This is a genomic window from Pseudomonas sp. NFACC05-1, assembly GCF_900100135.1.
In the GTDB taxonomy this organism is placed as follows: Bacteria; Pseudomonadota; Gammaproteobacteria; order Pseudomonadales; family Pseudomonadaceae; genus Aquipseudomonas; species Aquipseudomonas fluorescens_Q.
In genome coordinates this window covers 1-40,473 of the sequence record NZ_FMTR01000038.1, presented here as the reverse complement: position 1 = coordinate 40,473, position 40,473 = coordinate 1, and the positions used below count along the sequence as shown (strand labels likewise).

Sequence of the window (40,473 nt, the reverse complement as noted above, 5' to 3'; positions counted from 1 at the left end):
CAGCCCGGCGACAGTGGCGTCTGCTGCGCAGCCGAGCGGGAGCAAGCTCCCTCGCCACAAAGGCATTGCTCTCTCCCAAAGCGGTGCTCTTACGCAAGTCATTTCCCCTGCCAAAGTCACACCCAATATTGCCAGTCGTCACTTTTTCAGCCCGTTTTTAAACCTTTTGGACTTTATGTGTTCTAGTTATCACTTGCGCATTTGCGCGGCTGCGAAAGTGCCGCTAAATTGCCATCATTGATACCGAGCATTCTGTTATGCGTATAGACGGCTTTTCATCCCAGTCCTATCCCATCAAGCGCAAGCCTCGTGCAGGCAAAATCGCTGAGCAAGAGTCCTTCGATGAAGATATCGATGGCGAACTGGAGTTTCCGTCTGAAGAGCAACTGGCTGCCCGCGCCGCCAAAGCCTCCGCGCAACGCCTGAGCAATCTTCCCGCCCGCCAGCAGGACATGCTTTACCACCGTGCGATGAGCCGCAGTGTCGCCACGGCCCTGGCTAGCTACCTGAGTACCGCCGGTTTCGTCGATTGGGATATGGAAGTGCTGGGTCTCGATCTCTACATCTGATGGTCTTGCCTTACTACCTGGGCTGCCCGTCCTGGAGCGAAAACGCCTGGCGCGATTATCTTTATCCCCAGGACGCCAAAACCTCCGACTTCCTGAATCTCTATTCCCAAGTATTCAATGCCGTGGAAGGCAATACGACTTTCTACGCCAGCCCCTCTGCGGCCATCGTCCAGCGTTGGGCCGAAACCATGCCCGGGCATTTTCGCTTCACCGCCAAACTGCCCGGTGACATCAGCCACAACGGCGACTTGCGTGAGCGGCTGACAGCCACCGAAACCTTCGTGCAATTGCTCAGCCCCCTGGGTGAGCGGGTTTCGCCGTTCTGGCTGCAATTATCCAAGGCCTTTACCCCCAATCGATTGCCCGAGCTGGCGGGGTTCATCGACGCTTTCGAGCGGCCGTTGGCCGTGGAAGTGCGCCACGATGAGTTCTTTGCCAAGGGCGATGCCGAACGGCGACTCAACCGCTTGTTGCTCGATCGCGGTATCGAACGTATCTGCCTCGATCCCCGGGCGCTGTTCAGTTGCACCTCCTCCGACCCTGGCGTGCTCCATGCCCAATCGAAAAAACCGCGGGTGCCACCGCGACCGACGGCCTTCACCCAATGCCCGCAGGTGCGCTTCATCGGCCATCCGGTGCTGGAAGCCAATGAACCGTTCCTGACGCCGTGGGTAGAGAAAATCGCCGGATGGATCGAAGAAGGGCGCACGCCTTATATCTTCCTGCACACCGCCGACAACCTGCTGGCGGCGAAACTCGCGCAACGCTTCCACACTCGCCTGATGAGTCGTTTGCCTGGCTTGCCGGCCCTGCCTGAGCTATATAGAGAGCCCGCCGCCGAGCAACTGGGTTTGCTCTGAGGCCAACACTCTCTGCCCAGGAGCGAACTACATGGATGCGCAAACTCGTCGAGCCCAGGCGTTCAAGGCCTTGCACGAACGTGAAGGGGCTTTTGTCATTCCCAACCCGTGGGATGTCGGTTCGGCCAAGATGTTGGCCAGCCTCGGCTTTGAAGCCCTGGCGACCACCAGTGCCGGCCATGCTTTTTCCTTGGGCCGGCCCGATGGCGCGCTGGGCCTGGAGGACACGCTGGCCAATGTGCGGGCGATTTTGGCGGCCACCGACCTGCCCGTAGCCGTGGACCTGGAAAATGGTTTTGCCGATGCCCCCGACGATTGCGCGCGTAACCTGCTCCGTGCGGCAGAGGCCGGTGCGGTGGGTGGTTCGATCGAGGATGCCACGGGGCGCGAAGACAGCCCGATCTATTGCTTCGAGCATGCGGTGGCACGGGTCAAGGCCGCCGCCGACGCAGTGCGCAGCTTGCCGTACCCCTTCCTGCTGACCGCCCGGGCGGAGAACTTCCTGCACGGCAATCCGGACCTGGACGACACCATTCGCCGCTTGAAGGCCTTCGCAGACGCGGGGGCCGACGTGTTGTACGCCCCGGGGCTGAGCAGTGCCGAGCAAGTGCTTGCAGTGGTGCGGGCCGTGGCGCCGAAACCGGTGAACGTGCTGATGTCCGGGGCGCTGGACCTGACGGTGACACAATTGAGTGAACTGGGGGTCAAGCGCATCAGCGTCGGATCGGCCCTGGCTCTGGCTGCCTATGGCGAGTTCTTCCGCGCCGCCGAAGAAATCCAGCAGCAGGGCACATTCACTTTCACGCGCCGCTCGATGCCATTCAAGCAGGCCAACCAATTATTCAAGGGTTGAGGCCCGAGGCAACGTCGTGCGGTTCTTGAAAGTTCTTGCTGTCGTGGCACTGCTCGTTGGCGTCGCAGTGCTGGGGGTATGGCGCGGCTGGGTGTCGCTGCCGCCCCAATGGAATCCCTGGGCGCCGCTGGACGTCAACCTTGCGCCGAACCTGCTGACCCGTTTCAAACTCATGGCCCTGCGCAACGACCCGCAGCTCTGCGACCAGGCCCTCGCCACCTCGGGGCTGCGCACCGCTCGCCAGGCTGACAGCGGTGCCCATACAGATTGCCCGCTGACCAACGTGCTGAGGGTACAGGGCGGTGAGGTGGCCCTGAGCAGCAGTTTCCTTGCCAGTTGCCCGTTGGCGGTGGCGTTCGCGCTATTCGAGCGCCATGCGTTGCAGCCGGCGGCAGTCGCGACCTATGGCCAGAGAGTGGCACGGGTTGATCATCTCGGCAGTTTTGCCTGCCGCAACATGTACGGTCGGGAAAGCGGGGCGCGCAGTCAGCACGCCACCGCCAGTGCGCTGGACATCGCCGGGTTTCGCCTGGCCGATGGCCGCACGATCAGCGTGCTCAGGGACTGGCCGAAGGACAGCGCCGACGCGCGGTTCCTGCGCCAGGTACGCGAGGGCGCCTGCGATATGTTCAGTGTGGTCTTGAGTCCGGATTACAACGCGGCGCACCGCAACCATTTTCATCTGGATGTCGGGCCTTGGTGGATCTGTCGCTAGTGTCCTGAGTGGATCAGGCGGCGATACGCAGGTTCTGCAGCACGATCGGACGTGCCCAGCGGGTGTCGAAGTCCAGTTGTTTCTGTTGTGCCACCAATTCCTCTTCCGGGAAGGGCGGGAACGGCTTGTCCAGCAAGTCGAGTTCGAACTCGGCGATTGGCAGGTGCAGTGGGCGCGGTTGCGGTGCCGGGCCGGGCTCCGGCAGCGGTTGGCCGGCGGTGAGAACGAGTGGACGAACCCAGTTGCTTTCGAAGGTCTGCTGTTTTTGCTGGGCGGCGATTTCTTCCGCTGGGAAAGGTGGGAACGGCTTGTCCAGCAGATCGAGTTCGAATTCGGCGATGGGCAGGAACAACGGCTCAGGCGGCTTGACCGGTGTATCGGTCACTTCGCAGGTGCGCTGGCTGATGATGTGTTCCAGCAACTCGGCGCCGAGGGTCGGTTCAACCGCTTCATCGAGGGCCACTGGCTGGTAGCTGCCAGGCGCCGGTGCGTTATCACCCAGTTGATCGGCCAGGGCCCGGGCGAAAAAATCCTGCCACAGGTGACTGACGCCGCTCAGCGCTTGGGTGTTACGCAGGCTGTAATCGCCGTAAGGGGAGATAACGCCTATCGATGTGGATTGAATGTCTGACATTTTTCTCGGTCGACGCTCAGCTCTGGCAAAATGCCGTTCACCGTTGTTATCGGCCGTTTTTGCCGATCCTTAATTTTTTGAGCATGTTTCCATGAGTGAGCAACCCGCGGCCTGCCGCATCCATGTCGAGGCCCTGGCCCCGGCCTTTCAACCGCAGGCCGAGCACTGGGCCGAGCGGCTTGGCCTGCCTTTGCAGGTGGACGATGGCGAGTTTGCCTTGCAGGTCGGCGAGCAGGGGTTGCAGTTGCAGCAACTGGGCCCGGACGCGCCAGGGCCGGTGCGGGTGGACTTCGTTGAGGGCGGTGCGGCCCACCGTCGGTTGTACGGCGGCGGCAGTGGCCAGATGATCGCCAAGGCGGTCGGCATTGCCCAAGGTGTGCGGCCACGAGTGCTGGATGCCACCGCCGGGTTGGGCAAGGATGCGTTTGTGCTGGCCAGCCTGGGCTGCGAGATGAGCCTGATCGAGCGTCAACCGCTGATTGGAGCGCTGTTGGAGGATGGCCTGGCCCGTGGGGCGGAGGATTTCGACGTGGCGCCCATCGTGGCGCGCATGCGCTTGCTCAAGGGCAATTCCATCGAGGTGATGCGCAACTGGGAGGGCGAGCCGCCCCAGGTCATCTACCTGGACCCGATGTTTCCCCATCGGGAGAAAACCGCCCTGGTGAAGAAGGAAATGCGCTTGTTCCGCCCCCTGGTGGGCGATGACCCGGACGCCCCGGCGCTGCTGGCCGCGGCCCTGGCCCTGGCGACTCACCGGGTGGTGGTCAAGCGCCCACGCAAGGCCCCATGTATCGAAGGGCCGAAGCCAAGTCATGGGCTCGATGGCAAATCCAGTCGCTACGACATCTACCCCAAGAAAGCGCTCAAGCCCTGAGACCGTGTCGCCTGTATCGCGAGCAAGCTCCCACATTGGATCTGTGGCATTCATCAAACCCTGTGGGAGCGAGCTTGCTCGCGATGTGGCCCTTCCAGTCAGCGAAAGGCTACCGGGGCGAGCTAAGGCCGATAAGCCCGCACAAACAACCCCACCACTTCCTGTACATGGGCCTCGGCGGCTTCGCCTTCCAACTGAGGCCCGCAGCCGTATAACAGACGGAAGTTCGCCGCGCCCTTGATCAGGCAGAAGAAATGCTCGGCGGCATTGCGCGGTTTGTCGATGCTCAGGGCGCCGCTCTGGTTGACCTTGATCAGCAGCCGCTCCATGCCTGAGAGCATCCGCTGTGGGCCTGCTTCGTAGAAGATCGTCGAGAGCTTCGGGTCTTGGCTGCCCAGGGCCATGATCAGCCGATGCAGGTTCAACGATTCCTCGCTGCTGACGAGCTGGTGGAAGCCACGGGCGATGTTCAGCAGCACGTGTTCGATCGGAACGCCGTCCGGCCATTCGAAAAACAGCGGCGGCACCTGCTCTTCACATTTGGCTATCACGGCAGCGGAAAACAGCGTCTCCTTGTCGTTGAAGTGACTGTAGACCGTCAGCTTCGAGACCCCGGCCTCGGTAGCGACGGCGTCCATGCTGGTACTGGCGTAACCCATGCTCACGAACAAGCGCTTCGCCGCGTCGAGAATGGCCTGGCGCTTGGCCAGGTCCTTGGGACGGCCGGGACCGGAGGGGATTGGAGGATTGTTCGACATTCTTCGCTTTAATACTGGACTGGTGAGTTTGCTATTAATAACATACTCGCCAGTATAATTATTCCAAGCACCATTAGCGAAAGGTCACTCGCCATGTTCCGCTATGCCTTGCCCCTCGCCGTGCCAGTCACCCTGGCTTTTTTATTGTCTGCGTGCGGTTATGACGAGCCGGTCCCGGTCGCCGTGCGCCCCGCCATGGTGGTGAAACCACAGCCTTCGGCCCAGGCGATGGACAGTTACCCCGGCGAAGTGCGCGCCCGTTTCGAGCCCGACCTGGCTTTTCGCATTGGTGGCAAAGTGAGTCGACGCCTGGTCGAAGAGGGTCAGCGGGTCAAGGCCAATCAACCATTGGCCGAGCTCGACCCCGAAGATGTGCGCCTGCAACTGGAAGCCGCCCGTGCCCAGGTCGCCGCCGCCGAGGCCAACCTGAACCTGGTACGCGCCGAGCGTGACCGCTACAAAACCTTGATGGAACGGCAGATGGTCAGCCGCTCCCAGTACGACAACGCCGAAAACCTTTACCGCTCCGGCACCGCGCGGCTCAAGCAGATCAAGGCCGAGTTCGACGTCGCCAACAACCAGGCCAGTTATTCGATATTGCGTGCCCCCCAGGATGGCGTCGTTGCCCGGCGTTCGGTGGAAGTCGGGCAGGTGGTGTCGGCCGGGCAAACCGTCTTTACCCTGGCCACCGACGGCGAGCGTGAAGTGCTGATCAGCCTGCCGGAGCAGGGTTTTGGCCGGTTCAAGATCGGCCAGCCGGTTTCGGTCGAACTGTGGAGCCAGCCCGACCAGCGCTTCAGCGGACGCATTCGCGAGCTGTCGCCGGCCGCCGATCCCAAGTCTCGCACCTTTGCCGCCCGTGTGGCCTTCACCGCCGGCAATGTTCCGGCCGAGCTGGGCCAGAGTGCGCGGGTGTTTATCCAGACCGCCGACAAGGTGCCGCTGTCGGTGCCCTTGTCGGCTTTGACGGCTGAAAATGGCGCGACCTATGTCTGGGTAGTCAACGCCAACAACACCCTGAAGAAAGTCCCGGTGCGGGTCGGCGCCTTCGGCGAAAAGACTGTTCCGGTGCTGGAAGGCCTCAGCCCCGATGATTGGGTGGTGGCGGCCGGCGTGCATGTGCTCCTCGACGGCCAGCAGGTGCGGCCGGTGGATCGCTCCAACCGCGTGGTCAATCTGACGGCCAAGGAGTAATCCCCGATGGGTTTCAATCTTTCCGAATGGGCGCTGCGCAACCGCCAGATCGTACTGTTCCTGATGTTGTTGCTGGCCGTCGTTGGCGCGCTTTCCTACACCAAGCTCGGCCAGAGCGAAGACCCGCCGTTCACCTTCAAGGCCATGGTCATCCGCACCAACTGGCCGGGCGCCACGGCCGAGGAAGTCTCGCGACAGGTCACTGAGCGCATCGAAAAGAAGCTGATGGAAACCGGCGATTACGAAAGAATCGTCTCGTTCTCCCGTCCGGGCGAGTCCCAGGTGACCTTCATGGCCCGTGACTCCCTGCATTCGGTACAGATCCCCGAGCTGTGGTACCAGATCCGCAAGAAAATCAGTGACATCCGCCACACCTTGCCGCCGGGTATCCAAGGGCCATTTTTCAACGATGAATTCGGCACCACCTTCGGCAACATCTATGCGCTGACTGGTGACGGCTTCGACTACGCCGTGCTCAAGGACTACGCCGACCGCATCCAGATCCAGCTGCAACGGGTCAAGGACGTGGGCAAGGTCGAACTGCTCGGTTTGCAGGACGAGAAGATTTGGATCGAGTTGTCGAACGTGAAGCTGGCGACCCTCGGCCTGCCCTTGGCGGCTGTCCAGCAGGCCTTGGAAGAGCAGAACGCCGTGTCGACCGCTGGCTTCTTCGAGACCGGCAGCGAGCGACTGCAGCTACGGGTTTCCGGGAATTTCCAGACCGTGGAAGAGATCCGCAACTTTCCGATCCGGGTCGCCGATCGTACGTTCCGTATCAGTGATCTGGCGGATGTGCGCCGGGGGTTCAATGACCCACCGGCGCCACGCATGCGTTTCATGGGTGAAGATGCCATCGGCCTGGCCGTGGCCATGAAGGACGGTGGCGACATCCTGGTGCTGGGCAAGGCCCTCGAGGTCGATTTTGCCCGGATCCAGAACACGCTCCCGGCCGGCATGCAATTGCGCAAGGTGTCGGACCAACCGGCGGCGGTGAAGACCGGGGTCGGTGAGTTCGTCCAGGTGTTGGTGGAAGCGCTGACGATTGTGTTACTGGTGAGCTTCTTCTCCCTTGGGCTGCGCACCGGGATGGTGGTGGCCCTGGCGATCCCGCTGGTGCTGGCAATGACGTTTGCCGCGATGTACTACCTGGGCATCGGCCTGCACAAGATTTCCCTCGGCGCGCTGGTATTGGCGCTGGGGCTGCTGGTGGACGACGCGATCATCGCGGTGGAGATGATGGCGATCAAGATGGAGCAGGGCTTCGACCGGATCAAGGCCGCCAGTTTTGCCTGGACCAGCACGGCATTCCCGATGCTCACCGGTACGTTGATCACCGCGGCCGGCTTCCTGCCAATCGCCACCGCGCAATCGGGCACCGGCGAATACACCCGTTCGATTTTCCAGGTCGTGACCCTGGCATTGCTGGCATCCTGGGTGGCTGCCGTGGTGTTTGTGCCGTACCTGGGGGAAAAGCTCCTGCCGGACCTGGCGAAAATTCACGCGGCCAAACATGGCACGGCTGACGGCCAGACCGACCCGTACGGCACGCCGTTCTATCAGCGTGTCCGGCGGATGGTGGAGTGGTGCGTACGTCGCCGCAAAACCGTCATCATCCTGACCGTGCTGTTGTTCGTCGGCTCGGTGGTGTTGTTCCGTTTCGTGCCGCAGCAGTTCTTCCCGGCATCGGGGCGGCTGGAGCTGATGGTCGACCTGAAGCTGCAGGAAGGCGCCTCCCTGAGCAATACCGCCGAGCAGGTCAAGCGCCTTGAAGCGCTGCTCAAGGACCACGCGGGCATCGACAATTACGTGGCCTACGTCGGCACCGGTTCACCGCGCTTCTACCTGCCGCTGGATCAACAACTGCCGGCGTCCAGCTTTGCCCAGTTCGTGGTGCTGGCCAAGACCATCGAAGACCGCGAGCCTTTGCGCAGTTGGTTGATCGCGACCCTGAACGAACAGTTCCCGACCCTGCGCTCGCGGGTCACTCGCCTGGAAAACGGCCCGCCGGTCGGCTACCCGGTGCAGTTCCGCGTCACGGGCGAGCACATCGAAAAGGTTCGCGCCCTGGCGCGCAAAGTGGCGGAAAAAGTTCGCGAAAACCCTTACGTGACCAATGTGCACCTGGACTGGGAAGAACCGAGCAAGGTGGTGTACCTGAACGTCGATCAGGACCGTGCCCGAGCCCTCGGCGTGAGCACGGCCACCCTGGCAAGCTTCCTGCGCAGCTCCCTTACCGGCTCCAGCGTCAGCCAGTACCGGGAAGATAACGAACTGATCGAGATCCTGCTGCGTGGCACGGTGCATGAGCGCACCGAGCTGTCGTTGCTGCCGAGCCTGGCGGTGCCGACCGACAACGGCAAGAGCGTTGCCCTGTCGCAGATCGCGACCTTGGAATACGGTTTCGAAGAAGGTGTGATCTGGCACCGCAACCGCTTGCCGAGCGTGACCGTACGGGCCGATATCTACGGCAAGGAACAACCGGCGACGCTGGTGCAGCAGATCTTCCCGACCCTGGAGCCGATTCGTGCGCAACTGCCGGACGGTTACCTGCTGGAGGTGGGCGGTACGGTAGAGGATTCGGCCCGCGGCCAGAAATCGGTGAACGCCGGGGTGCCGTTGTTCATCGTGGTGGTGTTGACCCTGCTGATGCTGCAACTGCGCAGTTTTTCGCGCACGGCCATGGTGTTTCTCACCGCGCCACTGGGGTTGATCGGTGTCACGCTGTTCCTGTTGATGTTTCGCCAGCCGTTTGGTTTTGTCGCCATGCTCGGTACGATCGCGCTGTCGGGGATGATCATGCGCAACTCGGTGATCCTGGTGGACCAGATCGAACAGGACATCAAGGCGGGGCTGTCGCCCTGGCAGGCGATCATCGAAGCGACAGTGCGCCGCTTCCGCCCGATTGTGCTCACGGCACTGGCGGCGGTGCTGGCGATGATCCCGCTGTCGCGCAGCCTGTTCTTCGGCCCGATGGCCGTGGCGATCATGGGCGGGTTGATCGTGGCGACGGCATTGACGTTGCTGTTTTTGCCCGCGTTGTATGCGGCTTGGTTCAGGGTCAAGAAAACCTGATCAGCAGCTGCACACCGAACCTGTGGCGAGGGAGCTTGCTCCCGCTGGGCTGCGTAGCGGCCCCAAGCTTTTGCGGTTGCTGCGCAACCGAGCGGGAGCAAGCTCCCTCGCCACGGGATCGTGGTTTGTCAGCTAGGCAGTGTGTTCATCGCGAGCAAGCTCCTTCAGTTGGTTCGGGTTGGGGCTCAGAGGGTGCCGAAAACCTTCTTCGCCAAGCTGGTCGCCGCCGCCGCCGGGTTCTGGCGAATGGTGGCTTCCTGCTTGCCAATCATCTCGAACAAGCCGTCCAGCGCCTGCTCGGTCACGTAGTTTTCGATGTTGGCGCTCTTGGTGTCCAGCACACCGAAGGTCGCGGCCTGGCCGGCGAAGGCATTGTATTTCTGCGCCAGGCCGACCTTGTCGGTGGCTTGCTTGACGATGGGCAGGAACTTGGCGCGGATCTGCTCGCGGCTGCTCTTGTTCAGGTATTGCGTGGCCGAGTCGTTGCCGCCGCTCAAGATGCCCTTGGCGTCGCTCACGCTCATGTTCTTCACGGCATTGACCAGGATCGGCTGGGCCTGGACCACGGCAGCCTCAGCGGCCTGGTTCATGCTGGTTTCCAGTTGATCGACCTGTTCACCCATGCCGAAGGCCTTCATCTTGCTGGCGACTTTACCCAGCTTGCCTGGCAGTTCGATTTTCACATCCGGGTTGTTGCTGAAGCCGCCGGGTGTGCCCAGTTGCTTGACCGCCACCTGCGCGCCTTGGGTCAAGGCGTCCTTGAGACCGCCCGTGGCGTCTTTTTGCGACAGGTCGCCCAAGGACAGGGCCATGGCATTGGCGCAGATCAGCAGGCCCGCGCACAGGCCGGTGAAACGGAGAGTAGGACGGAGCATGAGGGCTTCCTTGAAGAGAATTTGAAAAGGACTCAGCGTGCGGCGTTGACGCGAATCTTCAACGGCTGCGGATCCTTGCCATCGAGTTGCACGGTGTGTTGTTCGGTGGTGATGAACATCAACTGGCCGTCCACTTCGATGCGGGCGCTCACGGCATAACGGTGGCCGGGCTTGACCTGGGTTGGATCATAACTGAGGTGGAACGGCAGCGGGACCTGGCCTTTGATCGGGCCGCTCTGCTCATCGAGGACCACCGCAGGGGCGTCGGCGAGGGAAACGTCCTGCAGGCTCACGCTCAAGGTAGCGTTGGGTGGCAGGGCAATGCGTTGCAGATAGAACACTTCGCCATCGAGGGCCGCAACGGTCGTGGAGGGGGGCGTTGCCGATTGGCAAGCGGCCAGTAATGCCATGGATGCAAGCAGAGCTAGTTTTTTCATTGGATGCACCTGGCTCATTGACGCCAGCCACACGGGCGTCAATGAGCATTTAGCGGATTTGCGTCCAAGCATCCATTCGTAACGTCGCGGTTCAGGAACCGAACGCGGGTGCTTGAACAGTTTCAGCCAGCGATGCTGGCGCCAGGCTCAGCGGGATGTCAACGTGTTGATTGCCGCCATCCCAGGTGAAGGCCTGTTCGGTTTCAAGAAAAAGAGCGGTGTCGCCTCGGTACGCTTGTGCCTTGACCGAGAGTTTCTCCCCTACGGGTGTCATCTTGGGCTCGACAAGAAAGCGATATTGCCAAGGCTGCTGGGCCGCTGGCTCCTTAGGCGCCACATTGGAGCCCTGGCCGCCGCTGGCGCTGATCTGTGCACCGGCTGCATTTCGCACACTGACTTCGGTGCGAGCGTCTTCCGGGAGTTGAAAGCCTTCGGGCAGTTGCAGGGTTAACGTGATGATGTTCATGCTGAATTCCTTTTCAGTACGTCGACATTGACGTGAACCCATCCTAGAGGCCTGCTCCAAAGTTCTCTGTAGGCCTTTTCTTCGTTTGACGTCACCTTAGCCGCTGCGCGGTGTCGGAGTAAACTCGTTGACTGCCCCATCAACTCACCGGAACCTTCCATGTTTCTCGGTGAGTGATCGGCAACCTTCAACTGTCGGGGCTGATGGCGACGTCCACTGCATCGTCACTGCGATGCAGCGCCACCTGACGGATCGACAGGCGAATTTCCGCTGGCAGCACCCGCTTGGCTGCGCCTTCGGCCAGTTCGCCCAGCAGCTCGTGGTAGCTGAGTTTGCCGGCTTCGTCGCGGCGCAGTACATCGAGGTCGAGCATCGTCTGGATGAAGTGGCGGAACAGGCTCTTGTCGAAGAACTCCGGCGCATTCAGGCCATGCAGGATCGACAGGCGCTGGGCCATGACGGTGCAGAGGTCTTCCAGCTCTTCGGCGCTGACGCTGTTCTGGCCGCTGTTGAGCAGCAGCGAGACGGTCATGTAGAAGCGCTGCAAGGTCTGGGCAATGCTTTTTGACAGCAGGGTCAGCAGCACGAAATGCCGCGAACTTGGCGCCGGACGCAGGTACAGGTCTTTTTCGAAACGCAGCAGCCCTTGTTCGACGAATGCTTCAAGCCACTGGTCGACCACGCCGTCCAGTTCTTCCAGCGACCAGCGAATGAACAATTCCGATTGCAGGTACGGGTACAACGCATGGGTGTAGCGCAGGATCTGCTCGCGACTCATGCGCGAGCTGCTCTGGAAGAAGCTCGCCAGCAACGCCGGCAGCGCGAAGATGTGCAGGACGTTGTTGCGGTAGTAGGTCATCAGTACCGCGTTCTGCTCATCCAGGTACAGAATCTTGCCCAGGGCATCGCTCTGTTCCGACAGCAGGTCCATGCCTTTTACATGTTCGATCAGCACCCGGCCATCGCCTTCGGGCAGGGTGGTGTGGGGCGAGTACGGGACCTTGCGCAGCAACGCCAGGTACAGGTCCAGCACCCGGGCCATGGCGCGGTCGTCCAGGGCCAGGCGGCTGGTGGACAGCAGCGCCAGGGCGACCAGGTTGACCGGGTTGATCGCAGCGGCTTCGTTCAGGTGCCGGGCCACGCGCTCGCCGAGGCGGTGGGTGGTCGCGTTGAGCCAGGCCGGCTTGAACTGCGGGCCCAGCTCCTGTTGGCGCCAACCCGGTTGTTCGACGTCGAGGAATTCCGCCAGCTTGATCGGTTCACCGAAGTTCACCGCCACCTGGCCGAAGCGTTGCTTGAGGGCGCCGATGACCTTGAAGATGTCGAAGATCGATTCTTTTTTCTTGCTGGCCCCACGCAGTTCGCCCAGGTAGGTGCGGCCTTCCAGTACGCGCTCATAACCGATGTAGACCGGCACGAACACGATGGGCATGCGCGATGAACGCAGGAAACTGCGCAGGGTGATGGCGAGCATGCCGGTCTTGGGTTGCAGCATGCGCCCGGTGCGCGAACGCCCACCCTCGACGAAGTACTCCACCGGGAAACCTTTGGTGAACAGCGTGTGCAGGTATTCGTTGAACACGGCGGTGTAGAGCGGGTTGCCCTTGAAGGTGCGACGCATGAAGAACGCCCCGCCACGGCGCAGCAGGCCACCGATCACCGGCATGTTGAGGTTGATGCCGGCGGCGATGTGCGGCGGCGTCAGGCCGTTGCGAAACAACAGGTACGACAGCAGCAAGTAGTCGATGTGGCTGCGGTGGCACGGCACGTAGATGACTTCGTGGCCCTGGGCAACGTTTTGCACACCTTCGATGTGGTTGACCTTGATGCCGTCGTAGATCTTGTTCCAGAACCAGCTGAGCACCACTTCCAGAAAGCGGATCGCGGTGTAGGTGTAGTCCGAGGCGATTTCGTTGCCATAGCGCAGGGCCTGGGCCTTGGCTTTTTCCGGGGTGATCTTTTCCCGCTCGGCCTCGTCGATAATCGCCTGCTTGACCAGCGGCTGGTTCAGCAGGCCCTTGACCAGGTTGCGCCGATGGGAAATGTCGGGGCCGATGACCGCGGCCTTCAGGTTGCGAAAGTGCACCCGCAGGATCCGTTGGGCCATGCGCACGGTGCGTTCGTGGCCCTTGTCATGCTCGATCAGCTCGCGCAGGTGGATCGGCGCGGAGAACTGCACGCGGGTCTTGCGCCCCAGGATCATGATGCTCAACAGGCGACGCAGGCGCCCGGTGACGGCCCAACTGTCGGCGAACAACAGCTTCCAGGGGCTGGACTCGCTGTCGGGCGACTGGCCCCAGAACACGCTGACCGGGATGATCTGCGCGTCTTCGGCGGCATTGTGGGTCAGGGCGTTGACCAGCCGCGTCAGGGTGGGCGGCGCACCGCGCTTGTCCTGGCGCCCGATCCAGTCCGGCGCCGGCGTCAGGTAGAAAAACGCCGCCGGCTCCAGCAGGTTACCCACCGAGACCGGCAGCACCGGACGGGGCAGGCCGGCCTTGGTGCATTCGGTGTCGAGCACCGCCAGGTCAGTGAGCGAAGGATCTTGCAGGACGTAGAACACCGGACGACTGCGGTCGAGGTTGAGGGTGAAGGACGACTGGTTGATCGTCTCTGAGCGAACCCAGAGGTACAACAGTCGGCGCAGGGTGCCAAACACAAGACGGCGGAACGGGGAGCGGGTCATACGGCTTCTGCATGAGTGAATAAAACCGAGCGGCTGCTCGGGCTCGCTAGTGTGCCGGATTCATCGAAAATCGGCAAAAAAGCGCCGAAGTAAAGTCAGTTGAGAGTTTTTCCGGGTGTCATATACTCGCCAGGTTGCTACCCGGCCTCCCCATGGACGGCCTGACGGTGGTGAAAGTTCGTACGGCTTTCCATCGAAAAGCCGACTTATAAGATAAAAATGGGAGTGAGCATCATGGCAGCACGGGAAACCGGCAGTGTGAAGTGGTTCAACGACGCCAAGGGTTACGGCTTCATCCAACGCGAAGGTGGGGCGGATGTGTTCGTGCATTACCGCGCCATCCGCGGTGAAGGCCACCGTTCCCTGACCGAAGGCCAGCAGGTCGAATACGCCGTCGTGGAAGGCCAGAAAGGCCTGCAGGCTGAGGATGTGGTGGGGTTGTAAACCGCATTCACTGGCTACACAAAACCCATTGCGGGAGCGAGCTTGCTCGCGATAGCGGTGTGTCAGTCACTTCTAGTCTGGCTGATCTGCCGCTATCGTGAGCAAGCTCGCTCCCACATTGGCTCTTCGGTGGGCTGGAAGTCAGCGTCACGCCGTCTTCCAGGTAATCTCTTCTTCCCCGTCGGCACTGATGCGAATCCAGCGATCCGCCGATTCCTCGCCTTCTTCCTCGACCCATGACCCAGGCGCGCAGCGCACTTCGACGTTCAGTGCGGCGAAGGCGGCGCGGGCGCAGGCGATGTCGTCTTCCCACGGGGTCTGGTCACTTTCCAGGTACAGGCTGTTCCATTTGCCCACGGCCTTGGGCAGCCAGGTCACCGGGATGTTGCCGGCCTTGCACTTGTAGGTCTGGCCTTTCTGGACCCAGTCGCTGCACGGGCCCAGGGCCTGGCCGAGCCAGGCGGCGATGGCCTTGTGGTCGACGTCGGCGTCTTTGAGGTAAATCTCGATATCGGGTTGGCGCATGGATATCCTCGCTGCGGTCTTGAAAAATCCATTCGCGGATTTAACGGGGCCCGAGCGGTTGCCCGGGCCCGGAATCAAAAGGTTATTGAAGAACGAAATAATCGTAGCGCATCGACACCGTGACCTGGAACGGCTCGGCCTGCTCGATCACGCTGGCACGGCGTTCGGCACTGGCGCGCCAGCCGTGGGGCGTCATGGCCAGCAGATTGGCGCGGTCCTGGCCATTGGCGAGCGTCAGCTTGAATTCGAGGGTTTCACTGTGATCCAGCACCATGCCCGGCGGCACCAGGGCCAGGTGCTTGTCGTCGATGTATTCGCGCACTTCGTCGTACAGGCGCTCGCGCAATTCCATCAGGTGGCCGGCGGTGGGGCCGACTTTCATCAGGCCGCCGCCGGGGCTGAGCAAGCGCTTGGCCTCCTGCCAGTCCAGCGGACTGAACACGCTGGCCAGGAACTGGCAGCAGCCGTCCGCCAGCGGCACCCGGGCCATGCTGGCGATCAACCAGGTCAGATGCGGATTGCGTTTGCAGGCGCGCTTGACCGCTTCTCGGGAAATGTCCAGGGCATAGCCATCGGCGTAGGGCAACGCTTCAGCGATCTGCGCGGTGTAGTAGCCCTCGCCACAACCAATATCCAGCCAGCGTCCGGGCGCGCGTTCGGCGGCCAGTTCCGCTAGGCGCCGGGCGACCGGGGCGTAATGCCCGGCGTTGAGGAAGTTGCGCCGGGCTTCGACCATCGCCTGGTTGTCGCCGGGGTCGCGGCTGTTCTTGTGCTGCACCGGCAGCAGGTTCAGGTAACCCTGCCGCGCGCGGTCGAAGCGGTGGCCGGCCGGGCACACCACGCCGTTGTCCACCGCGTTCAGCGGTTCACTGCAAATAGGGCAGGCGAGCATCAGGCGAGCAACTTGATCAGCGTCTTGTAGTAGATCTCGGTCAGTACGTCGAGATCGGCGGCCAGTACGCGTTCGTTGACCTGGTGGATGGTCGCGTTGACCGGCCCCAGTTCCACCACTTGCGTACCCATGGTGGCGATGAAGCGACCGTCGGACGTGCCGCCGCTGGTGGACGCCTGGGTCTCCCGGCCGGTAACGTCCTTGATGCTCGACGATACGGCGTCGAGCAGCGCACCGGGTTCGGTGAGGAACGGCAGGCCAGACAGCGCCCAGTCGATGTGCCAGTCCAACTGGTGCTTGTCGAGGATGTCGGCGACGCGCTGTTGCAGGCCTTCGACGGTGGACTCGGTGGAGAAACGGAAGTTGAACACCGCCACCAGGTCACCGGGGATCACGTTGGTCGCGCCGGTGCCGGCGTTGAGGTTGGAGATCTGGAAACTGGTGGGCGGGAAGAAGTCGTTGCCGTGGTCCCAATGCTCGGCGGCCAATTCTGCCAACGCTGGAGCGGCCAGGTGGATCGGGTTTTTCGCCAGGTGTGGATAAGCCACGTGGCCTTGTTTGCCGCGCACGGTCAACTTCGCGCCGAGGGAACCGCGCCGGCCATTCTTGACCACGTCGCCCACCAGCGTGGTGCTCGACGGTTCGCCGACGATGCACCAGTCCAGTCGTTCCTGACGGGCCTTGAGGCGCTCGATCACGGCCTTGGTGCCGTGGTGGGCCGGGCCTTCTTCATCGCTGGTGATCAGGAAGGTCAGCGAGCCCTTGTGGTCCGGGTAGTCGGCGACGAACCGTTCGGCTGCCACGACCATCGCCGCCAGGCTGCCTTTCATGTCCGCCGCGCCACGGCCGCAGAGCATGCCCTGTTCGTCGATGACCGCATCGAACGGGTCGAGCTGCCAGGCCTGCACCGGACCGGTCGGCACCACGTCGGTGTGCCCGGCGAAGCACAGCACCGGGCCGTCATGCTTGCCGTGGCTGGCCCAGAAGTTATCCACATCCTCGATGCGCATCGGCTCGAGCTTGAAACCGGCGTCGCCCAGGCGTTGCATCATCAGTTTCTGGCAATCGGCATCCACCGGCGTCACGGACGGACGGCGGATCAGATCGCAGGCGAGTTGCAGGGTCGGCGAGAGGTCGGCGTGGGCCGTCATGGAAGCTCCGGAAATATAGAATGGACGCAAGGCTTGTACAGGCGCGGGCAGGCTCGCGCAAAATGGCAGTTATCTTATAGCAAAACGACCACCATGGGCCCCTGGTGCGGGACAGGTGGAACACAAAACCTGTGGGAGCGAGCTTGCTCGCGATGGCGTCAGATCAGCCAGCATCGATGTCGACTGATACACCGCCATCGCGAGCAAGCTCGCTCCCACAGAGGTTTTGCTTAATTTGCTCCAGCAAAGCCCTATAATGCGCGCCGGTTTTTGGGGTAATGGTCATGAGTACAGAAGATCCACGGTTTGCCGGCATCGCCCGTTTATATGGCATCGAAGGCCTGGCGCGCCTGCGGGCGGCCCATGTGGCAATTGTCGGGGTGGGCGGTGTCGGCTCCTGGGCGGCGGAAGCCATCGCCCGTTGCGGCGTGGGCGAGATCTCGCTATTCGACCTGGACGATGTTTGCGTCAGCAACGCCAACCGTCAGTTGCACGCACTGGACAGCACCGTCGGCAAGCCCAAGGTCGAGGTCATGGCCGAGCGGCTGCGCGGGATCAACCCCGATTGCACGGTGCATGCGGTGGCCGACTTTGTCACCCGCGACACCATGGCCGAATACATCACACCGAACATTGACTGCGTGATCGACTGCATCGACAGCGTCAACGCCAAGGCTGCGCTGATCGCCTGGTGCAAGCGCCGCAAGATCCAGATCATCACCACCGGTGGCGCGGGCGGGCAGATCGACCCGACGCTGATCCAGGTCTGCGACTTGAACCGCACGTTCAACGATCCACTGGCCTCCAAGGTACGTTCCACCTTGCGCCGCGACTACGGCTTTTCCCGCACCGTGACCCGCCACTACAGCGTGCCTTGCGTGTTCTCCACCGAACAACTGCGCTACCCGAAACCGGACGGCAGCATTTGCCTGCAGAAAAGTTTTGTCGGCGACGGCGTCAAGCTCGACTGCGCCGGTGGGTTTGGCGCGGTGATGATGGTCACGGCGACGTTTGGCATGGTCGCGGCGACCAAGGCTGTGGATAAGATTGTGGCCGGAGTGCGGCGACCGGCTGACAGGGTCAAGCCTGGGCAGTGAGCGCTTTTGTGGCGAGGGAGCTTGCTCCCGCTGGGCCGCGAAGCGGCCCCCCATTGGCGGCGTCAATCATGCTGAATCCAAGGCGGCTGCTTCGCAGCCGAGCGGGAGCAAGCTCCCTCGCCACAATCATTGGCGGGTCAACTCAAACATCCGCTTCAACACCGCATTCAAGCCATTGCTACGGGACGGCGACAGCTGCCGCGACAATCCCAACCGGTTGAACCAATCTGGTAGATCCACCTGCTGCAACGCCTCGGCGGACAACCCGTTGACCCGCGCCAGCAGCAACGCCACCAGCCCACGGATCAACCGCGCATCGCTGCTGGCGGAAAACTGCCAGTGCCCGTCGTGCAAGCGACCCACCAACCACACCTGGCTTTCACAGCCGTGAACAAGGTTGGCTTCGCACTTGTCCTCGTCGCTCAGGGGCGGCAAACGCTCGCCCCATTGCATCAGCAGCCGGGCCCGTTGTTCCCAACCTGACGCGTCCTGGAAAATCTGCAGCGCTGTGGCAGCCTCGGCGGGCAGGTTCATCGCAACATCTCCAAGGCCTGGTCGAGGGCGTCGAAGAAGCGTTCGATGTCGGCGGAGTCGTTGTACAGCGCCAGCGACACGCGGATCGCCCCGGACAGTTTCAGGTGCTTGAACAGCGGCATGGCGCAGTGATGCCCGGCGCGCACGGCGATGCCTTGCTCGGTCAGCAGGTGGGCCAAGTCGGCGTTGTGGATGCCTTCGACCACGAAGCTGACCAAGGCCAGGCGCGGGTTGCCCACCAGGCGCACGCCGTTGCGGGCCCGCAGGCCATGGAGCAGGTAGTCGTGCAGCGCCGCCTCGTGGTCGATGACCGCCTGCGGATCGAGGTCGGACAGGTAACCCAGGGTTGCCCCCAGCCCGATCACGCTGGCAATTGGCGGCGTGCCGGCTTCGAAGCCCAGCGGCGCCGGGCGGAAGGTGGCGCTGTGGTAATCGGCCTGTTGCACCATTTCGCCGCCGAATTGCCAATGACGCAGGTTGCCAAGGGCTTCGGTGCGGCCAAACAGCACGCCCAGCCCGTCGGGGCCGTAAAGTTTGTGGCTGGAAAACACATAAAAGTCGCAGCCCAGTGCCTCCACGTCATGGCGACCATGGACCACGCCTTGGGCGCCGTCGATCACCGTCAAGGCGCCTTGGGCCTTGGCCAGCGCCAGCAGCGCCGGCACTGGCTGCCAGGCCCCCAGCACATTGGATAACTGGCTCACCGCCAGCAAGCGCGTACGCGGGCCGATCAGTTCGGCGGCGGCGCCAGGGTCGATCACCCCGTCGGCGTCCAGTGGCAACACCACCAGGGTCAACGAACGACGCTCGGCCAATTGCTGCCACGGCAGCAGGTTGGCGTGGTGTTCCAGGGCGCTGATGACGATCTCGTCGCCCGGGTTGAACAAATGTTCCAGGCCATAGGCCAGCAGATTCAGCGCAGACGTCGCCCCGTGGGTGAAGACGACTTGCCCGCAGCTTCCGGCATTGAGCCATTGCGAAGCCTTTAGGCGGCTGTCCTCGAACGCCTGGGTGGCATGGGCCCCCGGCAAATGTTGCGCACGGTGCACGTTGGCCGCGCCGTTGGCGTAGTAATGCGTCAGGGCGTCCAGCAGTGCTTGAGGTTTTTGCGTGGTGGCGGCGCTGTCCAGGTAGGTCTGGCCTTGCCGTTGCAGGGCGGCGATGGCCGGGAAGTCGGTGCGCCAGGGGGAGGGAATCAACATGCTTTCGGGCCCTGCTGGAATGACGCCGGACCCTGTGGGAGCGGGCTTTTTTTGTGGGAGCCAAGCTTGCTCGCGATGGCAGCGACACGGTTCAACTGCAAGACCGCGTCATCGTTCATCGCGAGCAAGCTCAGCTCCCACAAAGGCTCGCTCCCACAGGTGGTGGTGTGACGCTTAGTTGTGAGCGTGCAGTGCTTCGTTCAGCTCGATGGCCGACTTGTGCGTCTTGCATTCCACCGCGCCGGTCTCGGAATTGCGGCGGAACAACAGGTCGGGCTGGCCAGCCAAGTCGCGGGCCTTGACCACTTTGACCAGTTGGTTGTTTTCGTCCAGCAGCTTCACTTTGGTGCCGGCGGTCACATACAGGCCCGACTCCACGGTGTTGCGGTCGCCCAGCGGGATACCGATGCCGGCGTTGGCGCCGATCAGGCAGCCTTCGCCGACCTTGATCACGATGTTGCCGCCGCCCGACAGGGTGCCCATGGTGGAGCAACCGCCGCCCAGGTCCGAGCCCTTGCCGACGAACACACCCGCCGATACGCGGCCTTCGATCATGCCCGGGCCTTCGGTGCCGGCGTTGAAGTTAACGAAACCTTCGTGCATCACGGTGGTGCCTTCGCCCACGTAGGCGCCCAGGCGGATCCGCGCGGCATCGGCGATACGCACGCCGGCCGGGACCACGTAGTCGGTCATTTTCGGGAACTTGTCCACCGAGAACACTTCCAGCAGTTCGCCACGCAGGCGGGCTTCGAGCTGGTGCTCGGCCAGTTCGGCCAGGTCGATCGCGCCTTGGCTGGTCCAGGCCACGTTCGGCAGCAGCGGGAAGATGCCAGCCAGGTTCAGGCCGTGGGGCTTGACCAGGCGATGGGACAGCAGGTGCAGCTTGAGGTAGGCCTCAGGGGTGGAGCTCAGTTGGGCATCTTCGGCCAGCAGGGTGGCGACCAGCGGCTTGTGGCTTTCAGCCAGACGGGTCAGCAGGGCAGCCTGTGCGGCATCGACGCCCTTGAGGGCTTCAGCCAGTTGCGAGGCCTGGGTGGTGGTGAAGGTGATGGCCTGGTTGCCTTCGCTGTAGCCGAGGATCGGCGCGATGGCCTTGATGATGTCAGCCGACGGGTTGAGCAATGGCTGTGCGTAGAACACTTCCAGCCAGGCGCCTTGACGGTTTTGAGTGCCGACACCGAAGGCCAGGCTGAACAGGGTAGTGGACATGAAATTACCTCTACAAAATGGACTGGGCAGGTTTACTTGATTTCTGCCGCATAGATATCTGGCTTGAAGCCAATCAGGGTTCGGTCACCGAGATCGAGCACCGGGCGCTTGATCATCGAGGGTTGGGCGAGCATCAGTTCGATGGCTTTCGTCTGGTCGAGATCGGCTTTGCGTTCGTCGTCGAGTTTGCGAAAGGTCGTACCGGCACGGTTCAACACCACTTGCCAGCCATGCTCGTTGCACCATTGGGTCAGGTGCTCACGGTCGATGCCGGCGGTCTTGTAATCGTGAAAGTCGTAGCGTACAGCGTGCTCATCGAGCCAGGTACGCGCTTTTTTCATCGTATCGCAGGCTTTGATGCCGAAAAGCTGTAAGTGCTTGTTTTCCTTGGGCATGAATGCTCCCCCAAAACGTTCCCGGTATCGTCCTGAAAATCAGCGGACGATTATGCCACGTCGTTCCTTTCAGTGCCTTGACTGTCGCGACGGATCGGACGAGGCGGAACCGATAGGAAAGAGGTGACCACACAGCACAGGTAAACCCGGCACTTTTTTTCGCACATGAGACCCGCCCATGGATTCCATCTCCCTGACACCGCCCCATCCACTGACGCTTCAGACTGAAGAGACGCTCCCGTCCCATTCAACGACATCGACTACCGGGACCGCTGCATCCATCCCGATCGGCCCTGTCACGGCTGCACAGGACCTGGCAAATCGGACTGGTGCAATCAAGGCCCAGCTCACCCGGGTATTCGAGCCGCATATAAACGGTGCCAATCGCGAGGCCTTCGAAGCACTGATCGACGATCGTTCACGTACCTTGGCCAATGACGGGGAAACCGCGGAAAGCGTCGATGCCGTGCTGACCAAAGGCTCGCGGCTGGATCGCGCGGCCCATGACACCGTTGGATTCCTTCGTTCGGTTCCCTTCGGCGCGGCGTCCATCGCGCTGGACTTCGCCCCGGCGGTGACCGGCAATGGCTCGATTACCGCGCCGTTGGCGCTGTCGGCGATTGCCGGCCTGGTCAGCAGCGCCGCCGACACGGTCGGCAATGGCCTGATCAAGCGCGCCACCAGCGACACCCAGTGGCTGGTGGCCGAAAATGCCGATCTGGAGCCGGTCATGCAGGAAGCCGCCCAGGCGGTGAAGCCGAGCCTGACGACTCAGGCTATTGAAGGCAGCCTGACTTTCCAGACCTTCTCCGCGCGAAACGTGTTGCGCACGGTCATCCAACCCGTCGTGACGAAGACCGTTGATGCGCAAACGGGCAGCAAGGTGGACTCTGTGATAGCTGCCGTCGGTTCTCCGCTTTCAGGCATGGCTGCCTATGACCTGCAACATTCCATCGATAAATCGAAACACCGGATTGGCCCGGAATACCTGTTGGGGCGTCAAGACTGGCATCAGCGTTACAAAGACCTCAAGAATTATGGCGTAGGGAGTGCTGCGATGGGCATTGCGAAGCGAGTCGGCAGCCTGCCGCTGGACGCGATGCGTGATGGCAGCAAATCGTTGCAAGCCTTGGTTACGCCGACAGGTTTGGTCAGTGGTCTCGGAGCGTTGGCCGGTGGTATTACTGCGATCGGTATGGCGCAGACCGCCGCTGTCAACGCAGCCAGGAGCGCCGGGATTTCGCCTGCGGGTGTTGCGGCGGCTGGTAAGGCGACGGTTACGGCCACGATGGCCCCGGTGCTCGCCGCCTGGGTGACAACGGGAGTGATGACCCAGCCGTTGGCGGACAAGGCCTCTGCCGCATTGGACAGGCTATCCGCCGGTCCCGCTCATCCAGATGAGCTGCAGGGAATGTTGCCCTTGGTCGAAATGTCGACGGCCGAACAGATCGGGGAAGATAGCGACAATGAGGGTGACGACGTCGATTTTGTCTCGGCCCGCTCAACGCTCAGTGCCGCTGAGCGAGCTGTTTAGCTTCCGATAATCCGCGGTCGCTCCTGCCGCGTGGAGGTCAGGAGCGGCCAAGGGACGACTGCGCATTGATGCCGCTGAGGTGCGACCAATGTGCAACGGCAACGGTTCACCTTGGCAGTTAATATGGCACTTCACCGGCCAGCGGTTGCCGCAGATGTATATGGCTGTCATTGGAAGTCCGTTATGCAAAGCGCCTATACCGTCCTGATCCTGTTGATGCTGGTGGGCGTTTCGCGCCTGCTCGGACGGTTGGTCCCATTACCGTTGCCCCTGGTGCAGATCGGCGCGGGTGCGCTGCTGGCCTGGCCGTCCCTGGGCTTGCACGTGGCCCTCGATCCCGAACTGTTCCTGTTTCTCTTCCTGCCACCGTTGCTGTTCTCCGATGGCTGGCGCATGCCCAAGCGTGAGTTGTGGCGCCTGCGAGGGCCGATCCTGACGTTGGCGGTGGGCCTGGTGTTGTTCACGGTGGTGGGCGCCGGCTATTTCATTCATTGGCTGCTGCCGAGTATCCCGCTGCCGGTGGCCTTCGCCCTGGCGGCTGTCCTGTCACCGACCGACGCCGTGGCGGTCTCGGCGATTGCCCGGGACCGTTTGCCCGGGCCGCTGATGCACATGCTCCAGGGCGAGGCGCTGATGAACGATGCGTCGGGCCTGGTGACCTTCAAGTTCGCCTTGGCGGCGGCTATCACCGGGGTATTTTCCCTGGCGGGCGCGAGCCTGACATTCGTGCTGGTGGCGGTTGGCGGCCTGTTGGTCGGCGTGGCCTTGAGCTGGTTGTTGGGGCGGCTGCGGGCCTGGATGATTGCCCGGGGCTGGGACGACCCGGCTACCCATGTGGTGTTCATGTTGCTGCTGCCGTTCGCGGCCTATGTGCTGGCTGAGCGCTTGGGCGCCTCGGGGATTCTCTCGGCGGTGGCAGCGGGGATGATGCAGAGCTGGCTCGACCTGCTGCCGCGCCAGACCGGCACGCGGCTGCTCAATCGCAGTGTCTGGTCGCTGTTGGAGTTTGCCTTCAATGGCTTGATCTTCCTGCTGCTGGGCTTGCAACTGCCGGACATCATCAAGGCGGTGACCAGCCACGAGACGACGCTGTGGCCAACGCTGTTCTACCGCTGCGTGGAGGTGGTGGCGATTTTCCTGGTGTTGCTGGTGCTGCGGTTTGTCTGGGTGCAAAGCATCTGGCGTCTGTCGGGGCTGTTGCGACGCTGGCGTGGCAAGGGTGAGCTGATCCTGGTGCCGAACGCACGTTCCTGCTGGCTGTTGACCTTCGGCGGGGTGCGCGGTGCGGTGACGCTGGCGGGCGTGCTATCGGTGCCATTGCTGTTGAGCGCCGGAGAGGCCTTTCCCGAGCGGGACTTGCTGATCTTCATTGCTGCCGGTGTGATTCTGTTGTCGTTGATCGCGGCGTGCATCGCCTTGCCATTGTTGCTACGGGGCATCGAGAGGAGCCCCGATGACAAACGTCGCACCGAGGTCCGCGATGCTTGGCGCAAGACCGCTGAAGCGGCGATCCATGCGCTGGAAGTGGAGGAACCGACCGAGCCTGCCAGTACGCCGGATGCCGCCCAGGCGGCGCTGGCGGCCGAGGTCAAGGCGCGGTTGATGTCCGAGTATCGTCATCAGTTGGACGTGTTCAACGACTCCGCCGAAGCCCAGGCGCTGGCACTCGAGATGGACCTGCTGGAGCGCCGGCTGCGCCTGAAGGCTTTTCGGGCGCAGCGGCTGGAGTTATATCGTCTGAGTCGTCATCACCAAATTGGCGATGATGTGCTGCGTGAGGTGCTGGGGGAGTTGGATCTGGCGGAGGCGAATTTGGGGTTGGGGAAATAGAGGCCATTGCGCAAAGCTAATTGTGGCGAGGGAGCTTGCTCCCGCTGGGGCGCGAAGCGCACCCAAAAACTGACAGCCCGGTATGTCAGGTAAATTGAGTTGACCGCTTTGGGGCCGCTGCGCAGCCCAGCGGGAGCAAGCTCCCTCGCCACAGGGATGGTGGTCTGTCAGACGCACCGAAGTTTCCGACAAGTTTTTAAGGTTGTCCGTCGGAAGCGAGGGCTCTAGCCTTTGGGTGTCGCTGCCAAATCAGCGATCGGACGTGAGAATCCGATTTCCCCTAGTAGGCGCGCAGGCGCCGACCATATAAAGTGCAGGCGCTTTTCGTCTGGGCATTGTGTTATGGCGGCCGTGCGCGGGCATGCTTCGGCATGGCCGGGCTTCTAGGGACTCGGATTCTCACCCCGCGTACGGCTGCCACCCTCCAGTCCGTGAGAAGACTCGGTGGCGGCTTCTAATTCCCCTAGGAGCAATGACATGATCAAAGAGACACCGAATCCTCCAAAGCCAGCCTCCACGTTCCCCTACGGCGACTACGCCCCCGAAAAGCTGCAAGAAGCCGCTGATCGTGCGCTGGATCATTACCTCAAGCCTGACGATAGCGAGTCAGCCCCCAAGCCCTCGGCGCAGATGTTCACGGTGGTGGACAGTGTCGATACCGAAGCCTTATTGGCCAACCTCAGCGAAACCCTGGCTTCGGCCAATGCGATGCTCAGCGACCTGGCGTTTGACCTGGACGGCTCGCGGCGGCATGTAGCATTGGGAGTGGCGCAGATGATCGAGTTGGGGACGTTGTTGGCGAACAAGGCTTTGGATCGGGTAGAGCTGCGGACTTGATGCAATAAGCGCCGGCCTCATCGCGAGCAAGCTCGCTCCCACAGGGGATTTGTGTCGTTCACAAATATGCCAATCGACACCAAGCCCCTGTGGCGAGGGAGCTTGCTCCCGCTGGGGCGCGAAGCGCCCCCAAAACCTGACAACCCTGTGTGTCAGGTAAATTGAGTGGACTGCTTTGGGGCCGCTTCGCAGCCCAGCGGGGATAAATCCCCTCGCCACAACAGCATTTATGCGTGAGCCTCTTCCTGCTCAGGCACCAACCGTACTTCCACCCTCTGACCCAGCGCACGCGCCGCGCTGGCAAGCGTTGCCAGCGTCATTCCTGCATCGTTCTGATCCAGCGCACGATCAACAGCGGTGCGACTGGTGTGCATCCGTTGTGCCAAGGCCTTTTTGGTCACTTTCTGAAGCTTCATGGCTTCGGCAATCTGCCAGGCAATAACGCGTTTGAGCGCAGCGGCGGAAACTTCTTCGGCGATGCCTTGCTCGGCGAGGAAATCGTCAAAATCCGATCCAATATGCTTGTTCATTTGCGGTACCTCATAATCTTGCTTTGCGCTGCTTGGCGGTTGCCATGTCGGTGGCTGGCGTTTTTTGACTTTTCTTGATGAAACCGTGGAGTAGAACCATATCGGAGCCCACCACGGTGAAGAGAACACGGGCAATGGTATCTCCAAGGTCAATCCTGACCTCCCACAGCCCGGTGTCCAGTTTGCGAACCACCGGCATACCTATTGGCCAACCAATCTGAACAGTCTTGATGTCGGTCCCGATCATCCGTCTGTGCTCGCGAGGCAGGTCAGTCAACCATTCGCGAACGGGTTCATTCCCAGCGTCTGTGCGGAAAAAACGTACGTTCAGTATTGGGGCAATATCAACCATGAATGAAGTGTACCGAAATAGGTGCATTGCGCAACCCAGGCATCACTGAGGATTTGTACAGGGGGAGGTGGTGGTCGGTACGGATGTTGCTGTTGGGGCCGCTGCGCAGCCCAGCGGGAGCAAGCTCCCTCGCCACAACAGCGGTCCACTTCAGTCCGATACAGCCATCAACCCCGACGCTGGATAAACGCGCGAATCCGCTCCGCCGCTTCCACGCATTCAGCTAGCGGCGCGACCAGGGCCATGCGCACGCGCCCGGCACCCGGGTTGACGCCATCCACTTCGCGGGACAGGTAGGAACCCGGCACCACGGTCACGTGTTCCTGTTCGAACAGGTCGCGGCAGAACGCTGCATCATCGCCGGCCACGTTTGGCCACAGGTAGAAACTGCCATCGGGACGTTGCACGTCCAGCACCGGGCTGAGGATTTCCAGCACGGCGTCGAATTTTTCCCGGTACAGCGCACGGTTGGCCCGTACATGGACTTCATCGTTCCACGCCGCGATGCTCGCCAGTTGGGTCTGAACCGGCATGGCGCAGCCGTGGTATGTGCGGTACAGCAGGAAACCCTTGAGGATGTCCGCGTCGCCAGCGACGAAACCGGAGCGCAAGCCTGGCAGGTTGGAGCGTTTGGACAGGCTGTGGAACACCACGCAGCGCTTGAAATCCTTGCGACCGAGTTCGACGCAGGCGCTGAGCAGCCCCGGCGGCGGGGTCTGTTCGTCGAAGTACAGTTCGCTGTAGCACTCGTCCGCCGCGATGACAAAGTCATGTTCGTCAGCCAGGGCGATGAGTTTTTTCAGCACGTCCACCGGGATCAGCGCGCCGGTCGGGTTGCCAGGGGAGCACAGGAACAGGATCTGGCAGCGCTTCCAGATGTCGGGTGAGACGGCATCGAAATCCGGATTGAAGCCGTTTTCGTCCAGGCACGGCAGGTAGTGCGGCTTGGCCCCGGCCAGGAACGCCGCGCCTTCGTAGATCTGGTAGAACGGGTTTGGGCTGACCACCAGGGCATCGTCGCCACGGTTGACCACGGTCTGGGTGAAGGCGAACAAGGCTTCACGGGTGCCATTGACCGGCAGCACGTGGCGCGCCGGGTCTAGCCAGCCGTTCGGCACGTTGAAGCGACGCTCGCACCAACCAGTGATGGCCTCACGCAATTCCGGGATGCCGAGGGTGGTCGGGTACACGGCCATTTTTTCCAGATTGCTGGCCAGGGCTTCAGCCACGAAGCTGGGCGAGCGATGCTTGGGTTCGCCGATGGACAGGGCGATCGGGCGCTTGTCCGGGCTGGGCGTGACGCTGCCAAGCAAGGCGCGGAGCTTTTCGAACGGGTAGGGCTGCAACTGGTTCAAAGCGTTGTTCATCAAGGGCCTCGTTCAATGTGGGAGCGAGCAAGCCCGCTCCCACAGGGGGAATTTGTTCGTTCAGATGCTGATTCGTGTCATGTGAGCATCGGGTTCCTGGTTGACGCTCAAATGCTGCACGATCGCTTCCTGCAAGCGGCTGCACAGCTGCGGATCGGACAGCGGCTGGTTATGTGCGTCGGTGATGAAGAAGACGTCTTCCACCCGTTCGCCGAGGGTGGCGATCTTCGCGTTTTGCAGCGACAGGTCGAACTCCAGGAAAATATGGCCGATTCGCGCCAGCAGGCCCGGGCGGTCCGGGGCGCTGAGTTCCAGGACGGTGACCTGGCGCTGGGCGTCGTTGTGGATCGTCACCTGTGGGGCAAACGCAAAATGCTTGAGCTGGCGCGGCACCCGGCGCTGGATGATGGTCGGGTAGTCCGCCGGGTTGCGCAGGGCTTCGGTCAGGCCATCGCGAATCTGCTTGACCCGCGCCGGGTTGTCGCCAATCGAGTCGCCGTCGGTGTCGAGCACGATGTAGGTGTCGAGGGTGAACTGGCTGCTCGAGGTAATGACCCGGGCGTCATGGATGTTGAGGTTGAGCTGGTCCATCGCTGCCACGGTCACGGCGAAGAAGTCGTGCTGGTCCGGGGCGTAGATGAAGATCTGCGTGCCGCCCTCGAACTCGCGCTGGGTGGTTTCCTTGATCAGCACCAGCGGCCCGCCATCGGCCGGTTGCTGCAGGATCGCATCGCTGTGCCAGGCCACGTCGCCGGCGGTATGGCGCAGGAAGTAGTCATCGCCCAATTGCGACCAGAGCTGCTCGACGTCGTCCGGGTCGGTGCCACCGCGCACCAGGATGTCCAGGGCTGCGCTTTGGGTGCGACGGATCTGCTCTTCGCGATCCACGGGGTTTTCCAGGCCGCGGCGCAAGGCGCGCTTGGTCTCGGTGTAGAGCTGGCGCAACAGGCTGGCGCGCCAGGAGTTCCACAGGCTTGGGTTGGTGGCGTTGATGTCGGCCACAGTCAGCACGTAGAGATAGTCCAGGCGCGTTTCATCGCCGACGATCTGGGCGAAGTCGTGGATCACCTGCGGGTCGGACAAATCCTTGCGCTGGGCGGTGGTGGACATCATCAGGTGGTTCTGCACCAGCCAGACGATCAGTCGGCTGTCCCACAGCGGCAGTTGATGGCGCTGGCAGAAAGCCTCGGCATCCACCGCGCCAATCTCGGAGTGATCGCCTTGACGACCCTTGCCGATGTCGTGATACAGCCCTGCCATGTAGATCAGTTCGGGCTTGGGCAACTTGGCCATGAGCTTGCTGGCCAGCGGGAATTTCTCCGACACCTGGGTGTACTGGAGCTTACGCAGGTGCTTGATCAGGTTCAGGGTGTGGGCATCGACCGTATAGATGTGGAACAGGTCGTGCTGCATTTGCCCAACGATGAAACCGAACTCCGGCAGATAACGCCCGAGAATCCCGTAGCGGTTCATGCGCCGCAGGTTGCGATGCACGCCGATCTTGCACTTGAACAACTCGATGAACAGGCTGGTGTTGCGGATGTCGTGACGGAAATCTTCATCGATCAGGTGACGGTTTTCCCGCAGCAAGCGAATGGTGTCGGCGCGTACACCCTTGATTTCCGGTTGCTGGGCCATGAGCACGAAGATTTCCAGCATGGCGAACGGCGTGCGACGGAATACATTGGCGTTGCGCGCCTCGATGTAGCCGTCGTGCAGTTGGAAACGTGAATTGATCGGCTGCGGCGGTTCTTCGTCTTCGGGGGCGAGGATGACTTCCTCGAAGTGCTGGATGATCAGTTCGCTGAGTTGGGCGATGCTCATCACCACGCGGTAGTACTGCTGCATGAAGTTTTCGATGGATTGCTTGGCATCCTGCCCTTCGAAACCCAACAGGCTGGCGATGGAGCGCTGATGGTCGAACAGCAGGCGATCTTCGGCGCGCCCGGCCAGCATGTGCAGGGCGTAGCGGACCTTCCACAGGAATTCCTGGGACGAGGCCAGCAAGGCGTTTTCGCTTTCCACCAGGAAACCTTCACCGGCCAGGGCGCGCAGGTTCAGCGTGCCGTACTGGCGCCGGGCGACCCATAGGATCGTCTGGATGTCCCGCAGCCCGCCGGGCGAGCCCTTGACGTTGGGCTCCAGGTTGTATTCGGTGTCGTTGTACTTGTGGTGGCGGGCCTTCTGCTCGGCGCGCTTGGCCAGGAAAAAGTCCTTGCTCGGCCACATGTGCGCCGTGCTGGTGACGTCGAGCATGCGCTGGCGCAGGCGCTCGGGGCCGGCGATGGTGCGGCTTTCCATCAGGTTGGTGATCACCGTCAGGTCGGCGCGGGCCTCCTCGGCGCATTCCTGCACCGAGCGCACGCTCTGGCCGACCTCCAGGCCGATGTCCCACAGCAGTGTCAGGAACCGCTCGATGGAATCGCGGAAAACCTCATGGTCGGCGCTGTCCAGCAAAATCAGCAGGTCGATGTCGGAGTAGGGGTGCAGCTCGCCGCGCCCGTAGCCGCCGACCGCCACCAGGGCGATGTCGGCATCCTCGCTCCAGTTGAACTGTTCCCAGGCTTTTTGCAGGATGTTATCGACGAACCAGGCACGGTCCTCGATCAGCCGCCGAATGTCCCGGCCGTTGCGAAAGCGCTGGTCGAGCACTTCGTGGGCCTGGCGGATCGCCTTCTTGAACGCCGCGATGGGGCTTGCCTTCAGGGCCAGTTCAGCCTGGAACTGGCCGCGGTCGAAGAGTTCGGGATCCACCTGCGGCATTGAATGACTTTCCTTTCTATCTATCTATAGGCTGGGTTCGGATCAGGCGGAAACGCGAGGGATGGTGTCATCGCTGCGCAGGGTAAAGATCTCGTATCCGGTCTCGGTGACCAGCAAGGTGTGTTCCCACTGGGCCGACAGCTTGCGATCCTTGGTGATGGCAGTCCAGCCGTCGCCCAGCACCTTGGTATCGGCGCGTCCCTGGTTGATCATCGGCTCGATGGTGAAGGTCATGCCCGCCTGCAGTTCCATGCCGGTGCCGGCACGGCCGTAGTGCAGGATCTGCGGTTCTTCGTGGAACACCTTGCCGATGCCATGGCCGCAGAATTCGCGTACCACCGAGAAGCCGTTTTTCTGCGCGTGCTTCTGGATCACTTCGCCGATGTCCCCCAGGCGGCAGCCCGGCTTCACCAGTTCGATGGCCATGTACATGCATTCCTGGGTGACCTTGGACAGGCGCTCGGCCCACTCCGGCACGTTGCCGACATGGAACATGCGGCTGGTGTCGCCGTGAAAGCCGTCCTTGATGACGGTGACGTCGATGTTCAGGGTGTCGCCATCCTTCAACGGTTTTTCGTTGGGGATGCCGTGGCAGACCACGTGGTTGATCGAGGTGCAGATCGACTTCGGGAAGCCTTTGTAGTTGAGCGGGGCCGGGATGGCTTTCTGCTCGTTGACGATGTAGTCATGGCAGATGCGGTCCAGCTCTTCGGTGGTCACGCCAGGCTTGACGTAGTCGGCGATCATCTCCAGCACATCGGCGGCGAGTTTGCCGGCGACACGCATTTTGGCGATGTCCTCGGGAGTCTTGAGGGTAACGGTCATACAGGCTCTCTCTGCGCCCGACGGCGCTGTTCAAAACGAAATGGGCGGCGGATGGGGATCCGGGCGGCCCTGAAAACGCGATTCTAACAGACGATCAGTACAATGAGCTCTCCAGGCTGGAACTCTGTGGTGAGGGGATTTATCCCCGTTGGGCTGCGCAGCAGCCCCAAATCAGGCAGCATGGTGTATCAAGTCGATTGAATCGCCTGGTATGGGGCCGCTACGCGTCCCAGCGGGGATAAATCCCCTCGCCACAAGAGGTTTTCAGATTCCATGTTCCGTTTTCGCCCTTGCTGTGGTATAAAATGCGCCGCTTTCCGGGGATGACCCCGCAAGCTTAAATCCACACACGTGTCGACACGATGACCTGGGTGCCTTTGGCTTATATAGCCGCTGGTTGGTCATTGGGATACGTGGAGGCCAAACCCGACTTATCAAGGAACTATCATGTCCCAAGTCAACATGCGCGATATGCTGAAGGCCGGTGTGCACTTCGGTCACCAGACCCGTTACTGGAACCCGAAAATGGGCAAGTACATTTTCGGCGCGCGTAACAAGATCCACATCATCAACCTTGAAAAAACCCTGCCGATGTTCAACGAAGCACTGACCTTCGTAGAGCGCCTGGCCCAGGGCAAAAACAAGATTCTGTTCGTCGGCACCAAGCGTTCCGCTGGCAAGATCGTTGCTGAAGAAGCAGCACGTTGCGGTTCGCCGTACGTCGATCACCGCTGGTTGGGCGGCATGCTGACCAACTTCAAGACCATTCGCGCTTCCATCAAGCGTCTGCGTGACCTTGAAGTCCAGTCCGAAGACGGTACTTTCGCCAAGCTGACCAAGAAAGAAGCGCTGATGCGCACTCGTGATCTTGAGAAGCTGGACCGCTCCCTGGGCGGTATCAAGGACATGGGCGGTCTGCCTGACGCGCTGTTCGTGATCGACGTTGACCACGAGCGCATCGCGATCACCGAAGCCAACAAGCTGGGTATCCCGGTCATCGGCGTTGTCGATACCAACAGCAGCCCGGAAGGCGTTGACTACATCATCCCAGGCAACGATGACGCCATCCGCGCCATCCAGCTGTACATGGGTTCGATGGCTGACGCTGTTATCCGTGGTCGCAACAACGTGAATGGCGGCACCGAAGTCTTCGCTGAAGAAGCTCCGGCAGCAGCCGCTGAGTAATTGACGCCCTGGCGTTGACTCAGTAAGCAAAAAGGGGGCTTGGCCCCCTTTTTGCCACCTCGAAAACCATTTGCCGCCAGCGCAGTGATCTGTTTGTAACCTGCCGTGGCCTATAAGCAGTGGTTTTCCAGGAAGAATTGATCGCCCGTTCGATCGGGTGGAATGGTTGAAAACCTATCCAAGAGGATTTTGAAATGGCAGAGATTACTGCAGCGTTGGTCAAAGAACTGCGCGAGCGTACCGGCGAAGGCATGATGGACTGCAAGAAAGCCTTGACCAAGGCTGGCGGCGACATCGAAAAAGCCATTGATGACATGCGTGCTTCGGGCGCCATCAAGGCTGCCAAGAAAGCGGGCAACGTTGCCGCTGAAGGCGCCATCGCCATCAAGGACGACGGCAAGGCTGCCGTTCTGCTGGAAGTTAACTCCCAGACCGACTTCCTGGCCCTGCAGGATGACTTCAAGGCATTCGTCGCTGCCAGCGTCGAAAAAGCCTTCGCTGACAAACTGACCGACGCAGCTCCGCTGATCGAAGCTCAGGAAGAAGCGCGCCTGGTCCTGGTTGGCAAGACCGGCGAAAACGTCAACATCCGCCGTCTGGTTCGTGTTGAAGGTGACGTGGTCGGTACCTACCTGCACGGCAACAAGATCGGTGTTGCGGTTGTCCTGAAGGGCGGCGATACCGAGCTGGCGAAAGACATCGCCATGCACGTTGCTGCAACCAACCCTGAGTTCCTGCTGCCTTCGGACGTTTCGGCTGAAGCGATCGAGCGCGAGAAGGGCGTTTTCCTACAGCTGAACGAAGAAAAGCTGAAAGGCAAGCCTGCTGAAATCGCAGAAAAAATGGTCAGCGGCCGTATCTCCAAGTTCCTGGCCGAAGCCAGCCTGGTTGAGCAGGCTTTCGTCAAGAACCCGGAAGTCAAGGTCGGCGACCTGGCGAAGAAAGCCGGTGCTGAAATCGTTTCGTTCACCTACTTCAAAGTGGGCGACGGCATCGAGAAGCCGGTCGACAACTTCGCTGAAGAAGTTGCTGCCCAGGTAGCTGCTGCCAGCAAGCAATAAGACGGTTTTTACAACTGTCGCCCTGAAGAGGCTGCCCGCTTAACGCGCGCAGCCTCTTTTTGGATGGGGATGCCGATTTTTATTGGTTTCCTGTCGGAACTGGCTTACAAAGCCGTGTTCCGATGGCGCTGTGTCAGCGTCAGACTAGAGTAGACGCAGGCTGCAAACAGCCTGCAAAGAATTTTCGAAAATACGCCGCAGGAGAGATTCGCAATGGCTCAGCAGGGCAGTGGTTATCAGGCTCGCTATAAACGCATTCTACTCAAGCTTAGCGGCGAGGCCCTGATGGGCTCGGAAGAGTTCGGGATCGATCCGAAAGTGCTGGATCGCATGGCCCTGGAAGTCGGCCAACTGGTCGGGATCGGCGTTCAGGTCGGTCTGGTCATCGGCGGCGGCAACCTGTTTCGCGGCGCGGCGCTGAGCGCGGCCGGCATGGACCGGGTCACGGGCGACCACATGGGCATGCTGGCTACTGTGATGAACGCCCTGGCTATGCGTGACGCGCTGGAGCGTGCCAATATCTCGGCCATCGTGATGTCGGCCATTTCCATGGTTGGCGTAACCGATCACTACGACCGCCGCAAAGCCATGCGCCACCTCAACTCCAAGGAAGTGGTGATTTTTGCCGCCGGTACCGGTAATCCGTTCTTCACCACGGATTCGGCCGCCTGCCTGCGAGCGATCGAGATCGATGCCGATGTCGTGCTCAAGGCAACCAAGGTCGATGGCGTCTATACCGCTGACCCGTTCAAGGACCCGCATGCCGAGAAGTTCGATCATCTGACCTACGATGAAGTGCTGGATCGCAAGCTGGGGGTAATGGATCTGACGGCTATCTGTCTCTGCCGCGACCACAAGATGCCGCTGCGTGTCTTTAACATGAACAAGCCCGGTGCCCTGCTGAATATCGTCCATGGCGGCGCCGAAGGAACACTGATCGAGGAAGTTCAACAATGATCAACGAAATCAAGAAAGACGCTGAACAGCGCATGCAGAAATCCCTGGAGTCCCTGGCGCACAACTTCGGTCGCATCCGCACCGGCCAGGCGCACCCGAGCATCCTTGAGGGCGTGATGGTGCCGTACTACGGCTCCGATACCCCGATCAAGCAAGTGGCCAACATCACAGTCAAGGATGCGCGTACCCTGCAGGTCGTGGCCTTTGAGCGCAACATGCTGGCCGCGGTCGACAAGGCCATCGGCAGTGCCGGTCTGAACCTGAACCCGACCAACCTGGGTGAGCTGCTGCTGATCTCCATGCCGGCCCTGACCGAAGAGACCCGCAAGGGCTTCACCAAACAGGCCCGTGACGTGGCTGAAGACGCCCGTGTTGCCGTGCGCAACATCCGTCGTGATGCCAACAGCCAGCTCAAGGACCTGGTCAAGGAAAAGGAAATCAGCGAAGACGAAGAGCGTCGTGCCACTGGCGAGATCGACGACCTGACCAAGAAGTACGTGGCTAAGATCGACGCGGATTTGGCGCAGAAAGAAAAAGACCTGATGGCCGTATAAGGGTCTCGTTTTCATGGAAAAGACCAAGCAGGCCGTGCCGTTCGCGGTGCCGCGCCACGTGGCGATCATCATGGACGGCAATAACCGCTGGGCCAAGAAACGCTTTATGCCTGGCGTCGCCGGGCACAAGGCGGGTGTCGATGCGGTGCGTGCGGTCATCGAGGTGTGCGCCGAGGCAGGGGTCGAGGTGCTGACCCTGTTCGCCTTCTCCAGTGAGAACTGGCAGCGTCCGGCCGATGAAGTCAGTGCCTTGATGGACCTGTTCCTCAAGGCCCTGCGTCGTGAGGCCAAGCGCCTCAACGATAACAAGATCAGCCTGCGGATCATCGGTGATCGCTCGCGCTTCCATCCTGAATTGCAGGCTGCGATGCGCGAAGCCGAGGCAGCGACTGCGGGCGCCGATCGGTTTGTCCTGCAGATTGCCGCCAACTATGGTGGACAGTGGGACATTGCCCAGGCTGCCCAGCGGCTGGCGCGGGAAGTCCAGGCCGGGCACCTGCGCCCGGAAGACATCACGCCGGAACTGTTGCAGACCTGCCTGGCGACCGGCGACCTGCCGTTGCCGGACCTGTGCATCCGTACCGGTGGCGAGCATCGCATCAGCAACTTCCTGCTCTGGCAGTTGGCGTATGCCGAGTTGTACTTCTCCGACCTGTTCTGGCCGGACTTCAAACACGAAGCCATGCGCACCGCACTGGCCGATTTCGCTTCCCGTCAGCGTCGCTTCGGTAAAACGAGCGAGCAGATCGAAGCTGGAGCCCGGGTTTAATGCTCAAACAACGAATCATCACTGCCTTGATCCTGTTGCCCATCGCCCTGGGCGGTTTCTTCCTGCTCGAAGGCGCCAGTTTTGCGCTGTTCATCGGGCTGGTCGTGACCCTGGGGGCGTGGGAATGGGCGCGGCTGGCGGGTTTTCCTGCGCAGTCGGCGCGCGTGGCCTACGCAGCGGCCGTGGCGGCCATGCTGTTCATCATGTACGTGATGCCCGGGCTCGCGCCTTGGGTGTTGGGTGCCGCGGTGCTGTGGTGGGCGACAGCGACCTTCCTGGTCCTGACCTACCCGCAGACTACCCATCATTGGGCCAATGCGGCGACCAAGCTGGTGATCGGCCTGTTGATTCTGCTGCCGGCCTGGCAAGGGCTGATCTGGATCAAGCAAGACCCGCTGGGCAACTGGCAGATCATGGCCGTGATGGTGTTGGTCTGGGGTGCCGACGTCGGCGCCTATTTTTCCGGCAAGGCCTTCGGCAAGCGCAAGCTGGCGCCGAAGGTCAGTCCTGGCAAGAGCTGGGAAGGGGTCTATGGTGGCCTGGCCTTGAGCCTGGTGATCACCACTGTGGTCGGCTTCGTGCGGGACTGGACGGTCGCGCAGCTGCTGATGGGCCTTATGGGGGCCGCCTTGATCGTATTTGTGTCTGTGGTCGGCGACCTGACCGAAAGCATGTTCAAGCGTCAGTCGGGAATCAAGGACAGCAGTAACCTGCTGCCCGGTCACGGTGGCGTGCTGGATCGCATCGACAGTCTTACCGCCGCGATTCCGATCTTTGCCGTGCTGTTGTGGATGGCGGCGTCGTGAGTCGCCCCCAGCAGATCACTGTCCTCGGTGCGACCGGTTCGATCGGCCTGAGTACGCTTGACGTCATCGGCCGGCACCCGCAGCGTTACCAGGTGTTCGCCCTCAGTGGTTTCACGCGCATGAGTGAATTGCTGGCCTTGTGCATACGCCACACGCCGCGGTTTGCCGTGGTGCCTGAGGCCGCTGTGGCGCGGGCGCTGCAGGACGATCTGCGCGCAGCCGGCCTGCAAACTCGCGTGCTGGTGGGGGAGGAAGGGCTCTGCCAAGTGGCTTCCGACCCGGAAGTCGACGCCGTGATGGCGGCAATCGTCGGTGCGGCGGGCTTGCGTCCGACGCTGGCGGCGGTGGAAGCAGGCAAGAAGATCCTGCTGGCCAATAAAGAAGCGCTGGTGATGTCCGGCGCGCTGTTCATGCAGGCTGTGCGCAAAAGCGGTTCGGTGTTGCTGCCTATCGACAGCGAGCACAATGCGATTTTTCAATGCATGCCGCAGGATTTTTCCCGTGGCCTCGGCGCGGTGGGTGTCCGGCGGATTTTGCTGACAGCCTCCGGTGGCCCGTTCCGGCAGACGCCGCTGGAAGAATTGGTGCATGTTTCACCCGAGCAGGCCTGTGCCCACCCGAACTGGTCCATGGGGCGCAAGATTTCCGTGGATTCGGCCAGCATGATGAACAAGGGGTTGGAGCTGATCGAGGCCTGCTGGCTGTTCGATGCCAAGCCGTCCCAGGTCGAGGTGGTGATTCATCCCCAGAGCGTGATTCATTCCCTGGTGGACTATGTCGATGGTTCGGTGCTGGCCCAGTTGGGCAATCCGGACATGCGCACCCCGATCGCCAATGCCCTGGCCTGGCCGGAGCGTATCGATTCGGGTGTTGCGCCGCTGGACCTGTTCGCCATCGCTCGCCTGGATTTCCAGGCGCCCGATGAGCAGCGTTTCCCCTGCCTGCGCCTGGCGCGCCAGGCGGCCGAGGCGGGTGGCAGCGCGCCGGCCATGCTTAATGCCGCCAATGAAGTGGCGGTTGCAGCGTTTCTCGATGGACGTGTCCGTTACCTCGAGATCGCGAGTATCATCGAGGAAGTCTTGAGTCTCGAGGCCGTGGTTTCGGTCGATGACCTCGACACGGTATTTACGGCGGATGCCAGGGCTCGTGAATTGGCGGGCCAATGGCTGCAGCGCCACGGGCGTTGAAGCTGCGATACGTTAGCCAGGGTTGCCCTGGACAGGATTGCGGAGAAAACAGATGAGCGCGCTCTATATGATTGTCGGCACCCTGGTTGCCTTGGGGGTGTTGGTCACATTTCACGAATTCGGTCATTTCTGGGTCGCGCGGCGCTGTGGCGTCAAGGTCCTGCGTTTTTCCGTGGGCTTTGGCATGCCCTTGCTGCGCTGGCACGACAAGAAAGGCACCGAGTTCGTCGTGGCGGCCATCCCGCTGGGCGGCTACGTCAAGATGCTCGATGAGCGAGAAGGTGAAGTCCCGGCAGACCAGCTCGATCAATCCTTCAATCGCAAGACCGTCCGTCAGCGTATTGCCATCGTCGCCGCGGGGCCGATCGCCAACTTCCTGCTGGCCATGGTGTTTTTCTGGGGCCTGGCCATGCTGGGCAGCGAGCAGGTGCGTCCGGTCATCGGTGCGGTGGAGTCGGGTAGCGTTGCCGCCCGTGCCGGGTTGGGCGTCGGGCAGGAAATCGTCGCTATCGACGGCGAGCCGACCTCGGGCTGGGCGGCGGTCAATCTGCAACTGGTGCGTCGCCTGGGTGAGAGCGGTTCGTTGCAATTGATGGTGCGTGAGCAGGGCTCCACGGTGGATTCGCCTCGCGAACTGACCTTGGACAACTGGCTCAAGGGCGCCGACGAGCCCGATCCGATCCGGTCCCTGGGGATCCGGCCATGGCGTCCGGCGATGCCACCGATACTCGCCGAACTCGATCCGAAAGGCCCGGCCCAGGCTGCTGGCCTGAAGACCGGCGATCGGTTGCTGGCCCTCGACGGCCAGCCGGTCAGCGACTGGCAACAGGTGGTCGATTCGGTTCGTGTACGTCCTGATACCAAAATTGTGCTGCGCATCGAGCGCGACGGTGCTCCAATCGATGTCCCGGTGACCCTGGCCGCCCGTGGCGAGAGCAAGGCACCGAGCGGTTACCTGGGGGCGGGCGTCAAGGCGGTCGACTGGCCACCGGAAATGATTCGCGAGGTCAGTTTCGGCCCGGTGGCGGCGATTGGCGAGGGTGCGCGTCGTACCTGGACCATGAGCGTCCTGACGCTGGACTCGCTCAAGAAAATGTTGTTCGGCGAGCTCTCGGTAAAAAACTTGAGTGGACCGATAACCATTGCTAAAGTGGCGGGCGCTTCTGCCCAGTCGGGCGTCGCTGATTTCCTGAATTTCCTTGCTTATCTGAGCATTAGCCTGGGGGTTCTGAATTTGCTGCCCATCCCGGTACTGGATGGGGGGCATCTGCTGTTTTATCTGATCGAGTGGGCGCGTGGTCGTCCCTTGTCGGATCGGGTGCAAGGTTGGGGGATACAGATCGGTATCAGCTTGGTGGTCGGGGTCATGTTGCTTGCCCTCGTCAACGATCTGGGTCGTCTGTAACGCTTCGCTGAATTGCGAATCTGCCGCATTTTGCGGCAGTTTGTTTATTGCCAGTTGGAATAAGAAAGGACTTCATGAAACGTCTGCTGCTAACTGCGGTTCTCACCGTACTGATGATCGCCGAAGTTCACGCCGAGTCCTTCACTATCTCTGATATTCGCGTCAATGGCCTCCAGCGGGTCTCCGCGGGTAGCGTCTTTGGTGCCTTGCCGTTGAACGTCGGCGAGCAGGCGGATGATCGGCGCCTGGTGGAATCCACGCGTGCGCTGTTCAAGACCGGCTTCTTTCAAGATATCCAACTGGGCCGTGACGGCAATGTCCTGGTCATCACCGTTGTCGAGCGCCCGTCGGTCGCCAGTATCGAGATCGAAGGCAACAAGGCGATCTCCACTGAAGACCTGATGAAAGGCCTCAAGCAATCCGGCCTGGCCGAAGGCGAGATCTTCCAGCGTGCCACCCTCGAAGGTGTACGCAACGAACTGCAACGCCAGTACGTTGCCCAGGGTCGCTACTCGGCCACCGTCGACACCGAAGTGGTGCCGCAACCGCGCAACCGCGTCGGCCTGAAGGTCAATATCAACGAAGGCACCGTGGCAGCCATCCAGCACATCAACGTGGTGGGCAACACGGTTTTCCCTGACGAAGACCTGATCGACCTGTTCGAACTCAAGACCACCAACTGGCTGTCGTTCTTCAAGAACGACGACAAGTACGCCCGTGAAAAACTCTCCGGTGACCTGGAGCGCCTGCGTTCCTACTACCTGGACCGCGGCTACATCAACATGGACATCGCCTCGACCCAGGTGTCCATCACCCCGGACAAGAAGCACGTCTACATTACCGTCAACGTCAACGAAGGCGAGAAATACACCGTTCGTGACGTCAAGCTCAGCGGCGACCTGAAAGTGCCTGAAGACCAGGTCAAGTCGTTGCTGCTGGTGCAGAAGGGCCAGGTGTTCTCGCGCAAGCTGATGACCACCACCTCCGAGCTGATCACCCGCCGCCTGGGTAACGAGGGTTACACCTTCGCCAACGTCAACGGCGTGCCACAGCCGCATGATGAAGACCA

At 61.5% G+C, this 40,473-nt stretch carries 40 protein-coding genes; 22 read left to right on the top strand and 18 right to left on the bottom strand.

The features are described from left to right. From BLO97_RS31800 to BLO97_RS29170, 5 genes are all read left to right on the top strand, one after another. Nucleotides 1–241: hypothetical protein (locus BLO97_RS31800; RefSeq protein WP_218189628.1), on the top strand; the 241-nt coding region annotated here is incomplete at its 5' end. A gap of 16 nt (nt 242–257) precedes the next feature. Further along, entirely contained in the window at nt 258–569 is a 312-nt protein-coding gene (locus BLO97_RS29185; protein WP_063322791.1) for a hypothetical protein, read from the top strand. Next, the gene (locus BLO97_RS29180; RefSeq protein ID WP_092349600.1) at nt 569–1,429 is read left to right on the top strand and encodes a DUF72 domain-containing protein; all 861 of its coding nucleotides are present in this window, start codon (nt 569–571) and stop codon (nt 1,427–1,429) included. The genes BLO97_RS29185 and BLO97_RS29180 overlap by 1 nt, the downstream gene beginning before the upstream one ends. A 31-nt stretch (nt 1,430–1,460) precedes the next feature. Further along, entirely contained in the window at nt 1,461–2,282 is an 822-nt protein-coding gene (locus BLO97_RS29175) for an isocitrate lyase/PEP mutase family protein (RefSeq protein ID WP_092349597.1), read from the top strand. Between the two features lie 16 nt (nt 2,283–2,298). Continuing rightward, the gene (locus BLO97_RS29170; protein ID WP_092144008.1) at nt 2,299–2,997 is read left to right on the top strand and encodes an extensin-like domain-containing protein; all 699 of its coding nucleotides are present in this window, start codon (nt 2,299–2,301) and stop codon (nt 2,995–2,997) included. A gap of 13 nt (nt 2,998–3,010) precedes the next feature. On the opposite strand, the gene BLO97_RS29165 is transcribed toward BLO97_RS29170, so the two are convergent. After that, nucleotides 3,011–3,631: an energy transducer TonB gene (locus tag BLO97_RS29165; protein ID WP_092144011.1), complete on the bottom strand. Its 621-nt coding sequence runs from the start codon at nt 3,629–3,631 to the stop codon at nt 3,011–3,013. Between the two features lie 91 nt (nt 3,632–3,722). Between BLO97_RS29165 and BLO97_RS29160 the strand changes: the two genes are divergently transcribed. Beyond that, nucleotides 3,723–4,505 carry a class I SAM-dependent methyltransferase gene (locus BLO97_RS29160; RefSeq protein ID WP_092144014.1) on the top strand — a complete coding sequence of 261 codons (783 nt, stop codon included), beginning with the start codon at nt 3,723–3,725 and terminating at the stop codon, nt 4,503–4,505. 122 nt (nt 4,506–4,627) lie between these two features. Here the strand turns inward: BLO97_RS29160 and BLO97_RS29155 are convergent, their stop codons facing one another. Further along, nucleotides 4,628–5,263, bottom strand: a complete 636-nt coding sequence (locus tag BLO97_RS29155) for a TetR/AcrR family transcriptional regulator (RefSeq protein WP_092349594.1) — start codon at nt 5,261–5,263, stop codon at nt 4,628–4,630. Between the two features lie 93 nt (nt 5,264–5,356). On the opposite strand from BLO97_RS29155, the gene BLO97_RS29150 reads away from it, so the two are divergent. Both BLO97_RS29150 and BLO97_RS29145 read left to right on the top strand, forming a co-directional pair. After that, nucleotides 5,357–6,457, top strand: a complete 1,101-nt coding sequence (locus tag BLO97_RS29150; protein ID WP_092349591.1) for an efflux RND transporter periplasmic adaptor subunit — start codon at nt 5,357–5,359, stop codon at nt 6,455–6,457. A gap of 6 nt (nt 6,458–6,463) precedes the next feature. After that, the gene (locus BLO97_RS29145; RefSeq protein ID WP_092144024.1) at nt 6,464–9,529 is read left to right on the top strand and encodes an efflux RND transporter permease subunit; all 3,066 of its coding nucleotides are present in this window, start codon (nt 6,464–6,466) and stop codon (nt 9,527–9,529) included. 185 nt (nt 9,530–9,714) lie between these two features. On the opposite strand, the gene BLO97_RS29140 is transcribed toward BLO97_RS29145, so the two are convergent. The 4 genes from BLO97_RS29140 to plsB all read right to left on the bottom strand — a co-directional run bounded on the left by BLO97_RS29140 (nt 9,715) and on the right by plsB (nt 13,993). After that, nucleotides 9,715–10,404 carry a DUF4197 domain-containing protein gene (locus tag BLO97_RS29140; protein WP_092144027.1) on the bottom strand — a complete coding sequence of 230 codons (690 nt, stop codon included), beginning with the start codon at nt 10,402–10,404 and terminating at the stop codon, nt 9,715–9,717. 32 nt (nt 10,405–10,436) lie between these two features. Beyond that, on the bottom strand, nt 10,437–10,841 hold the full coding sequence (locus BLO97_RS29135) for a YbaY family lipoprotein (protein WP_063322781.1): 405 nt from the start codon (nt 10,839–10,841) through the stop codon (nt 10,437–10,439). 91 nt (nt 10,842–10,932) lie between these two features. Continuing rightward, nucleotides 10,933–11,307: a hypothetical protein gene (locus BLO97_RS29130; RefSeq protein WP_092144030.1), complete on the bottom strand. Its 375-nt coding sequence runs from the start codon at nt 11,305–11,307 to the stop codon at nt 10,933–10,935. A gap of 187 nt (nt 11,308–11,494) precedes the next feature. Next, complete coding sequence (gene plsB, locus BLO97_RS29125) at nt 11,495–13,993, bottom strand: glycerol-3-phosphate 1-O-acyltransferase PlsB (RefSeq protein ID WP_092349588.1); 2,499 nt, start codon at nt 13,991–13,993, stop codon at nt 11,495–11,497. Between the two features lie 234 nt (nt 13,994–14,227). On the opposite strand from plsB, the gene BLO97_RS29120 reads away from it, so the two are divergent. Then, on the top strand, nt 14,228–14,437 hold the full coding sequence (locus tag BLO97_RS29120) for a cold shock domain-containing protein (RefSeq protein ID WP_003198198.1): 210 nt from the start codon (nt 14,228–14,230) through the stop codon (nt 14,435–14,437). Between the two features lie 147 nt (nt 14,438–14,584). Here BLO97_RS29120 and BLO97_RS29115 read toward each other — a convergent pair whose 3' ends face one another. From BLO97_RS29115 to dapE, 3 genes are all read right to left on the bottom strand, one after another. Further along, nucleotides 14,585–14,962: a hypothetical protein gene (locus tag BLO97_RS29115; protein ID WP_003198200.1), complete on the bottom strand. Its 378-nt coding sequence runs from the start codon at nt 14,960–14,962 to the stop codon at nt 14,585–14,587. Between the two features lie 82 nt (nt 14,963–15,044). Next, entirely contained in the window at nt 15,045–15,854 is an 810-nt protein-coding gene (locus tag BLO97_RS29110; protein ID WP_092223261.1) for a putative RNA methyltransferase, read from the bottom strand. Then, nucleotides 15,854–17,005, bottom strand: coding sequence for a succinyl-diaminopimelate desuccinylase (dapE, locus tag BLO97_RS29105; RefSeq protein WP_092349585.1), 1,152 nt, complete (start codon nt 17,003–17,005; stop codon nt 15,854–15,856). The genes BLO97_RS29110 and dapE overlap by 1 nt, the downstream gene beginning before the upstream one ends. A 278-nt stretch (nt 17,006–17,283) precedes the next feature. On the opposite strand from dapE, the gene tcdA reads away from it, so the two are divergent. Beyond that, nucleotides 17,284–18,102, top strand: a complete 819-nt coding sequence (gene tcdA / locus BLO97_RS29100; protein ID WP_063322775.1) for a tRNA cyclic N6-threonylcarbamoyladenosine(37) synthase TcdA — start codon at nt 17,284–17,286, stop codon at nt 18,100–18,102. A gap of 126 nt (nt 18,103–18,228) precedes the next feature. On the opposite strand, the gene BLO97_RS29095 is transcribed toward tcdA, so the two are convergent. The 4 genes from BLO97_RS29095 to BLO97_RS29080 all read right to left on the bottom strand — a co-directional run bounded on the left by BLO97_RS29095 (nt 18,229) and on the right by BLO97_RS29080 (nt 21,442). Beyond that, entirely contained in the window at nt 18,229–18,636 is a 408-nt protein-coding gene (locus BLO97_RS29095) for a SufE family protein (protein ID WP_092144041.1), read from the bottom strand. Then, on the bottom strand, nt 18,633–19,838 hold the full coding sequence (locus tag BLO97_RS29090) for an aminotransferase class V-fold PLP-dependent enzyme (protein ID WP_092349582.1): 1,206 nt from the start codon (nt 19,836–19,838) through the stop codon (nt 18,633–18,635). Before BLO97_RS29090 ends, BLO97_RS29095 begins: the two co-directional genes overlap by 4 nt. A gap of 174 nt (nt 19,839–20,012) precedes the next feature. After that, the gene (gene dapD / locus BLO97_RS29085; RefSeq protein ID WP_063322772.1) at nt 20,013–21,047 is read right to left on the bottom strand and encodes a 2,3,4,5-tetrahydropyridine-2,6-dicarboxylate N-succinyltransferase; all 1,035 of its coding nucleotides are present in this window, start codon (nt 21,045–21,047) and stop codon (nt 20,013–20,015) included. A gap of 32 nt (nt 21,048–21,079) precedes the next feature. Next, on the bottom strand, nt 21,080–21,442 hold the full coding sequence (locus BLO97_RS29080) for an ArsC family reductase (RefSeq protein WP_063322771.1): 363 nt from the start codon (nt 21,440–21,442) through the stop codon (nt 21,080–21,082). A 178-nt stretch (nt 21,443–21,620) separates the two neighbouring features. On the opposite strand from BLO97_RS29080, the gene BLO97_RS29075 reads away from it, so the two are divergent. The 3 genes from BLO97_RS29075 to BLO97_RS29065 all read left to right on the top strand — a co-directional run bounded on the left by BLO97_RS29075 (nt 21,621) and on the right by BLO97_RS29065 (nt 25,643). Further along, on the top strand, nt 21,621–22,976 hold the full coding sequence (locus tag BLO97_RS29075; RefSeq protein WP_092223255.1) for a type III effector protein RopAA: 1,356 nt from the start codon (nt 21,621–21,623) through the stop codon (nt 22,974–22,976). A 183-nt stretch (nt 22,977–23,159) separates the two neighbouring features. Further along, nucleotides 23,160–24,806, top strand: coding sequence for a Na+/H+ antiporter (locus tag BLO97_RS29070; protein WP_092349579.1), 1,647 nt, complete (start codon nt 23,160–23,162; stop codon nt 24,804–24,806). Between the two features lie 477 nt (nt 24,807–25,283). Continuing rightward, a complete protein-coding gene (locus tag BLO97_RS29065) occupies nt 25,284–25,643 on the top strand; it encodes a DUF6124 family protein (protein WP_092144053.1) in 360 nt (119 codons plus the stop codon). Between the two features lie 227 nt (nt 25,644–25,870). Here BLO97_RS29065 and BLO97_RS29060 read toward each other — a convergent pair whose 3' ends face one another. The 5 genes from BLO97_RS29060 to map form a co-directional block, all read right to left on the bottom strand. Beyond that, entirely contained in the window at nt 25,871–26,173 is a 303-nt protein-coding gene (locus BLO97_RS29060) for an XRE family transcriptional regulator (RefSeq protein WP_057448352.1), read from the bottom strand. Between the two features lie 10 nt (nt 26,174–26,183). Then, nucleotides 26,184–26,525 (bottom strand): type II toxin-antitoxin system RelE/ParE family toxin, encoded by a 342-nt coding sequence (locus BLO97_RS29055; protein WP_170862084.1) that lies wholly within the window; start codon nt 26,523–26,525, stop codon nt 26,184–26,186. Nucleotides 26,526–26,692: 167 nt separating this feature from the next. Further along, nucleotides 26,693–27,892 (bottom strand): succinyldiaminopimelate transaminase, encoded by a 1,200-nt coding sequence (dapC, locus tag BLO97_RS29050; RefSeq protein WP_092349576.1) that lies wholly within the window; start codon nt 27,890–27,892, stop codon nt 26,693–26,695. 60 nt (nt 27,893–27,952) lie between these two features. Further along, entirely contained in the window at nt 27,953–30,655 is a 2,703-nt protein-coding gene (locus tag BLO97_RS29045; protein ID WP_092349573.1) for a [protein-PII] uridylyltransferase, read from the bottom strand. A gap of 42 nt (nt 30,656–30,697) precedes the next feature. After that, entirely contained in the window at nt 30,698–31,480 is a 783-nt protein-coding gene (gene map, locus BLO97_RS29040) for a type I methionyl aminopeptidase (protein ID WP_057448350.1), read from the bottom strand. A 447-nt stretch (nt 31,481–31,927) separates the two neighbouring features. On the opposite strand from map, the gene rpsB reads away from it, so the two are divergent. The 9 genes from rpsB to bamA all read left to right on the top strand — a co-directional run. Further along, entirely contained in the window at nt 31,928–32,665 is a 738-nt protein-coding gene (rpsB, locus tag BLO97_RS29035) for a 30S ribosomal protein S2 (protein ID WP_003198231.1), read from the top strand. Nucleotides 32,666–32,859: 194 nt separating this feature from the next. Beyond that, nucleotides 32,860–33,726, top strand: coding sequence for a translation elongation factor Ts (gene tsf, locus BLO97_RS29030; protein ID WP_092144062.1), 867 nt, complete (start codon nt 32,860–32,862; stop codon nt 33,724–33,726). Between the two features lie 213 nt (nt 33,727–33,939). Further along, nucleotides 33,940–34,683 carry a UMP kinase gene (pyrH, locus tag BLO97_RS29025; RefSeq protein WP_003198235.1) on the top strand — a complete coding sequence of 248 codons (744 nt, stop codon included), beginning with the start codon at nt 33,940–33,942 and terminating at the stop codon, nt 34,681–34,683. Next, nucleotides 34,680–35,237, top strand: a complete 558-nt coding sequence (gene frr, locus BLO97_RS29020) for a ribosome recycling factor (RefSeq protein ID WP_063322765.1) — start codon at nt 34,680–34,682, stop codon at nt 35,235–35,237. The genes pyrH and frr overlap by 4 nt, the downstream gene beginning before the upstream one ends. A gap of 13 nt (nt 35,238–35,250) precedes the next feature. Then, complete coding sequence (gene uppS / locus BLO97_RS29015; RefSeq protein WP_092349570.1) at nt 35,251–36,006, top strand: polyprenyl diphosphate synthase; 756 nt, start codon at nt 35,251–35,253, stop codon at nt 36,004–36,006. Beyond that, nucleotides 36,006–36,812, top strand: coding sequence for a phosphatidate cytidylyltransferase (locus BLO97_RS29010; protein ID WP_063322763.1), 807 nt, complete (start codon nt 36,006–36,008; stop codon nt 36,810–36,812). The genes uppS and BLO97_RS29010 overlap by 1 nt, the downstream gene beginning before the upstream one ends. Further along, nucleotides 36,809–37,999 carry a 1-deoxy-D-xylulose-5-phosphate reductoisomerase gene (gene ispC / locus BLO97_RS29005; RefSeq protein ID WP_092349567.1) on the top strand — a complete coding sequence of 397 codons (1,191 nt, stop codon included), beginning with the start codon at nt 36,809–36,811 and terminating at the stop codon, nt 37,997–37,999. Before BLO97_RS29010 ends, ispC begins: the two co-directional genes overlap by 4 nt. Before the next feature lie 52 nt (nt 38,000–38,051). Next, on the top strand, nt 38,052–39,404 hold the full coding sequence (gene rseP / locus BLO97_RS29000) for an RIP metalloprotease RseP (RefSeq protein ID WP_092144065.1): 1,353 nt from the start codon (nt 38,052–38,054) through the stop codon (nt 39,402–39,404). A gap of 74 nt (nt 39,405–39,478) precedes the next feature. Further along, on the top strand, nt 39,479–40,473 hold a 995-nt coding region (gene bamA, locus BLO97_RS28995), incomplete at its 3' end, for an outer membrane protein assembly factor BamA (RefSeq protein WP_092349564.1).

Excerpts from the sequence above, each read along its gene's own strand:
- BLO97_RS29070 (WP_092349579.1), top strand. The coding sequence starts at position 23,160 with ATGCAAAGCGCCTATACCGTCCTGATCCTGTTGATGCTGGTGGGCGTT.
- tcdA (WP_063322775.1), top strand. The coding sequence starts at position 17,284 with ATGGTCATGAGTACAGAAGATCCACGGTTTGCCGGCATCGCCCGTTTA.
- tsf (WP_092144062.1), top strand. The coding sequence starts at position 32,860 with ATGGCAGAGATTACTGCAGCGTTGGTCAAAGAACTGCGCGAGCGTACC.
- map (WP_057448350.1), bottom strand. The coding sequence starts at position 31,480 with ATGACCGTTACCCTCAAGACTCCCGAGGACATCGCCAAAATGCGTGTC.
- BLO97_RS29150 (WP_092349591.1), top strand. The coding sequence starts at position 5,357 with ATGTTCCGCTATGCCTTGCCCCTCGCCGTGCCAGTCACCCTGGCTTTT.
- dapE (WP_092349585.1), bottom strand. The coding sequence starts at position 17,005 with ATGACGGCCCACGCCGACCTCTCGCCGACCCTGCAACTCGCCTGCGAT.
- plsB (WP_092349588.1), bottom strand. The coding sequence starts at position 13,993 with ATGACCCGCTCCCCGTTCCGCCGTCTTGTGTTTGGCACCCTGCGCCGA.
- BLO97_RS29140 (WP_092144027.1), bottom strand. The coding sequence starts at position 10,404 with ATGCTCCGTCCTACTCTCCGTTTCACCGGCCTGTGCGCGGGCCTGCTG.
- rseP (WP_092144065.1), top strand. The coding sequence starts at position 38,052 with ATGAGCGCGCTCTATATGATTGTCGGCACCCTGGTTGCCTTGGGGGTG.
- BLO97_RS29130 (WP_092144030.1), bottom strand. The coding sequence starts at position 11,307 with ATGAACATCATCACGTTAACCCTGCAACTGCCCGAAGGCTTTCAACTC.
- pyrH (WP_003198235.1), top strand. The coding sequence starts at position 33,940 with ATGGCTCAGCAGGGCAGTGGTTATCAGGCTCGCTATAAACGCATTCTA.
- BLO97_RS29155 (WP_092349594.1), bottom strand. The coding sequence starts at position 5,263 with ATGTCGAACAATCCTCCAATCCCCTCCGGTCCCGGCCGTCCCAAGGAC.
- BLO97_RS29080 (WP_063322771.1), bottom strand. The coding sequence starts at position 21,442 with ATGCCCAAGGAAAACAAGCACTTACAGCTTTTCGGCATCAAAGCCTGC.
- BLO97_RS29110 (WP_092223261.1), bottom strand. The coding sequence starts at position 15,854 with ATGCTCGCCTGCCCTATTTGCAGTGAACCGCTGAACGCGGTGGACAAC.
- BLO97_RS29160 (WP_092144014.1), top strand. The coding sequence starts at position 3,723 with ATGAGTGAGCAACCCGCGGCCTGCCGCATCCATGTCGAGGCCCTGGCC.
- BLO97_RS29060 (WP_057448352.1), bottom strand. The coding sequence starts at position 26,173 with ATGAACAAGCATATTGGATCGGATTTTGACGATTTCCTCGCCGAGCAA.
- frr (WP_063322765.1), top strand. The coding sequence starts at position 34,680 with ATGATCAACGAAATCAAGAAAGACGCTGAACAGCGCATGCAGAAATCC.
- BLO97_RS29010 (WP_063322763.1), top strand. The coding sequence starts at position 36,006 with ATGCTCAAACAACGAATCATCACTGCCTTGATCCTGTTGCCCATCGCC.
- dapD (WP_063322772.1), bottom strand. The coding sequence starts at position 21,047 with ATGTCCACTACCCTGTTCAGCCTGGCCTTCGGTGTCGGCACTCAAAAC.
- uppS (WP_092349570.1), top strand. The coding sequence starts at position 35,251 with ATGGAAAAGACCAAGCAGGCCGTGCCGTTCGCGGTGCCGCGCCACGTG.
- BLO97_RS29065 (WP_092144053.1), top strand. The coding sequence starts at position 25,284 with ATGATCAAAGAGACACCGAATCCTCCAAAGCCAGCCTCCACGTTCCCC.
- BLO97_RS29055 (WP_170862084.1), bottom strand. The coding sequence starts at position 26,525 with ATGGTTGATATTGCCCCAATACTGAACGTACGTTTTTTCCGCACAGAC.
- BLO97_RS29145 (WP_092144024.1), top strand. The coding sequence starts at position 6,464 with ATGGGTTTCAATCTTTCCGAATGGGCGCTGCGCAACCGCCAGATCGTA.
- BLO97_RS29115 (WP_003198200.1), bottom strand. The coding sequence starts at position 14,962 with ATGCGCCAACCCGATATCGAGATTTACCTCAAAGACGCCGACGTCGAC.
- BLO97_RS29185 (WP_063322791.1), top strand. The coding sequence starts at position 258 with ATGCGTATAGACGGCTTTTCATCCCAGTCCTATCCCATCAAGCGCAAG.
- BLO97_RS29175 (WP_092349597.1), top strand. The coding sequence starts at position 1,461 with ATGGATGCGCAAACTCGTCGAGCCCAGGCGTTCAAGGCCTTGCACGAA.
- BLO97_RS29165 (WP_092144011.1), bottom strand. The coding sequence starts at position 3,631 with ATGTCAGACATTCAATCCACATCGATAGGCGTTATCTCCCCTTACGGC.
- dapC (WP_092349576.1), bottom strand. The coding sequence starts at position 27,892 with ATGAACAACGCTTTGAACCAGTTGCAGCCCTACCCGTTCGAAAAGCTC.
- rpsB (WP_003198231.1), top strand. The coding sequence starts at position 31,928 with ATGTCCCAAGTCAACATGCGCGATATGCTGAAGGCCGGTGTGCACTTC.
- BLO97_RS29180 (WP_092349600.1), top strand. The coding sequence starts at position 569 with ATGGTCTTGCCTTACTACCTGGGCTGCCCGTCCTGGAGCGAAAACGCC.
- BLO97_RS29090 (WP_092349582.1), bottom strand. The coding sequence starts at position 19,838 with ATGTTGATTCCCTCCCCCTGGCGCACCGACTTCCCGGCCATCGCCGCC.
- BLO97_RS29075 (WP_092223255.1), top strand. The coding sequence starts at position 21,621 with ATGGATTCCATCTCCCTGACACCGCCCCATCCACTGACGCTTCAGACT.
- BLO97_RS29120 (WP_003198198.1), top strand. The coding sequence starts at position 14,228 with ATGGCAGCACGGGAAACCGGCAGTGTGAAGTGGTTCAACGACGCCAAG.
- BLO97_RS29135 (WP_063322781.1), bottom strand. The coding sequence starts at position 10,841 with ATGAAAAAACTAGCTCTGCTTGCATCCATGGCATTACTGGCCGCTTGC.
- BLO97_RS29045 (WP_092349573.1), bottom strand. The coding sequence starts at position 30,655 with ATGCCGCAGGTGGATCCCGAACTCTTCGACCGCGGCCAGTTCCAGGCT.
- BLO97_RS29095 (WP_092144041.1), bottom strand. The coding sequence starts at position 18,636 with ATGAACCTGCCCGCCGAGGCTGCCACAGCGCTGCAGATTTTCCAGGAC.